Origin of the sequence: Pseudarthrobacter sp. NPDC058196 (assembly GCF_042882685.1) — a bacterium.
GTDB lineage: Bacteria > Actinomycetota > Actinomycetes > Actinomycetales > Micrococcaceae > Arthrobacter.
Genome location: NZ_JBHVVN010000004.1, coordinates 1 through 56917, shown reverse-complemented (window position 1 = coordinate 56917; position 56917 = coordinate 1). Strand labels below are relative to the sequence as shown.

The 56917-nt window shown below is 66.7% G+C and carries 49 protein-coding genes (1 of these 49 cut by a window edge); 11 read left to right on the top strand and 38 right to left on the bottom strand.

What is annotated here, in order from left to right; genetic code table 11:
* From ACFVVC_RS06900 to ACFVVC_RS06855, 10 genes are all read right to left on the bottom strand, one after another.
* On the bottom strand, positions 1–811 hold the 5' portion of the coding sequence (locus ACFVVC_RS06900; protein WP_387450515.1) for a dynamin family protein. The gene continues 683 nt to the left of window position 1, outside the view; only the first 811 of its 1494 coding nucleotides appear in the window; the start codon lies at positions 809–811; its stop codon lies beyond the left edge, outside the window.
* Positions 808–2658 (bottom strand): dynamin family protein, encoded by a 1851-nt coding sequence (locus ACFVVC_RS06895; RefSeq protein ID WP_387451131.1) that lies wholly within the window; start codon positions 2656–2658, stop codon positions 808–810. The genes ACFVVC_RS06900 and ACFVVC_RS06895 overlap by 4 nt, the downstream gene beginning before the upstream one ends.
* Before the next feature lie 120 nt (positions 2659–2778).
* Positions 2779–3582, bottom strand: a complete 804-nt coding sequence (locus tag ACFVVC_RS06890) for an IniB N-terminal domain-containing protein (protein WP_387450513.1) — start codon at positions 3580–3582, stop codon at positions 2779–2781.
* A gap of 165 nt (positions 3583–3747) precedes the next feature.
* Entirely contained in the window at positions 3748–5835 is a 2088-nt protein-coding gene (locus ACFVVC_RS06885; protein ID WP_387450511.1) for a LuxR C-terminal-related transcriptional regulator, read from the bottom strand.
* 1 nt (position 5836) lies between these two features.
* Positions 5837–7939: an Hsp70 family protein gene (locus ACFVVC_RS06880; RefSeq protein ID WP_387450509.1), complete on the bottom strand. Its 2103-nt coding sequence runs from the start codon at positions 7937–7939 to the stop codon at positions 5837–5839.
* A gap of 127 nt (positions 7940–8066) precedes the next feature.
* On the bottom strand, positions 8067–9155 hold the full coding sequence (gene ccsB / locus ACFVVC_RS06875; RefSeq protein ID WP_387450507.1) for a c-type cytochrome biogenesis protein CcsB: 1089 nt from the start codon (positions 9153–9155) through the stop codon (positions 8067–8069).
* Complete coding sequence (locus ACFVVC_RS06870; protein WP_387450505.1) at positions 9155–10927, bottom strand: cytochrome c biogenesis protein ResB; 1773 nt, start codon at positions 10925–10927, stop codon at positions 9155–9157. The genes ccsB and ACFVVC_RS06870 overlap by 1 nt, the downstream gene beginning before the upstream one ends.
* Complete coding sequence (locus tag ACFVVC_RS06865; protein WP_285245318.1) at positions 10927–11682, bottom strand: cytochrome c biogenesis CcdA family protein; 756 nt, start codon at positions 11680–11682, stop codon at positions 10927–10929. The genes ACFVVC_RS06870 and ACFVVC_RS06865 overlap by 1 nt, the downstream gene beginning before the upstream one ends.
* 15 nt (positions 11683–11697) lie before the next feature.
* Positions 11698–12276, bottom strand: coding sequence for a TlpA disulfide reductase family protein (locus tag ACFVVC_RS06860; RefSeq protein ID WP_109045380.1), 579 nt, complete (start codon positions 12274–12276; stop codon positions 11698–11700).
* A 35-nt stretch (positions 12277–12311) separates the two neighbouring features.
* A complete protein-coding gene (locus ACFVVC_RS06855) occupies positions 12312–12992 on the bottom strand; it encodes a histidine phosphatase family protein (RefSeq protein ID WP_387450503.1) in 681 nt (226 codons plus the stop codon).
* Between the two features lie 202 nt (positions 12993–13194).
* Between ACFVVC_RS06855 and ACFVVC_RS06850 the strand changes: the two genes are divergently transcribed.
* Entirely contained in the window at positions 13195–13743 is a 549-nt protein-coding gene (locus tag ACFVVC_RS06850; protein WP_308929911.1) for a YceI family protein, read from the top strand.
* A 202-nt stretch (positions 13744–13945) separates the two neighbouring features.
* Positions 13946–14776, top strand: coding sequence for a hypothetical protein (locus ACFVVC_RS06845; protein ID WP_387450500.1), 831 nt, complete (start codon positions 13946–13948; stop codon positions 14774–14776).
* A gap of 75 nt (positions 14777–14851) precedes the next feature.
* Here the strand turns inward: ACFVVC_RS06845 and ACFVVC_RS06840 are convergent, their stop codons facing one another.
* Both ACFVVC_RS06840 and ACFVVC_RS06835 read right to left on the bottom strand, forming a co-directional pair.
* Positions 14852–15556, bottom strand: coding sequence for a redox-sensing transcriptional repressor Rex (locus tag ACFVVC_RS06840; protein WP_387450498.1), 705 nt, complete (start codon positions 15554–15556; stop codon positions 14852–14854).
* A gap of 11 nt (positions 15557–15567) precedes the next feature.
* Entirely contained in the window at positions 15568–15822 is a 255-nt protein-coding gene (locus ACFVVC_RS06835) for a glutaredoxin family protein (RefSeq protein ID WP_387450496.1), read from the bottom strand.
* 78 nt (positions 15823–15900) lie between these two features.
* On the opposite strand from ACFVVC_RS06835, the gene ACFVVC_RS06830 reads away from it, so the two are divergent.
* A complete protein-coding gene (locus ACFVVC_RS06830) occupies positions 15901–16719 on the top strand; it encodes an HAD family hydrolase (RefSeq protein ID WP_387450494.1) in 819 nt (272 codons plus the stop codon).
* 138 nt (positions 16720–16857) lie between these two features.
* On the opposite strand, the gene ACFVVC_RS06825 is transcribed toward ACFVVC_RS06830, so the two are convergent.
* The 11 genes from ACFVVC_RS06825 to ACFVVC_RS06775 form a co-directional block, all read right to left on the bottom strand.
* On the bottom strand, positions 16858–16956 hold the full coding sequence (locus tag ACFVVC_RS06825; RefSeq protein ID WP_003792170.1) for a 30S ribosomal protein bS22: 99 nt from the start codon (positions 16954–16956) through the stop codon (positions 16858–16860).
* A 151-nt stretch (positions 16957–17107) separates the two neighbouring features.
* The gene (locus ACFVVC_RS06820) at positions 17108–17320 is read right to left on the bottom strand and encodes a helix-turn-helix domain-containing protein (protein ID WP_018761777.1); all 213 of its coding nucleotides are present in this window, start codon (positions 17318–17320) and stop codon (positions 17108–17110) included.
* 143 nt (positions 17321–17463) lie between these two features.
* Positions 17464–18585, bottom strand: a complete 1122-nt coding sequence (locus ACFVVC_RS06815) for a 3-deoxy-7-phosphoheptulonate synthase (protein ID WP_387450492.1) — start codon at positions 18583–18585, stop codon at positions 17464–17466.
* 242 nt (positions 18586–18827) lie between these two features.
* Positions 18828–19847, bottom strand: coding sequence for an acetylxylan esterase (locus tag ACFVVC_RS06810; protein ID WP_387450490.1), 1020 nt, complete (start codon positions 19845–19847; stop codon positions 18828–18830).
* A 54-nt stretch (positions 19848–19901) separates the two neighbouring features.
* A complete protein-coding gene (locus tag ACFVVC_RS06805) occupies positions 19902–20531 on the bottom strand; it encodes a lactate utilization protein C (RefSeq protein WP_387450488.1) in 630 nt (209 codons plus the stop codon).
* On the bottom strand, positions 20528–22000 hold the full coding sequence (locus ACFVVC_RS06800) for a LutB/LldF family L-lactate oxidation iron-sulfur protein (protein ID WP_387450486.1): 1473 nt from the start codon (positions 21998–22000) through the stop codon (positions 20528–20530). Before ACFVVC_RS06800 ends, ACFVVC_RS06805 begins: the two co-directional genes overlap by 4 nt.
* Positions 22000–22803 (bottom strand): (Fe-S)-binding protein, encoded by an 804-nt coding sequence (locus tag ACFVVC_RS06795; protein WP_387450484.1) that lies wholly within the window; start codon positions 22801–22803, stop codon positions 22000–22002. The genes ACFVVC_RS06800 and ACFVVC_RS06795 overlap by 1 nt, the downstream gene beginning before the upstream one ends.
* Positions 22804–22807: 4 nt before the next feature.
* The gene (locus ACFVVC_RS06790) at positions 22808–24283 is read right to left on the bottom strand and encodes a rhamnulokinase family protein (RefSeq protein ID WP_387450482.1); all 1476 of its coding nucleotides are present in this window, start codon (positions 24281–24283) and stop codon (positions 22808–22810) included.
* The gene (locus ACFVVC_RS06785) at positions 24280–26316 is read right to left on the bottom strand and encodes a bifunctional aldolase/short-chain dehydrogenase (protein ID WP_387450480.1); all 2037 of its coding nucleotides are present in this window, start codon (positions 26314–26316) and stop codon (positions 24280–24282) included. The genes ACFVVC_RS06790 and ACFVVC_RS06785 overlap by 4 nt, the downstream gene beginning before the upstream one ends.
* 6 nt (positions 26317–26322) lie before the next feature.
* Positions 26323–27489 (bottom strand): L-rhamnose isomerase, encoded by a 1167-nt coding sequence (rhaI, locus tag ACFVVC_RS06780; RefSeq protein WP_387450478.1) that lies wholly within the window; start codon positions 27487–27489, stop codon positions 26323–26325.
* A 91-nt stretch (positions 27490–27580) separates the two neighbouring features.
* Positions 27581–27925, bottom strand: coding sequence for an L-rhamnose mutarotase (locus tag ACFVVC_RS06775; protein ID WP_387450476.1), 345 nt, complete (start codon positions 27923–27925; stop codon positions 27581–27583).
* A 153-nt stretch (positions 27926–28078) separates the two neighbouring features.
* Here ACFVVC_RS06775 and ACFVVC_RS06770 point away from each other — a divergent pair, with 153 nt between their 5' ends.
* Positions 28079–29101, top strand: coding sequence for a LacI family DNA-binding transcriptional regulator (locus tag ACFVVC_RS06770; protein WP_387450474.1), 1023 nt, complete (start codon positions 28079–28081; stop codon positions 29099–29101).
* 12 nt (positions 29102–29113) lie between these two features.
* Here ACFVVC_RS06770 and ACFVVC_RS06765 read toward each other — a convergent pair whose 3' ends face one another.
* The 7 genes from ACFVVC_RS06765 to ACFVVC_RS06735 form a co-directional block, all read right to left on the bottom strand.
* Positions 29114–29491 carry an STAS/SEC14 domain-containing protein gene (locus ACFVVC_RS06765; RefSeq protein ID WP_387450472.1) on the bottom strand — a complete coding sequence of 126 codons (378 nt, stop codon included), beginning with the start codon at positions 29489–29491 and terminating at the stop codon, positions 29114–29116.
* A 61-nt stretch (positions 29492–29552) separates the two neighbouring features.
* A complete protein-coding gene (locus ACFVVC_RS06760) occupies positions 29553–30209 on the bottom strand; it encodes a DUF1961 family protein (RefSeq protein ID WP_387450470.1) in 657 nt (218 codons plus the stop codon).
* 15 nt (positions 30210–30224) lie between these two features.
* On the bottom strand, positions 30225–30935 hold the full coding sequence (locus ACFVVC_RS06755; RefSeq protein WP_387450468.1) for a rhamnogalacturonan acetylesterase: 711 nt from the start codon (positions 30933–30935) through the stop codon (positions 30225–30227).
* Positions 30936–30958: 23 nt separating this feature from the next.
* The gene (locus ACFVVC_RS06750) at positions 30959–31831 is read right to left on the bottom strand and encodes a carbohydrate ABC transporter permease (RefSeq protein WP_285245144.1); all 873 of its coding nucleotides are present in this window, start codon (positions 31829–31831) and stop codon (positions 30959–30961) included.
* 2 nt (positions 31832–31833) lie between these two features.
* A complete protein-coding gene (locus tag ACFVVC_RS06745) occupies positions 31834–32805 on the bottom strand; it encodes an ABC transporter permease (RefSeq protein WP_387450466.1) in 972 nt (323 codons plus the stop codon).
* Positions 32806–34335: an extracellular solute-binding protein gene (locus ACFVVC_RS06740; protein WP_387450465.1), complete on the bottom strand. Its 1530-nt coding sequence runs from the start codon at positions 34333–34335 to the stop codon at positions 32806–32808. It abuts the gene before it with no gap.
* A 105-nt stretch (positions 34336–34440) separates the two neighbouring features.
* The gene (locus tag ACFVVC_RS06735; RefSeq protein ID WP_387450463.1) at positions 34441–35115 is read right to left on the bottom strand and encodes a YesL family protein; all 675 of its coding nucleotides are present in this window, start codon (positions 35113–35115) and stop codon (positions 34441–34443) included.
* A 240-nt stretch (positions 35116–35355) separates the two neighbouring features.
* Between ACFVVC_RS06735 and ACFVVC_RS06730 the strand changes: the two genes are divergently transcribed.
* Both ACFVVC_RS06730 and ACFVVC_RS06725 read left to right on the top strand, forming a co-directional pair.
* Complete coding sequence (locus ACFVVC_RS06730) at positions 35356–36561, top strand: Gfo/Idh/MocA family protein (protein ID WP_387450461.1); 1206 nt, start codon at positions 35356–35358, stop codon at positions 36559–36561.
* A complete protein-coding gene (locus ACFVVC_RS06725) occupies positions 36561–39812 on the top strand; it encodes a family 78 glycoside hydrolase catalytic domain (protein WP_387450459.1) in 3252 nt (1083 codons plus the stop codon). Before ACFVVC_RS06730 ends, ACFVVC_RS06725 begins: the two co-directional genes overlap by 1 nt.
* Here the strand turns inward: ACFVVC_RS06725 and ACFVVC_RS06720 are convergent.
* The 5 genes from ACFVVC_RS06720 to ACFVVC_RS06700 form a co-directional block, all read right to left on the bottom strand.
* Entirely contained in the window at positions 39799–40974 is a 1176-nt protein-coding gene (locus tag ACFVVC_RS06720) for an MFS transporter (RefSeq protein WP_387451127.1), read from the bottom strand. The genes ACFVVC_RS06725 and ACFVVC_RS06720 overlap by 14 nt on opposite strands.
* Before the next feature lie 125 nt (positions 40975–41099).
* Positions 41100–41732: a Poxvirus protein I5 gene (locus ACFVVC_RS06715; RefSeq protein WP_387450458.1), complete on the bottom strand. Its 633-nt coding sequence runs from the start codon at positions 41730–41732 to the stop codon at positions 41100–41102.
* 17 nt (positions 41733–41749) lie between these two features.
* Positions 41750–42667, bottom strand: a complete 918-nt coding sequence (locus ACFVVC_RS06710; RefSeq protein ID WP_387450456.1) for a carbohydrate ABC transporter permease — start codon at positions 42665–42667, stop codon at positions 41750–41752.
* Positions 42664–43617: a carbohydrate ABC transporter permease gene (locus ACFVVC_RS06705; protein WP_387450454.1), complete on the bottom strand. Its 954-nt coding sequence runs from the start codon at positions 43615–43617 to the stop codon at positions 42664–42666. The genes ACFVVC_RS06710 and ACFVVC_RS06705 overlap by 4 nt, the downstream gene beginning before the upstream one ends.
* A 46-nt stretch (positions 43618–43663) precedes the next feature.
* A complete protein-coding gene (locus tag ACFVVC_RS06700; protein ID WP_387450452.1) occupies positions 43664–44953 on the bottom strand; it encodes an ABC transporter substrate-binding protein in 1290 nt (429 codons plus the stop codon).
* A 198-nt stretch (positions 44954–45151) separates the two neighbouring features.
* Between ACFVVC_RS06700 and ACFVVC_RS06695 the strand changes: the two genes are divergently transcribed.
* Positions 45152–47167 carry a beta-galactosidase gene (locus ACFVVC_RS06695; RefSeq protein ID WP_387450450.1) on the top strand — a complete coding sequence of 672 codons (2016 nt, stop codon included), beginning with the start codon at positions 45152–45154 and terminating at the stop codon, positions 47165–47167.
* A gap of 166 nt (positions 47168–47333) precedes the next feature.
* Here ACFVVC_RS06695 and ACFVVC_RS06690 read toward each other — a convergent pair whose 3' ends face one another.
* The 3 genes from ACFVVC_RS06690 to ACFVVC_RS06680 form a co-directional block, all read right to left on the bottom strand.
* The gene (locus ACFVVC_RS06690) at positions 47334–48692 is read right to left on the bottom strand and encodes an ABC transporter substrate-binding protein (RefSeq protein WP_387450448.1); all 1359 of its coding nucleotides are present in this window, start codon (positions 48690–48692) and stop codon (positions 47334–47336) included.
* A 248-nt stretch (positions 48693–48940) separates the two neighbouring features.
* The gene (locus ACFVVC_RS06685; RefSeq protein ID WP_387450446.1) at positions 48941–49885 is read right to left on the bottom strand and encodes a carbohydrate ABC transporter permease; all 945 of its coding nucleotides are present in this window, start codon (positions 49883–49885) and stop codon (positions 48941–48943) included.
* On the bottom strand, positions 49875–50819 hold the full coding sequence (locus ACFVVC_RS06680; RefSeq protein ID WP_387450444.1) for a carbohydrate ABC transporter permease: 945 nt from the start codon (positions 50817–50819) through the stop codon (positions 49875–49877). Before ACFVVC_RS06680 ends, ACFVVC_RS06685 begins: the two co-directional genes overlap by 11 nt.
* A 373-nt stretch (positions 50820–51192) precedes the next feature.
* Here ACFVVC_RS06680 and ACFVVC_RS06675 point away from each other — a divergent pair, with 373 nt between their 5' ends.
* Genes ACFVVC_RS06675 through ACFVVC_RS06660 form a run of 4 tightly spaced genes read left to right on the top strand, consistent with a single transcriptional unit; the run spans position 51193 to position 56838 of the window.
* Positions 51193–52461 (top strand): ABC transporter substrate-binding protein, encoded by a 1269-nt coding sequence (locus ACFVVC_RS06675; RefSeq protein WP_387450442.1) that lies wholly within the window; start codon positions 51193–51195, stop codon positions 52459–52461.
* Between the two features lie 54 nt (positions 52462–52515).
* A complete protein-coding gene (locus tag ACFVVC_RS06670; protein WP_387450440.1) occupies positions 52516–53637 on the top strand; it encodes an acetylesterase in 1122 nt (373 codons plus the stop codon).
* 34 nt (positions 53638–53671) lie between these two features.
* Positions 53672–55726: a DUF6807 family protein gene (locus tag ACFVVC_RS06665; protein ID WP_387450438.1), complete on the top strand. Its 2055-nt coding sequence runs from the start codon at positions 53672–53674 to the stop codon at positions 55724–55726.
* Positions 55723–56838, top strand: a complete 1116-nt coding sequence (locus tag ACFVVC_RS06660; RefSeq protein ID WP_387450436.1) for a M24 family metallopeptidase — start codon at positions 55723–55725, stop codon at positions 56836–56838. Before ACFVVC_RS06665 ends, ACFVVC_RS06660 begins: the two co-directional genes overlap by 4 nt.
* The last annotated feature ends 79 nt before the right edge of the window (positions 56839–56917 follow it).

The following is a 56917-nucleotide window of genomic DNA, read 5'->3' as shown; positions in this document are numbered from 1 at the left end:
GGGTTGCCAGCATGCGCAGGGCTTCAAAGTCCGCCTGGCGCAGTGTCCGGGCACTTTGGGCCAGGAGTCCGGCCACCGGGACCACCGCCAGCGCCAGTTTCCGCAGGTTCGGGTCGCGGCTGTACCTGTCCGCGATGCTGCCGGCGGAGATCAGGGAGTCGATCCGGCCGGCCCCCACCTCGTCGGCCCGGGACAGCACCGCGATGGCGTTGACCGTGCCGGAGCGACCGGCCCGGGTGTCGCGGAAGGATTCGAGGAACCGGAGGTCGGACGCATGCATGTGGCGCATCAGGTAGATCACGGCGTCAGCTTCCGACGCCGAATCCTCGGGAGTGAGGAACTCCAGGCTCCGCGCGGACACGTCCCGGGACAGGGACGCGATCCCCGGGGTGTCAATCAGTGTCATGGCCTGCAGTGCCGGCGACGGCCATTGGACGTCGAGCCTTTCCACGTCCTCCGCCCGCATCCCGTCCAGGACGAAGACCAGGCGCCCGTCCACGCGTTTCAGCGGCAGGGTCCTGGGCACCCCGTTGATGGGGTGCAGCGTGATGCGCGGCGTGGGTCCGTACCGGTACCACGTGACGATCCTGGTGCATTCGCCGGTGTCTGTGGGAGCGATTTCTTCCCCGATGATGGCGTTCAGGAGGGTTGATTTCCCTGCTTTGACCATGCCGGCCACCGCGATCCTGAGCGGTTCGGCCAGGCGCCGGGCATAGCCCTGAAGCATCGCTGCGGCTTCGGGGTCGTCGCGGTAGGCCTCCAAGGTGTCCCGGAGGAGTTTCGCCGCCCCGGCCATGGTGGCCTCTGTCATCCCACCCCCGCGGCGGTGCGGACGCCGGCGGCGCTTACCTCGGCGGATACGGCTTCGGCGGCCCGGTGCAACGCCTCCACCTTCTTGAGTTCGGTCGTGATGTCGCGGATGCGCCCTTCCTTCTCCTGGGCATAGGAGTTGGCGGCGTTTTGGGCTGCCGCCACGGAGTCCGAAAGCGAGCGGTGGTATTCGTCCGCGATTTCGGTGAAGTGGTCCCTGGTGGTCCGCTGCACCAGGCGCAGCCTGTCTTTCAGTTGCTTTCCCACCTGGAACGTCACGTCATCCAGCTGGCGCCTGACCAGCGTCTTGGCTTCGCCCTGGCGGCGCTTCAGCCGCGCTTCCTTGTCCTCCCGGTAGGCCTTGCGCCCCAGCAGCAGGCCGGCGCCCACGGAGAGCGGATTGATCAGGGCCATCCCGAATATCCCGGTCAAGAGGCCGAACATCAGGACGCCGCCGTAGGATCCGCGCATGCCGATCAGGACCTTCTGGACCGGGTTCACCCGGCCCGGGTCCAGCCCGGGCATCTGGTCCACCGGGTCCAGGGCGTCCCCGGAGTCCGAGACGTGCAGGACGGGCAAGGACACCTCCTCCGCGGCAAAGTGGTCTGCCACCTGGGCCGCAAGCCACTGGGACCGTTCGCTGGTCCAGACGAACGTGTCAGAGACAGCCGCGGCAACGCATTCTTCGAGCCACCGGGAGAACTCGGCCCAGGCAGGCCCCGGATCGCCTTGGTCGATCGCGGCCTCGGCTTCGCGTTGGATCCGGCGAAGACGGTCACGGAGGTCGTATTCCATGTCGGCAATGAGGTCGTTGATGCCGTCGCTGAGGGTCAACTGCCAGCGGGCGGAGCGCTTCCGCAGTTCGTCGGCCTCGGCTTTGGCGCGTTCCAGGGCCTCAAGCATGTGCGGGGTCCCGTCCGGATTCTCCAGGGCCTCCAGCTCGGACCGCAGGGACAACCGGAGGTTCGCGGTGACCGAGAGCAGGTCCTGGCTGACGGAGCGCCGTTGGAGTCGCTGGGCCTTCGCCACGATCTCGTTGCGCAGGTGCGCCACCAGGCCGGGATAGCCGGATTCGGCGTTGAGCTCGTTGTCCTGGAGCCGTGAGGCCTCCAGCCGGAGGTCGGCGGAGACCGGGAACAGCGGAATGTCCGGTGCCACCCGGTCCAGGTGTGCCCGGTCCAGCTCCTCCACGCGCCGCCAGTCCGGGTAGAGGTCTGTCTTGGAGAGCACCGCTGCGACGCTGGGGGTGATCCGCATGGCCTTGCGCAGGAAGCGGAGTTCGGGTTCGGTGTATTCCTGTGACGCGTCCGAGACCAGCAGCATGGCATCGGCCGTGGGCAGTGCGGTGAGCGTGGTCAGCGTGTGGGTGGACCCCATGCCGCCCACCCCCGGGGAGTCGATGATGGTGAGGCCGCCGGTCAGGACCCGGCGGGGCAGGGATACCTCCGCGGCCGTGAGCTTCCTGCTGTTGCCCGGGTTGCCTTGCTCGGAGACCAGGGCGGGCAGGTCCGCCAGGTCCACCGGGCGGCGCTCGAGGCCCTCTTCCCCGCCGTCAGGGCTGCCGGCCGTGGGGACCAGGATGGCAGCGGACGCCTGTTCCCCGTACCGGACGGCAGTGGGAACAGAGGTGGCAATGTCATCGTCCACCGGGCACACGGGGGCGTTCACCAGGGCATTGATGAGCTTGCTCTTGCCCTGTTTGAACTCCCCCACCACGATCACCCTGATGCTTGGGTCCTGCAACCGGGCCGCGGCCAGCTCCAGCCTCTTGCGCAGGTCCGATCGGTCCCCGCTCCCCACCAGTTGCATGCCCTGCTCAACCAGCTTCATGAGCTGGCCCGCCGTCATGGCAACAGGCGGCCTTGCGGGTCCTGCTTCTGCCACGGTGCGTCCTTCGTTCCAGTACCCAATGTCCCGGGCGGGAGGTGGACGCCTCCTGCCCGCCGTTTACCTTCCGGCACCAGCGTGTTACAGCCCGGCTGAGTCGTCAACCACCGGAACGTCAATGATGTGGTGGGCCTCCAGGTCAGGATCGGGGTGGCCGGGGTTGTCCTCGACGAAATCGAGCTGGTTGTCCCCGACCAAGCTGCTGGCGTCGGTGTCTTGGAAGGGGTCGTCCAGGTGCATGTCCACCGCCACGGAGCCATGGACGGAGGGATCGCTGTACGGGTCGCCGGCGGTGGGGACCAGGCCGGCTTCAAGGGCGTGGCCGGAATGATCGGGTTCCTCGGCGAACGAGTCATCCGGGTCCAGGCGGGGGTCGATGTCGGCGGTCTGGGCATGGCCGGCGGCCACTGCGGCGGGGTCCCCGGCGGGCGCCGCAACATCGGTTTCGAACCACTGCTCCACGTCCCCGTGGGCCCAGACGTTCTGCTGCGCGGACTGGCCGGCAATGGTGGCGCGCTCGTCCACGATAGTTGCGCCCGGGGTGTAGGAGAAGTGGTTAACCACGTGGTGGAGCTGCTGGACTGCGTAGGCATGGTCTTCAGCATCGTAGGTTGCGCTGCCGTAGCCCGTGCCGTACCCGCCATGGCTGTCCCATGAGCCGTTGCTGCCGGTGTCGTAGGTACGCTCGAACGAGGAGGCGTTGACGGTGATGGGGGCGTAGTCGAGGACAACAGGCATGGCGGCGTCAACATCCGCCGAGCACACATTTCCGAGCCCGTGGTCCGCCAATGCCTGCTCCGGGTTGTCCAGGAACTCCTGGACTGCTTCCCGGTCGCCGAAAAGGTGCATGAGGAACTGAACGAGGTCATTTGCGACTGTTGGCATCTGCGTGGTCCTCACATCTTCTTCGATTTCTGGATCGGCGGGCGCGGTGCCCGGGCTGGTTCAAACCTAGGTTCGCGGCCGCTCACGGGGCATCGGGCTCCTCCCCCCAAACGACGACCGCTGCTGCAGGGTACGGATACCCCGTTCGCTAGGGGCATTAGGGTTTCATTCCTGCCGCGGATGCAGGTGCTGGGAATTGTCCGCTCCGAGGGCAAGGCGCAGGCGGGCCAGCAGGTCGGAGCGGTTTTCGGCTCCAAGACGGCGACGGATCCGGGCGATGTGATGCTCTGCCGTCCGTGGCGAAATATAGATAGCCTCCCCAATTTCACGGTAGGTCTTGCCCTCCAGCACCAGCCGGGCAACTTCTTTCTCCCGTTCGCTCAACGCCGACCCGTCCGGTTGGGCCTTCCCGCCGATGTCGGCACTGGTGACTGCCGGCACCTCTGACAGACCCGTCACCGCGTCGCCGGGCGGGCCGCCCCGCGGCCGAAGCTCCCGGGCGCAGGAGAGGAGGCGCATCATGTCCCGGCGGTCGTCGGCGCGCGCGGCCGCGTGTCCGGCCAGCCGCGCACCCTCCCATGGCATCCCCACGGCACCCAGCAGCCGGGCCGCACCCTCCACTTCGGCGGGGCCGAACCTTCCAGCCAGCACAGAGACCCAGGCTTTGCCCGCGGCGGCAAGGATTGCGGCGAGGTGGCTGTGGGTGGCGGCCCGGGCAAGTGCTGCCGCGTGCGGGGCAAGATCGGCCGGGCTCTCATTCAACAGGGCGGCCTGGACTGCGGCCCAATGCAGCGGAACCGCCCACAGGGGAGGTTCCCCCAGCCGGCCGAGCAGTTTCCACGCTTCGTCCATGTAGTGCGCCACGCGGCGCGTCTCACGCAGGCGGGATGCAGCAATCATGAGTTCGCCCCACGGCAGCATGCTGTAGAGGTCCACGCACGTATGAAGCATGGCCTCGCGGGCCCGCTCCCATGCCCGCAGGAGCTCCGGGACCTCACCGTTCCTGCGGGCCAGCCCCACGTCGAGCGCCGCGTTGAGGAATTCATCGCGTGGAACAAGGGCCCAGTGGTTGATCTTGGCGGCCTCTCCGGCGGCCAGCCGTGCCTCGTCCGGTTTGTCCTGCATCATGGCCGCCCAGGCCTGGAGCAACAGGAGCCTGGGTTGGGCGGCGCTGCCCCCCTGGCCTGCTGCCACCGCCGCCCGGCATACTGTCTCGGCCAGGTGCGGCTCGCCGCTGTGCAACGCCACCAGGGCGGCAAGGGCAGCCGGTGTTTCCGGGAGCGGGAGCGCCGTGCCCGCCGAGTTGAGCATGTCCGAGGCATGGATCAGCACGGCGATTCCCTGTTGCGGATTCTCTCCGAGGGTGGCCAGGATTCCCTGGCCTGTCTGTATCAAGGCAGCGGCCAGGAGTGTCGGGGAGGCCTGCGGAGCCTCCGGACGGAAGAATGCTTCCGCGGCCTTACAGTCGCCGGTACCGATCAGGGCGACGGCGGCCAGTGATGCGGATGCCCCCGCGCGGTCCGCCCCCAGCCAGTTGTAGACGTCGGCCGCGCGGGCAAGCATTCCCCGGTGTGCCCATACCGAGGCGGCCACATCGACGCCCGTGCGCACATCCGGCGGATCCGTGCTGACCAGGAGCGAATCAACAATCCGCGCCGCGCCGTCAAAATCGCCGTCACCTGCTGCGGCCCGGGCACGCCTTGCCGCAGTTGCCAGGGGGTCGGCGCCTGCCAGGAGTGCCTCCTCGTAGAGCTGTGAGGCAAGCCTGGGGTCATTCTCCAGGGCGGCGTCGGCGGCGTGCTCCAGTTCCACGGCAACGCGCGGATCGGCGAGGCCGCCCCTGGCCAGCTCCCGGGCAAGATTTCCGAGCGGTTGTCCTGCGGAGGCAAAGACAGTCACCAGCTCACGCTGCAGCGCACGGACCTTGGCGGCCGGCGTAACGGCGAGCAGGGCGTGTTGCGCGGTCCCCACCACTGTGCCATCCGGCCGCAGCAAACCGGTGGCCTCCGCGCGGTCCACCAAGGCGTCAAGGTCTTCCACCGAACCCATATCGAGTCGGTGCTGGAGATCCGCCGGAAGGGGGCGGGGCAACGCGAAGCCCACGGAAAGTGCAAGCAGCAGTTCACGTACGGCCGCGTTTGCACCCTGCAACTGCCTTGCTATCAGCTCCGAACCGTGCAGCGACTCGGCTTGGTCGTCCGGCGGGGCGTGCAGGGATGCGGGCCATTCCACACGTTGCAGGTGGGCGTCCATATCAAGCCGCCGGTGAATACGTCAGGGCCGTCGCAGAGGCCGCATCAGTGGGCGTGGGGTTGGTTTCCTCGGGCGTAGGCGAAGGGGCGGTGGCGGGCACGGGCGTCAGGTCGACCGACGTCGGGGACGCGATGGGGTCAGTGGCCGGATCCGAAGCCCCCATGGTGGTGGGCACCGCCGTTGAGAGCGGCGTCGGCGTGGATGCTGCGGAGGTGGCCGGATCGGTGGGACTCGTGGAACCGGAAACAGGCGTCGGTTCGGTGGTGGTACTGGGCGGTGTGGTCTCCGTCGGTGTTGCGGTGTCCGACGGAGTGGCTGATGCCGTCCCGGGATCCGTACTGCCGGGCTGGGCGGTATCCGATGGCGGAGCGGGAGCCACGGTCACGGATTCGGGCACCAATCCCGTGCCGGCGATACCCGTCCCTGCCGGTGCCCCGCCCGCGGCGGCAGCATCGGCTGCAACGCCGGATCCCCCGATTGCCGCACTCCCCAGCTCCTGTTGTTTGCTGGTGGGCGAGGCGGAAACGTCCAGGCCGGCCTGCGGCGCCAGCGGCTTCTTCGCGCTGATCTCGATGCGGGCCAGGGGCTGCGGGTTCACGGCAACGGCGGCTCCCCCGGCGACTGGCGCCTCAGTCCCAGCCGGACCCGAAGGACTTGCGGAACCGGAAGCTCCGGTATCGGCCCCTGCCTGCGGGACGAACATTGCAGTCAGGTTCCCTAACCCGTCCGGGCTTTGCGCGGTGGTGGCCGTGAGGACCGTCAGGATGGCGGCCGCAGCGGCGACGGCCGTGACTCGGACGGTCGGTTTCGGGGCGTGCGCGCCCCTTCTCCCGCTCCGCGTTCCGGGGAGCGGGCCCGTCCCCACCATGGCTCCCGCCGTCGCCGCATACTTGCGTGACCAGCTGGGCCTGACCGGGGCACCGGGAACGCCCGGTGCGGTGGGGACAGGGACGACGGCGGCCGGCACCCCGGCTGCCGCGTCAACAGGGACAGACGCGGCGGCCAGGGCCAGGGCGGCAGCCGCGTGCGCCAGGACGGCCGCCACGGCGGCCCCCAGGCAGATGGAGGATTTCGGGTCGGCGTCCACCGCGATCGGCCGGTCCAGTTGTTCGGACACAATCTGCGCCACCAGGGGAATCCGGGACGAGCCACCGATCAGCAGGACCGCGGACAGGTCTGCCGGTTCAACATGGAGCCGGGACAGCGATTGTTCCAGGGCGTCCACCGTGTCACGCACGGGTTCTTCGATCAGGGCCTCGAATTCCGCCCGCACCAGCCGCACCTGCTGCTGGACGCCGGGCAGGAGCACCGGGATGGTGGCTTCACTGTCCGCGGAGAGCGCCTCCTTGGCCTCGACGCACTCACGCCGCAGCCGGCTCAGCGCGCCCACCACGGCGGGGTCGGCGGGGTCGAGGTCGGTCATGGCAGTGCCGGTATGCTGCACGACGTAGCGGAACACCGCGGCATCAAAATCGGCCCCGCCCAGGTCCTCGATGCCATCGGGGCGGCCCAGGAGCTCAAAGCGGCTGCCGCCGGACTTCCTCAGCACTGCGGTATCGAAGGTCCCGCCGCCGAGGTCGTACACGGCGATGGTGCTTCCTTCCTCCACCCGCACCTGGGAGGCGTAGTGGAGCGCCGCAGCCTCGGGTTCGGGAAGGAGCGTGACGTTTTCCAGGCCGTGGGCGGCCAGGGCATCGCTGATGGCGGACAGCCGGTGGATTCCCCAGGCTGCCGGGTGGGTGAGGAAGATGGCCGAAGGAAACGCGCCTTCGCGTTCGGCTGCACGGCCTGCCACCCACTGGGCCACGGTGGCGAAAACATCTTCAGGCCGCACCGTCAGGGTGCCCAGGGCAAACGGGACGTCGTCGCCGACGCGCCGCTTGAATTCCCGGACGACGCGGCCTGGTGAGTCAAGGCTGCGGCGTTCCGCGGCTTCCCCCACCAGGACCGGGCCCTCTTCCGGGTAATACACCACGGAGGGCACGGAAGTTCCCCGGAGCCCCAGTGGCAGGCACTCCGGGAGGGGCGAAGCACCTTCGTCGAAACGGACAACGGCGGCCGCCGTGTAACTGGTTCCGACGTCGACGGCGAGAGCATAGCTCATGGGTACCTCGGAAAGCTGGTGATCCGCCTGCAAACTTCATCACAGGGAATCTGACCAAAGTAGCATTTCCGAAGGACCTGGGAACAGACCTGTTGCTACATCGAATGGTTATTTGTTGGCGGCCGGCTCAGAGCCCGGAGTAGGAGTGGAGCCCGTTGAACAACGTGTTCACGATGGTGAAGTTGAAGATCACGCAGCAGTAGCCCACGATCGACAGCCAGGCGGCGCGGGTTCCGGTCCAGCCGCGCGTGGCGCGGGCGTGGAGGTAGCCTGCGTAGACAACCCAGATGACGAAGGTCCATACCTCTTTGGTGTCCCAGCCCCAGAACCGGCCCCAGGCCTTTTCGGCCCAGATTGCACCGAACATGAGCGTGAAGGTCCAGCCGATGAAGGCGATGGCGTTGATCCGGTAGGAGAGGTTTTCCAGGCTGAGCGCCGAGGGCACCAGGCGCATGAAGCCGAGCTTGTCGTCGCCGCCTGCAGCCACGGCCTTCTGCCGGTGGGACTGCACCAGCTGCAGGGCGGACATGGCGAACGTCAGCGTGAACAATGCGGAGGAAAGCACCGCGATGGACACGTGGATGACCAGCCAGTAGCTCTGCAACGCGGGCACGAGGTGGCCGACGGGGGTCCAGAATGCCACGGAGGCAGCAACCATCATGATGATGACCAGGCCCACCACGAAGGTGCCCAAGAAGCGGAGGTCGCGGCGGATCAGGGAGAGGAGGAACACGGCCGCCACCAGGAACGCGCCGGTGGTCAGGAATTCGTACATGTTGCCCCACGGCACCCGGCCGGCGCCAAGGGCCCTGGTCACCACGCCGGCGCCGTGGATGAGGACGGCGAGGGTGGTCAGGGCCACGGCGACCCGCGCCGGAACCCGGCGCTCCGCGGCGTACTTCATGTCGCCGTCGGCCGTGACGACGCCGCCGGAACCTGCCGCGTTGGCCTTGGCAGTTGACGACGACGGCCGCTCGGCCCGGCCGGCGGGCCCGTCCAGGCGGGCCCCGGCGGAGCCTGCACCCACGCCGGCCGCTACGGGAACCTTGACGGGGGCACTGGCCCCGGCGGCCTTGAGGTCAACCGCGCGCAGCGCCTTGCTGCTTTTGGCCAGGTCCCAGGCGAAGGCGATGAAGGCCACCGTGTAGGTACCCGCCGCCAGCAGCATGAAGAGTTCGCTGTACTGGCCCATGGTTTCGTTGATTCCAAATGGCATTACTGGTCCTTTTCGGGCCCGGTGGGGCCTGCTGGGGTGCTGACGGAGCCTGCGACATTATCGCTGGTGCGGCTGGGAGTTTGCTGGGACCCGGCGGTGCTTTCGGGGTCGACGGCCTCGGTTGCCGTTTCTTCGGCGGCGTTGTCCCCGGGCAGTTGCCATTCCGTGGCGAAGAGTTTCCGGAGTGCAGCTGCCTCGCCGGCGAGGCGGTGGTCCTCGCCGCGGGCCAGGAGCCCATATTCCACCATGGTGCGGCCGTCCGCCGCGGTGCCGGTGCGCACCCAGACGCGGCGGCGGTTGACGTAGAGCGAGACGATCAGGCCCGCCACCGCCAGGAGCGCAAACACCAGGGCGTAGACCTGGCCCGGGTTGTGGTGGATGTCCACGCCGATGTAGCGCTTCACGCCGTCAAAACTGATGGTGCCCTTGCCGTCCGGCAGGGTGTAGGTGGAGCCGGGCGCCAGTGTGATGCCGCCTGCGGCCAGGTTGCGGGCGTTCAACGGAGTCAGTTTGCTGACGTCAATGGCATAGACGTTCTGCGGTGCACCGCTGTCCAGGCCCAGATTGCCGTAGTAGGAGTTCAGGGACAGCTGCGGGTTGAACAGTTCGGGGTCGGCACTGTAGGACACGCCCTTCTCGTTGAGCAGTGCGGTAGGCAGGAAGAAGCCTTGGAAGCCGAGCTGGTCCGGTTTGGCGTCGGGGACCTTGATCACCACGGAGGAGTAGTAGTTGTCCCCCTGGAGCTTGGCCACCACCGGGCCCTGCATGGCGACGTTCCCGGCCCCGTCGCGGACCGTGACCACGGGTGCGTACCCGTTGCCGGTGAGGTAGATGCTGGTGCCGCCCAGGCTCACGGGATCGTTAACCTTCAGGATTTCTTGCTTGGCGGGGGCGTCCGGGGTTTCCTTTGTGGTGACGGCGGCCGAGAAGTCGATGGGCTGGCCGAATTTGCCCTTCGACTCCCGGTCGAACGTGATGTTGAACTTGTCCAGCTGCAGCGAGTAGGGCTGGAGCTGGCTGGACTGGAAGTTGGTGCCCGGGTTGAACTGGTCATAGCCCACCAGCGTGTTCACGAACGTGTCGCCCTCCACCAGGATGCGCTGGCCGCTGTACCCGAACAGGCCGCCGGCAGCCACGGACACCAACACGCCGATCAGCGAGGTGTGGAAGACCAAGTTGCCCACTTCCTTGAGGAAGCCGCGCTCGGCACCCAGGGACGGCAGGGCGCCGTCGGCATCCCGGACCTCCACCCGGTAGCCGCGCTTGCGGAGCAGCCCGGCGGCACTGTTGATGGCGTCCGACGCCGGGATCCCGGCGTCGGCGGGAACCACCAGGGTGCCGTATTCGGGGAGCCGGGACAAGCGCTGCGGGGTACGCGGCGGCTGGGAGCGCATGGCCTTGTAGTGGGCGATGGCGCGCGGCACCACGCAACCGATCAGGGAGACGAACAGCAGCAGGTAGATCGCCGAGAACCAGGCCGAGGAGTAGACGTCGTAGAGCTGCAGGGAGTCCAGCAGCTTGCCGTAGTCCGGGTTGCTACTGATGTACTCCGTGACCTTCGATGGGTTGGCCGGCCGCTGCGGGAACAGGGAGCCCGGAACGGCCGCGACGGCGAGGAGCAACAGCAGGAACAATGCTGTCCGCATGCTGGTCAGCTGGGTCCAGGCCCACCGCAGCATGCCCTTCGGGCCCAGTGCCGGGAGGGCGGCCTCAGCCTTGGCTTCCGCGACAGGGGTGGCTTGCTTTTTCTTTACGTTCACACGCTCGCTCATCAGATCGGCAACTTCACGTCGGTTTGGAACCAGTACTGCAGCCCGGTCACCCAGGCCCCCCAGACGCCGGTGGCCATCAGCAGGCCCAGCACCACCAGGATGCCGCCGCCGGTACGCTGGATGGCAAGGCGGTGCTTGCGGAAGAACGCCATGACGCCCATTCCCCGGCGCACGGCCAGCGCGATCAGCAGGAACGGGATGCCCAGTCCCAGGCTGTAGACGAACGCCAGGAAGGCGCCCTTGGCGGCGGAGGACCCGCCGGAGAGGCTGAGCAGCTGCACGGCGGAGTAGGTGGGTCCGATGCAGGGTGCCCAGCCCAACCCGAAGGTCAGGCCCAGTAAGGGTGCTCCCCAGAGCCCGGCCGGCGGTTTGGCATGGATTTTCGCGTCCCGCTGGAGCCAACTGAAGCCGCCCATGAACACGATGCCCATGATGATCACCAGGATCCCCAGGAGCTGGGTGATCCAGGCATTCCGGCTGCCGCTGATCAGGGTGCCCAGCTGCCCGAAGGCGCCGCCCAGCAGGACGAAGATCACCGAGAAACCCAGCACGAACAAGCCGATGCCTGCCAGCATCCGGCCGCGCTTTTGCTTCTGCAGGTCAACCCCGCTCAGGCCTGTGACGTATCCGAGGTAGCCCGGAACGAGGGGCAGCACGCACGGCGAAAGGAAGGACACCAGGCCGGCGAGCAGCGCCACCGGGATGGCCAGGAGGAGCGAGCCGCTGAGGATGGCTTCGGCGAAGGGACTGTTCACGGTGCCCGGCCTGCCCTACTCCGCCACGGCGGCGGTGATGAGGGCCTTCAAGGTGCCCTTCTCGATCTCGCCGAGGACCCGGGACGCCACCCGCCCCTGCTTGTCCAGGACCAGGGTGGTGGGGACTGCCCCGGGCGGAACCAGGCCGGATACGGACAGCAGGACGCCGCCGTCCTTGTCATCGAAGCTCGGGTAGGTCAGGTTGAAGGTCTTTTCGAACGCCTCCGCCGTGGGTTTCTCGTCCCGGAGGTTGACGCCGAAGAACTGCACGCCCTGGTCCTTGAACTCCTGGTGGAGTTCTTCGAGGATGGGCGCCTCCACCCGGCATGGGGCGCAGGCAGCGAACCAGAAGTTCAGGATGCTGACCTTGCCCTGGAAGTCGGCAGGGGTCACCTTGGCGCCGCTGAAGAGCGCCCCTTGGATCTGGACGGCTTCCTTGCGGTCGCCGGCGGCGAACTCGGTGACGGAACCGTCGCCTGCCACGTAGTTCTTGTTGTCCCCGGCCTTTGCCTGCTTGGCCAGTGCGTCCTCCTGGGCGCAGCCGGACAGGCCCAGGGTCAGCGCGCCGAGGGCCAGGCCGCCGGCGGCGAGCATGCTGCGGCGCGAGGGGAGGAAATCGTTGGTCACAGCTAGGCTCCAGGGGTGCTGGCCGCACCGGGAAGAAGGGACGCGGCGGGTTCGCTGTAGTCGACCCGCAGCAGCGAGCCGTCGTCGTCGAACACCAGGGACGTGACGGACGTCAGCGTGCACTCTCGCTTGCGGGGATCGTGCCAGAGGGGCCGGCCTTCGGCGCTGAGCCGGGCGGCCCAGATGGGGAGCTGGTGGCTGACGAGGATTGCCTCGGGTCCTTCGGCGCCGAAGTCGCCGGCAGCCAGGTCAATCGCCCGGAGCCGGGCGTCCTGCGCTGCGGCCGCGATGCGGGCGGCCTGCTGCTTGTAGGGCTCGCCCCAGGACGGACGCAGCGGATTGACCAGCCGGGGCCAGTGCTTGGGCCGGCGCAGCTCGGCCTTGGTGACCTTCATGCCCTCGAAGTAGTTTTCCGCCTCAATGATCCGCGGCTCGGTGTGGATCTGCAGGTGCAGGGCTTCCGAGGTCGGCAGGGCGGTTTCCTGCGCTCGCTCAAGCGGCGAGGCGGCCAGGTAAGTGATGCGGGCACCCCGCTCGGCACGCTGCCGGAAGTGCTCGGCGAGGGTCCTGGCCATCTCCTGCCCCAGTTCGGAGAGGTGGAATTCGGGGAGCCGCCCGTACAGAACGCCGTCGGGATTATGGACCTCGCCGTGGCGGAGCAGATGGACAGTGGCTTGGGGCATGTTTACCAGTTTCTCAAAGATGGCGTGCGATCCGAAATCTTCTACGAACAGTAGAACTTAAGTTTCTGAAGAAATGTTCCGAACGCGGGAACAAAACATGCAAACGCATGTTTATACTGGATGCAGCAAGTTAGTTGAGGCTTCAACCGATGAAGGTTCAACCGCATGACCACAACAGGCATTATGAACAAGGAGCATCATCATGGCACTTCCCGCAGACGTCACCACCGGCACCTGGACCCTGGACAACTCCCACAGCGAGATCGGCTTCACCGTCCGTCACGCCGGCATCAGCAAGGTCCGCGGCCAGTTCACCGAAGCCGCCGCAACGCTTGACCTCGTCGAGGATGTGGCCGACTCGAAGATCAACGCCACCATCAAGACCGCCAGCTTCGACTCCGGCGACGCCAACCGCGACGGCCACGTCAAGGGCGAGGATTTCTTCGACGTGGAGAAGTTCCCGGAGATCTCCTTCGTCTCCAACGGCCTGGTAGCAAAGGGCAACAGCTACGAGCTCACCGGTGACCTCACCATCAAGGGCGTCACCCGCCCGGTGACCCTGGAGACCGAGTTCAACGGCGTGGCCGTTGACCCGTTCGGCAACACCCGCGCAGGCGTCTCGGCCGGGACCACCATCAGCCGCAAGGACTTCGGCCTGACCTGGAACGCCGTCCTGGAGACCGGCGGCGTGCTGGTCAGCGACAAGGTTGCCATCAACCTGGAGCTCGCCTTCATCGCTCCCGCAGCCTGATTCCGCTCCGGCCCACCCCGGCAGCAGGCATTTCGCCTGATGCCGGGGTGCCGCATTTAAGGCCCGGGGAGGCGTGAACGGCCCCGCGGAATCACGCACAACCTGGTCCGCCGGGGGTACGGTGGACCTAAGCCATGCTGGGGGCGGCACAGGACCGATTCCCGGCAGCCCGCCTGGATCCCGACCTGCAGAAGGAACGCCCATGAGTACTCCTCCCGTCCCGCCGCCCGTGCCCCACGATCCGCAATCCGGAAACGACCAGCCGGGCAACGGCCAGCCGGCCGGCGGGCAGCCCGGCTCCCGACAGCCCCGCTACGGACAGAACGCCCCCCAGTATGGGCAGAATGCTCCGCAGTACGGACAAAACGAACCGCAGTACGGTTCGCAGCCGCCGGCAGCTCCGCAATATGGCCAGAACGCCCCGCAGTACGGCCAGAACCCGCCCCAGTATGGACAGAACGCCCCGCAGGCTCCCGGCTACGGACAGCAGCAGCCCTATGGCCAGCAGCCGTACGGCCAGTCCCCCTACGGCCAGTACCCGTCGGAGCAGCCCCAGCCTGCGGCAAGCACCGGCATCCCGCAACTGGTCAACATCTCCTTCTGGATGCTGATCGCGGCCGCCGTGATCTTCGTCATCTCCCTGCTCACCGGGCTGACCCAGCTGGATGATCCCGCATTCCGGCAGGCCTTTGACCAGCAGGTCAAGGCCAGCAACGCGGGCGTCACGTACGACGACATCAAGGGCGTCATCGCCGGAACCCTGGTGGTCTTCGCCATCATCGGTGCCGGGCTGTACCTGCTGGTGGCCTTCTTCGTCCGCAAGGGCAAGAATTGGGCACGCATCCTGGGGACGGTCCTGGCAGCCCTGTCGGTGCTGGGCCTCTTCGGAGTTCCCTCGTTCGCAACCGTCGGAACCGTTTTGGGCATCGCGGCCATCGTGCTGCTGTACCTTCCGGCGGCCGCCCCTTACTTCCGGAAGCAGCAGTTCGGCAACCCGTATGCCGGCGGCTTCGGAAACCCCTACGGCCGGTAGCAGCGGGCCACACCACGGCAAACGGCCCGGGATGCTTTGCAGCATCCCGGGCCGTTTGCCTTTAACCGGTGGTCCCTAGGCGGTCTGGCCGGGCGCCTGTGCCCGCTGGGCGTGGTAGGCCAGGATCTGCAGCTCGGTGGCCATGTCCACCTTGCGGAGGTTCACGCCTTCCGGGACCTGCAGCATCACGGGCGCGAAACTCAGGACGCTGTGCACGCCTGCGGCCACCACGCGGTCGCAGATGCCTTGGGCCACCGCCGCCGGGAGCGCCAGCACCACCATGTTGGCTCCGGTGCGGTGCAGGACGGTTTCAAGGTCTGCCACGTCACTGACCCGCAGCCAGCCAACCTCGTTGCCCACCACCATTTGGTCGGCGTCGAAGATCGCGACGACGTCGAACCCGCGGGATTCGAAGCCGCCATACCGCGCCAGGGCCTTGCCCAGGTTTCCGGCACCCACGATCGCGACTTTCCAGTCGTGCGTGAGGCCAAGGGCCGCTGCGATATGGCGGCTGAGATACTGCACCTCGTAGCCCACTCCCCTGGTGCCGTAGGACCCTACATGGGACAGGTCCTTGCGCAGCGTCGAGGAACTGACGCCGGAGGCCTCCGCCAATGATTCGGACGAGACCCGCTCGACGCCCTCGGCCAGCAAGGTGTTCAAGGCACGGAGGTACAGCGTCAGCCGTGCCACCGCGGCGGGCGGGATCTGCTTGGCGGGCGCACCCGGGGCGCCCGGAAGCTCCGGGACAGGCTGGGACGTTGATTCCAAGGACGTCATTGGCCTCCCCCCTACCGGACCATGGCGCGCTGCAGCACGCGTTCCAGCCGGGCTTCGTCAATCTTCCAAAAGTCGCGCTGTACCCCGTCCACCAGTACCACCGGGATTTCCTCGGCATAGCGTTCGCGCAGCTCGGGCTGGTGGTCCACCGACTCTTCCGTCCATGTCAGGCCCAACGAGGCAGTGACCCGGCCGACGGCGTCGCGCGCCTCTTCGCAAAGGTGGCAGTCAGCTTTGGTGACCAGGACGACGCGGGGGGTAGCCATGGCTTAACGGTATCGCCGTTCGCGGCATGCGGGCGACGCCGACGGCGGCGGGCCGGCCTATTGACTAGACTCGAGTCCATGCCCGAGGAGAAATACGTCGCCGTAGTCACGCGGCCAGTCACTGCGCCGCAGCCCGGCGAAGCGGCGTTTTTCGACGTGGACAACACCTTGATGCGCGGCGCCAGCCTCTTCCATGTGGCCCGGAAAATGCACCAGCGGGGAGCGTTCACCCTGAGGCAGGCGGCTGGCATGGCCTGGAAACAGTTCAAGTTCGTGGCCCGCGGTGAAAACATGGATGATGTCCACGCCGTCCGCGACTCGGCCCTGACCCTGGCTGTGGGCATCAGCGTTGACGATATCCGGGCGTTGGGCGAAGAGGTCTATGACGAAATGATCGCGTCCCGGATCTGGCCGGGCGCCAAGGCACTGGCCGAGCAGCATCTCCGCGTGGGCCGCCGGGTCTGGCTGGTCACGGCCACGCCGATCGAAGTTGCCACCGTGATCTCCACCCGCCTGGGCCTGACCGGCGCCCTCGGGACGGTCGGGGAAGTCTCCGACGGCATGTACACCGGCCGCCTGGTGGGCGACATCCTGCATGGCTCGGCCAAAGCCGTGGCTGTCCAGGCCCTCGCCGACGAGGAAGACCTGGACCTGAAACGCTGCTGGGCGTACAGCGACTCCTATAACGACGTCCCGCTGCTTTCATTGGTAGGCCACCCGGTGGCCATCAACCCCGATGCCAAGCTCCGCCGGCACGCCCGCGACCGCAACTGGCCGGTCTACGATTTCCGTGCCGGCCGCCGCGCCGCCACCTTCGGACTCAAAGTGGCAACATTCGGCGGCGCCATCTACGGGCTGTGGAAGGGGTTCGCCCGGATCCGCGGCCCGCGCCTGTAGCTTTCCCGCGCCTCTGGATATCCCGCGAGTCTGCCTTCCCCCCGCCTGCAGGTTCCCCGCACCGCACACTCCGGAGCACGAAAAAACGCCCGCCACCTTTGCAGGCGACGGGCGTTTTCCACGCTGTTCGAAGTATTGCTACTTCTTGTTGCGGCGCTGGTGACGAGTCTTGCGAAGCAGCTTGCGGTGCTTCTTCTTGGCCATACGCTTGCGACGCTTCTTGATAACTGAACCCACGAAAGTTCCTTACAAACTAGATGCAGTACCTGTCTGATGGAAATGGTCCGTGGACAGAGCTACGAACTGAACAACTGACAGATTCTTACAATGACGTAAAACGTTCCTTAACAGGGTACCGCCTCTCGGAGGCGGCTTGGGACAAGGTGCCTTAGGCTGTCTCGGAGTGACCGTCCACCACAGCACCCTTGAGGTACTGCTCCACGGCATTCTCAGGTACCCGGTAGGAGCGGCCGAACCGAACTGCCGGCATTTCGCCGGAGTGGACCAGCCGGTAAACAGTCATTTTAGAGACGCGCATGACCTCGGCTACTTCAGCCACGGTCAGGAACTTCGCGTTGGAGAAGTTCTGTTCTGCCGACATTTCCCTATTTTCCTTTGCTGACGGATGGACAACAGTGACCCCAGGTACGTGCCAATGCGGTGTTCCGATGCTGAGCCATCCACCAATCACCTAAATAGATACTCTAGATGTTCATGTGGCAGATGTGAAAGTAGGTAAAGCCACTATTTCGCCTCCCGGCGCTTCCGCGCCGAGGCCGCAAGCTGCTCCAGCACGGAGGCCGAAACGTCCCAGTCCATGCAGGCGTCGGTGACGCTCTGGCCGTACATGAGTGCAGAGCGTCCGGCCGCGTGCTCGGCAACGTCGAGGTTTTGGGCGCCGCCCACCAGGAAGCTTTCCAGCATGACCCCGGCGATCGCCTGCGCGGCGGCGCCCCCGTCCTCGAGCTGGGCACCGATCTCCAGCGCCACCTCGGCCTGGCGGTGGTGGCTCTTGCCGCTGTTGGCGTGGCTCGCGTCGACCACCAGGCGCGGGTTCAGGCCCTTTCCGGCCAGCTCCCCGGACACCCGTTCGACGTCGGCGGCCGAGTAGTTGGGGCCCTTGCGGCCGCCGCGGAGGATGACGTGGGTGTCCGGGTTCCCGGCTGTTGCCACCAGCGCTGCCCGGCCGTCGCCGTCGATCCCCAGGAATGCCTGGGCCGCCGCCGCGGCGCCGCATGCGTCGATCGCCACCTGCAGGCCGCCGTCGGTCCCGTTCTTGAAGCCGATGGGCATGGACAGGCCCGAGGCCAGCTGCCGGTGGATCTGGCTTTCGGTGGTGCGGGCCCCGATGGCACCCCAGGAAACCACGTCCGCCATGTACTGCGGGCTGATCGGCTCCAGGAATTCGGTGGCGGTGGGCAGTCCCAGCGCGGTCACCTGCTGGAGGAACAGCCTGGCGGTGCGCAGGCCGGTGACCATGTCGTGGCTGCCGTCAAGGCGGGGATCGTTGATCAGGCCCTTCCAGCCGACGGTGGTGCGGGGCTTTTCGAAGTAGGTCCGCATGACCACCAGCAGGTCTTCCTTGTGCTTTTCCGCCTGGCTGACCAGCCGGCGGGCGTATTCCAGCCCGGCTTTGGGATCGTGGATGGAGCATGGCCCCACGATGACCAGCAGGCGGTCATCCACACCGTCCATGATGGCCCGGACCTGGTCGCGTCCGCGTTCGACGACGTCAGCGGCCCGGGCGTCCAAGGGAAGTTCGGCGAGGAGCTCGGAAGGGGTGGGCAGCGCGGTGAATTCGCTGACGCGCAGGTTCGAGGTGGATTTGGTGCCGGCGCTGGCGGCTGCTGCTGTTGCGGTGCTCATGTTCGGGTCCTGTTCCAGATGGGAAGCGGGCCCGGATTTCAGAACCCGCCGGAGAAACGGCGAAGGGCAGAGAATGAACTCTGCCCTGTTGGCTCTGAAGGAATGCTGGATGCGTGTCAGTTAGACGCGGGCCCCTCCAGAGCCAACGAAAAATACGCATACCAACGGTTAGTCATGGGAAAGACCATAAGCCCGGCCGCCCGCCGACGCAAAATCAGCGTCCGTCACATTCCTGCGCCGGGCTACCCCAGGAGCTTGCGCAGGTACTGCAGCTGCCGGATCCAGTGGTGTTCCTGGCCGCCTTCATGGTTGTTGAAGCGGTACACCTCGATCTCCTTGGCGGCCCCGGTGGAGGATGATCCTGAGGTGCCGGAGCCGTAGGCATTGAAGCTGGCGAAGACCGTGGACGGCGGGCAGATATCGTCCATCTGGGCCACCGAGTACAGCGCCGGTGCCGTGGCGTACCGGGCCAGGTTGACGCCGTCGAAGTAGTTCAGGACTTCGAGTGCGGGCTGGTACCGGTCGCGGTGGCGCGCCAGGAACTGGGCGATCTCGGGGTAGGGCCCGCGAGGGGTGATGTCGATGGCGCGCGGGAAGTCCTGCAGGAAGGGGACATCGGGCAGGGCGGCGATGACGCCGTCGAGCCGTCCCGCAGTGAGCCCCGCCGTGGCCACTACGATGCCGCCGCCCTGGCTGACTCCGGCGAGGACCACTTTGGCGGGATCCACGGCGGGGTGGGCCTGGGCTGCCTCCACGGCGCGGAAGGCGTCCACGTAGACGCGCCGGTAGTAGTAGTCCTCGCGGTTCGCGAGGCCCCGGGTCATCAGGCCCGCGTGGGCCACGTCCCCGGCAGAGGGGTGCGGGTCCGGGGTGTCCCCCAGGGTGCCGCCGTACCCTTGGCCGCGGGTGTCCATGATGAAATGCGCATAGCCTGCCTGGGCCCAGCGGGTGTCCTGGTTGACCAGGCCCCGGCCGCCCGAATAGCCCACGTAGTGCACCACCACGGGCAGCCTGGTGCCGTCTTCCCGTGCGGCGGGCAGGTGCAGCCAGCCTTTGACCGGCGCCCCGCCGAAGCCGGAAAAGGTGACGTCGAAGGTGTCAATGACCGTCAGGTGGTTCTCCACCGGTTCGAAGGTGGCGTTCAACGGGAAGGCCCTGGCTTCGTCGAGGGTGGCGTCCCAAAACGCGCCCAGGTCCTCCGGCGGCGTGACGTCGGAAGAGTAGCTGCGCAGCTGGGCCAGGGGCAGGTCGAAGAGGGGCATCGTTGTCCGTTCTGTCAGGGGTGGTTGGCGGCCTGGTTGCAGCCTACTTCAGCTTCACCGGATGATGACGACGTCCAGCCGCCGGGGCCCGTGGACGCCTTCGACGCGTTCAAGCTCGATGTCCGAGGTAGCGCTGGGTCCGCTGATCATGGTGAGCGGCTTTGTTCCGTCCAGGCGGCGGAGGGCTTCGGGCAGGATCGCGGTGACGTCCCGGCTGCGCACCACGCAGACGTGGTGGTCCGGGATGAGCGAGATGGCGCGGCGGCCCTGGTCCGGGCTGCCGTCCAGGATGATGGTCCCGGATTCTGCCACGGTCACCGCACTGGCAGTCACGACGGCGTCTGTTGCGTCGAGTTCGGTGACCGACCTCGCTCCGTGCCCGCCGCCGTCGTACACCGTCCTTGCGGGGTCCGTCTCCCAGGCCAGCCAGGCAGGGTCAAGGCCGGCCGGTACCACGTAGGTCCCGGCCCCGGCGAGGAGGTCCCGGATGGTGGCGGGGACTGTGTCTTCGTCCACCACGGTCACCCCGGCCTTGTAGTCCTCCAGCCGGTCCACCAGGACTTCGATGCGCCGCTGCGCGTCGGCTTCCCCGTCCCGCCGGTAATTCCGGGGGATGTCCGGGACGGTGGGGGCGTCCTTGAGCGCGGTGCGGACGGCCGCAAGGATCTGTTCTCGGGTGCTCATGGCGTCTTGTGCTCCTTGGCCCACCAGTCACGGAAGGACTGCGCCGGGGGCGCCGGGATGTCCCTGCTTTGGGTCCAGCCGGCGGCGAGGCCGGGCAGCTTCTTGATTTTCTTGTCCCGTCCGGCGGCGGCCCGGCCCAGCGGCAGGAGCTTTTCGACGGCGGCCAGGCGGCGTCCGTCGGAGAGCGCCCAGGAGGCGGCCTTGAGTCCCACGTCCATCTGGGACGGCAGGCCGCCGCGGTGGGCGTCCACGTCCTTGCCGCGCAGGTGGACCAGGACGTCCGGGATGTTGATCTTCACCGGGCACGCGTCGTAGCAGGCGCCGCATAGCGAGGACGCATACGGCAACGAGCCGTTCTCTTCCGCCTCGATGCCCGTCATCAGCGGCGACAGGATGGCGCCGATGGGGCCCGGGTACGTGGAGCCGTAGGCGTGGCCGCCGGCCCGCTCATAGACCGGGCAGACGTTGATGCAGGCGCTGCAGCGGATGCAGTGGAGCGCGGAGCGTCCCATCTCGTCTGCAAGTGCGTTGGTGCGGCCGTTGTCCAGCAGGATCACATGGAAATTCGACGGGCCATCGCCCTCGGTGACACCGGTCCACAGTGAGGTGTACGGGTTCATCCGCTCGCCGGTGGAAGAGCGCGGCAGCAGCTGGAGGAAGACTTCCAGGTCGGAGAACGTGGGGAGCAGCTTCTCGATGCCCATCACGGTGATCAGGGTTTCGGGGAGGGTCAGGCACATCCGGCCGTTGCCCTCGGACTCCACCACACCCAGCGTGCCGGAGTCGGCGATGCCGAAGTTGGCGCCGGAGATCGCAACCTTCGCGGTGAGGAACTTGGCCCGCAGGTGGGTGCGGGCGGCCATGGCAAGCCGGCGGGGTTCGTCCGTGAGGCCGGGGTCGACGCCGGGCATTTCCTGGAGGAAGATATCGCGGACTTCGGTGCGGTTCTTGTGGATCGCGGGGACCAGGATGTGGCTGGGCTTGTCGTGGCCCAACTGGACAATGAGCTCAGCCAGGTCCGTCTCGAAGGCCGGGATCCCGCGCTCCTCCAAGTATTCGTTCATGCCGATTTCCTGGGTGGCCATGGACTTGACCTTGACCACCTCATCCACGCCTTCGGCTGTGACCAGGCCGTGGATGATCGCGTTGGCTTCGTCGGCGTCGCGGGCCCAGTGGACCGTTCCGCCGCGGGCGGTGACGTTGGCTTCGAAGGCCTCGAGGAGTTCCGGCAGCCGCGCCATGACGGAGGTCTTCAGGGCACTCCCAGCCTCCCGCAGTTCTTCCCAGTCCGGCAGCTCACCCGTCACGGCAAGCCGCTTGGCGCGGATGGTGGACGTGGCGTGCTTGAGGTTTCTCCGCAGCTGGCTGTTGCCGAGCTCGCGGCGGGCAGCGGACGGGAACTTCTCTTCGGCGAACAGGTTGCCGATGCCGGGCCGCAGGCCGGGCATCCCGATCGGGGTACGGGACATTACTTGGCCACCACCTTGACGGTTTGTCCGGCCGGCCCGGGAACGGACGCCGGTTCCGCTTCGGTGCTGGCAAGGATCTCCGCAAGGTGCAGGGTGCCTACCCCGGCGTCCTGCCGCGACAGGCCACCGCCGATGTGCATCAGGCACGAGTAGTCGCCGCCGGCGCACACGGACGCCCCGGTGCTGCGGATATTCGCCGTCTTGTCCGCCAGCATCGCGGAAGAAACGTCCGCGTTTTTCACGGAGAAGGTGCCGCCGAAGCCGCAGCACTGGTCCGCTTCCGGCAGGTCCACCAGTTCCAGGCCTTCGACGCCGCGCAGCAGCCCGGCCTGCCGGTCACCGAGCTTGAGCAGCCGCATGCCGTGGCAGGAGGGGTGGTAGGTCACCGTGTGCGGGAAGTAGGAGCCCAGCTGCGCCGCCGGATTGGTGACGCCCAGGACGTCCACCAGGAGTTCCGAGAGTTCGTAGGTCTTCTTTCCGACGGCGGCAGACCGCTCTTCCAGCGCGGTGTCCCCCGCGTGCCGGGCCACCATGGGGTGCTGGTGCTTCACCGAGGCGACGCAGGAACCGGACGGCGCCACGGCGACGTCGTAGTCTTCGGACTCGAAGGCCCGAACGTGGTTGGCCACCACGGGAAGGGCCTCGTTGAGGTAGCCGCTGTTGACGTGCATCTGCCCGCAGCAGGCCTGTCCAGGGGGAAAGACCACCTCGTGGCCCAGGCGTTCAAGGACTTCCACCGTGGCCTGGGCGGCGCGTGGATACATGGCGTCCACGATGCAGGTGGCGAAAAGTGCGATTTTCATGGGTTCAATTCCTGGCGGCGTTCACGGGCAGGTACGCGGGTTCGTAGCGGCGAAGGCTCGTTCCCGTCGCGATGATTTCGCGCAGTTGCGGCAGCCCGCCCGCGGCTGCACCGGCCGCGCGGGCCTGTACGAGCACGTTGCCCAGGGCAGTGGCTTCCACGGGGCCGGCGATGACGGGATGTCCGGTGGCGTTGGCGGTGAGCTGGCAGAGCAGGGTGTTCTGCGAGCCTCCGCCCACCACATGGACCACTTCCACGGAACGGCCGGCAAGGCGTTCGGCAGCGGCGATGGTCCGGGCGTAACCACTGGCGAGGCTGTCCATGATGCAGCGGGTGATCGCCGCGGGATCGTCGGGCAGGACCTCACCGGTGCGCCGGACCGCCGCCCGGATGCGCTCGGGCATGTTGTCCGGGGCGATGAAGTAGGGATCATCGGCGTTCACTTGCGGACCACCGGCAGGAATGGCCGCGGCTGCCGTGAGCAGGGCGGTCAGTTCCGGCCGGAAGCCCTCCGAGGCCCAGGTCCGCTGGCATTCGCTGAGCAGCCAGAGTCCGCCTATGTTGCGCAGGTACCGGATGGTGCCGTCCACCCCGCGTTCATTGGTGAAGTTGGCTTCCCGGCCGGCCTCGGTGAGGACCGGATGCTTCAGTTCCAGTCCCACCAGCGACCACGTGCCGGAGGAAATGTAGGCAAAGTTCTCTTCTTGCGCAGGGACAGCGGCGACGGCGGAGGCGGTGTCGTGCGAGCCGACGGCCACCACCTTGGTTTCCTGGGGAAGCCCTACCGCAGCGGCGGTCTCCGGCAGCAGCGTGCCGATGGTTTCACCGGGCTGGACCAGCGGCGGGAACAGGTCCTTCCCCAGGCCCAGGGGAGCGAAGAACTCGGTGGCCCACTCCCCTGCCACGGCGTCGAAGAGCCCGGTGGTGGAGGCATTCGTGGCTTCCGTCCGGCGGACGCCCGTGAGCAGGAAGGCGATCAGGTCCGGGATCAGCAGGGCCTGCAGCCCGTCGAGGTCCTGTTCCGCGGCCAATTGGTAGATGGTGTTGAACTGCAGGAACTGCAGCCCCGTGGCGGCGTAGAGGCGCGCGGGGTCCAGCTTGGCGTGGACCGGCGCCACTGCGGCCCGGCTGCGGTCGTCGCGATAACTGAACGGTTGCGCCACCAGTCGGCCGGCCTTGGTCACCAGGCCGTAGTCCACGGCCCAGGTGTCAATGCCGATGCTGGCAATGGTTTCGCCCTGCGCCGAGGCCACGGTGGCTGCGGCCCGAAGGCCGGCAAGGACTTCGGCGAACAACGCGTCGAAGTCCCAGCGGAGGCCGCCGTCGATCTCCGCCACTCCGTTGGGGAAGCGGTGGACGGTCTCCAGCGACACCCCGGAACCGGCAGTCACGCGGCCCAGCATGACCCGGCCGGACGAGGCACCGATGTCCACGGCGGCGAAGACGCCGGCGCCGTCAATGCTTGGAACGTGCGTGCTCATCGGAGGAAGGCTGCGGCCACTCCGGCGTCCACGGGGATGTGCAGGCCGGTGGTGTGGGACAGTTCGTTGCTGGTGAGGACGGCGGCCGCGTTGGCCACGTGCTCAGGCAGGACTTCGCGCTTGAGCAGGGTGCGCTGGGCGTAGTACTCGCCCAGTTTCTCCTCGTCAACGCCATAGACCGCTGCGCGCTTGGCGCCCCAGCCGCCGGCGAAGATTCCGGAGCCGCGGACCACGCCGTCGGGGTTGATGCCGTTGACGCGGATGCCGTGCTCGCCCAGTTCGGCCGCGAGGAGCCGGACCTGGTGGGCCTGGTCTGCCTTGGTGGCGGAGTAGGCGATGTTGTTGGGGCCGGCGAACACGGAGTTCTTGGAGGAGATGTAGATGATGTCCCCGCCCAGGCCCTGGGCGATCATCACCCTGGCCGCGGCCTTGGCCACCAGAAAGGAGCCCTTGGCCATGACGTTGTGCTGCAGGTCCCAGTCCTTTTCGGTCGTTTCCAGCAGCGGCTTAGAGATGGACAGTCCGGCGTTGTTGACCACCAGGTCCACGCCGCCGAAGGCCAGCACGGCGGCGTCGATCGCCGCGGCGGCCTGGGCTTCGTCGGTGACGTCGGCCTGGACGCCGACGGCGACGTCGGAACCGCCGAGTTCCTCGGCGACCTTCTGCGCGTTCTCGAGGTTGAGGTCGGCGATGACCACGCACGCGCCTTCCGCGGCGAGGCGGGTGGCGATGGCCTTGCCGATCCCGGATGCCGCGCCGGTGACCAGTGCGATGCGGGTGGCGTGCGACTTGGGCTTGGGCATCCGGGACAGCTTGGCTTCCTCCAGCGCCCAGTATTCGATCCGGAACTTCTCGGATTCCTCGATCGGCGCGTAGGTGGAGATGGCCTCGGCGCCGCGCATGACGTTGATGGCGTTGATGTAGAACTCGCCGGCAACCCGGGCGGTCTGCTTGTTGGCACCGAAGGAGAACATGCCCACGCCAGGCACCAGCACGATGGCCGGGTCGGCTCCCCGCAGCGCCGGCGAATCGGCATCGGCGTGGCGGTCGTAGTAGGCCTGGTAGTCCTCCCGGTAGTCGGCGTGGAGTTCCTTAAGGCGGGCAATCGAATCCTCGATCGAGGCATCGGCCGGAAGGTCCAGGATCAGCGGCTTGACCTTGGTGCGCAGGAAGTGGTCCGGGCAGGAGGTGCCCAGGGCGCCCAGGCGCGGGTGCTCGGCCGCTTCGAGGAAGTCCAGGACGACGGCGTCGTCACTGAAGTGCCCCAGCTGCGGCTTGTCCGTGGAGGCCAGGCCGCGTATCACCGGTGCCAGGGCTGCGGCTTTGGCGCGGCGCTCGGCTTCCGGCAAGGCTGCATATCCGGGCAGCTTGGCGCCGAAGGGCTCGGCCGTGCCGTTCTCTGCGATGTACTTTTCGGCCTGTTCGATGATCCACAGGGAATTGGCTTCCGCTTCTTCGCTGGTTGCGCCCCAGGCGGTGATGCCGTGGCCGCCCAGGATGGTGCCGATGGCCTGCGGGTTGGCGTCCTTGATGGCCGCGATGTCCAGGCCCAGCTGGAATCCGGGGCGGCGCCAGGGAACCCAGACCACTTTGTTGCCGAAGATCTTGCCGGTCAGCGCTTCCCCGTCAACGGCGGTGGCGATGGCGATGCCGGAGTCCGGGTGCAGGTGGTCCACGTGGGCTGCGTCCACCAGGCCATGCATCGCGGTGTCGATCGACGGCGCGGCGCCGCCCTTGCCGTGCAGGCAGTAATCGAAAGCCGCCACCATCTCGTCTTCACGCTCAACGCCCGGGTACACGTTCTTCAGGGCGGTCAACCGGTCCAGCCGGAGCACGGCCAGGTTTTGTGCCTTCAGCGTGCCCAGGTCCCCACCGGACCCCTTCACCCACAACAGCTGGACATCCTCACCCGTCACCGGGTCCTTCTCGATGCCCTTGGCGGAGGTGTTGCCGCCGGCAAAGTTGGTGTTCCGCTTGTCCGCGCCCAGGCGGTTGGAACGGGAAATCAGGTCTTCAACAGTCGTGTTACTCATAGCTACTTAGGCGCCCCATCCGGCTTGCTGGCCGCCTGCGCGGTCCTCGTTGATCTTTTTCTGGTAGCCGCTGGCCTTGTAGGCAGCGATCGGGTCCGCGGGCAGCCCGCGGGATTCACGCCATTCGGCAAGGAGGGGCCGGACGTCGGTGTAGAACGCATCGTTGAAGATGCCGTTGGCGGCGAGCACGTCCCCGGCGCGCTGTGCCTCGCCAAGGGCAGCGGTGTCCACCAGCAGGGCGCGGGCCGTCATCTCCTGGACGTTCAGCACCGAGCGGATCTGTCCCGGGATCTTCTCCTCCAGGTTGTGGCACTGGTCCAGCATGAGGGCTACGCCGGAATCCTTGCCGAAGCCGCCGCCACGGATCACCTCGTGCATGATGCGGAAGAGCTGGAACGGATCGGCGGCGCCCACGATCAGGTCGTCGTCGGCGTAGAAGCGCGAGTTGAAGTCGAAGGACCCCAGCTTGCCCAGGCGGAGCAGCTGCATCACGATGAACTCGATGTTGGTGCCGGGGGCGTGGTGGCCGGTGTCCAGGCAGACGAACGCCTTCTCGCCAAGGGCCAGGGTCTGGGCGTAGGACGTGCCCCAGTCGGGGACATCGGTGTGGTAGAAAGCCGGTTCGAAGAACTTGTACTCCAGCACCAGCCGCTGCTCATCGCCCAAGGCGGCGTAGATCTCCTGCAGGGATTCGGCCAACCGGTCCTGCCGGCCGCGGATGTCATCCTGGCCCGGGTAGTTGGTGCCGTCCGCCAGCCAGATCTTCAGGTCGCGTGATCCCGTGGCGTGCATGATCTGGATACAGTCCAGGTGGTGGTCGATGGCCCGACGGCGGACCGACCCGTTGGAAGAGGTCAGGGAACCGAACTTGTACTCGTCATCCTGGAAGGTATTGGAGTTGATGGTGCCCAGCCCCACGCCCAGTCCGGCGGCGTACTCCTTCAGTGCAGCGTAATCGTCCACCTTGTCCCAGGGGATGTGCAGGGCCACGGTGGGGGCCAGCCCGGTCAGTTCGTGGACCTTGGCGGCGTCGGCCAGCTTTTCCTGGACCGTGCGCGGCGTGCCGGGCGTACCGAACACCTTGAACCGCGTGCCTGAGTTTCCATAGGCCCACGAGGGGACCTCGATGGCAAGCTCCTCGAGCCTGCCCAGCGCCGTTGCTATGTCGTTCATGATGTTCTTTCCGGTGTCTGGTTCGTGTGGTTTTGGTGCCCCGCTGCTGGAGCCGTAGTGCCGTTGGTGCAGAAGTTGTGCGTGCAGGCGGTCAGCCTGCGGCTGCGTGGGCTGCCAGCTGGCTGTCGAGGTTGAAGACTTCCTCCAGCACGCGGAACCCTTCATCGGGCGCCTGGCCGGAGTCTTCAAAAAGTGTCGCCATTTCCGCCTGCCAGCGGGCGTTGACGTCCGTCAGGGCCATCCGGGCGCGGACGGCGTCGAAGTCGTCACACTCCACGTACCCCACCAGGAGCCCGTCCTCCCCCAGGAACAGCGAATAGTTGTGCCAGCCGGCCTCTTTGAGGGCGGTCAGCATCTCCGGCCATACCGCCGCGTGCCGGCGCCGGTATTCGTCGATGAGCGCCGGCTGGACCGAGGAACGGAAACAGACCCTCATTGGTTCTCCTGTTCAAACTCGCGATTTTTTGAATCGTTTCATTGTTACGATTCAAAGTACAGTTGAACCTGAGCAGGTGTCAAGCAATGGCAAAGAAACTTTTGATCGCCCGCGCGGGACACCCGGCCGCGGACAGACCAGCACGGAGATTCGATGAACCGGACAGCAAGCATCAAGGACGTCGCCACCCACGCGAGCGTGGCCGTGGGAACGGTCTCGAATGTCCTGAATTACCCGGACCGGGTATCGGAGCGGACCAAGGAGCGCGTCCTGCGGGCCATCGACGAGCTGGGGTTCGTCCGCAATGATGCCGCCCGCCAGCTCCGGGTTGGCCACAGCCGCACCATCGGCCTCATTGTCCTGGACGTGGGCAACCCCTTCTTCACCTCCGTGGTCCGCGCAGCCGAGGACGCAGCCGCCCTCCAGGGCAGCGCCGTGCTGCTCGGGGACAGCGGCCACGACGCCGGCCGCGAAGCGAATTACATCGACCTCTTCCAGGAGCAGCGCGTCCAGGGCCTGCTGATTTCCCCCGTAGGCGATGTCACGGACCGGTTGGACCTACTCCGCGAGCGCGGCGTCCCCACCGTCCTGGTGGACCGTCTGGCTGACGAATCCAAGTTCAGCTCCGTGGCAGTGGATGACGACGCCGGCGGCTACCTCGCAGCCCGGCACCTGCTGGACACCGGCCGCCGTCGGCTGGCCTTCGTGGGTGGCCCCACTTCCATCCGCCAGGTGGCGGACCGCCTTGAGGGGGCCCGCCGGGCCGTCAAGGAGGAACCGGACGCCACCCTGGAGGTGCAGGACTCGGAGGGCCAGACGGTCCTTGCCGGCCGAAGCGTGGGCGACATGCTGGTGCAGCGGGGCCGCGCGGAGTTGCCGGACGGAATTTTCTGCGCCAACGACCTCCTGGCCCTGGGCGTGATGCAATCCCTCACCATGACGCACACCTTCCGTATCCCGGAGGATGTGGCATTGATTGGTTATGACGACATCGATTTTGCGGTCTCCGCCGTGGTACCCCTGTCCTCCATCCGCCAGCCCACCGAGCTGCTGGGGCGGACCGCGATCGAGCTATTGTCCGAAGAAGTGGAATCCCAAAACCCCGTGCACCGGGCGGTCGTGTTCACGCCCGAGCTGGTGGTCCGGCAAAGCACGGCCGCGCCGGCAGCCGGCTGAGCCGCAAGTCCGCTACTTGTCCGCCTGCAGCAGCCATTTCATGGACTCGGGCCGGGACGTGAAGAAGCGCGTGGGGCACGGCGGAATGTGGACGCCCAGGAAGAAATTGGCGATGATCCGGTCCACCGGGCTTGCCCCGAGCAGGGCGATGCGGTTGGCCGCGCACGGGATGGAGAACACTCCGCGGGCCTCCCGGCTGACAGACTCCGTGGTGGCCATGTCCACGAGCATGGGGTAGCTGCCGTCCCCGGCGATGTCGTTGACCGCAGCCATCGCCGCCTGCGCATCATGGATTTCGATCCGCACCTTGGGTTCCCAGATGAGATGGAGAACGCCGTCCGAACCCAACTCCAAGGTCCCCTTGCCGCCGTCGACCAATACGGGTTCCATGTCCCGCCTCCCTCCAGTGGGCAGATGTACGCCTTCTATCTTGCCCCAGTGCGGAAGCGACCTAAAGCTTCTCCACCAGCAGGTTGCGGTACGCGGCGCGGAGCGGTGCCATCTGGCGGAATCCGATCCGGCCACCGCCCAGCACCTTGGCTGACGGATCGTGCCAGTGAAAAAGCTTCAACCCGTTGATGGCGAACTCAACCCGGGGCCCTTCTTTCACCACTTCGAGCCGGTAGAAACCGGCGGCGTCTTCCGTGGGCGGCAGCGGATCCGCGCCCTGGGCCACCAGTTCGAAGCCTGCACTCTTGCGGAGGTTGCAGGTGCGGAAGGCGCGCTCGGACCGGTATTTGTGCCGGAAGTAGGAGACGTGCAGTGCGTCAATGTCGCCCGAGTGGTACTGCGGGTAGTACCCGGTCCGGGGAGTCAGTGAAGGACTGAACAGGTCCAGGCCGCCCTGTCCGGCGGCCGCGAAGAACAGCATGGCCAGGCCGGGTTCTGCGAGCGGCAGGAATTCCCAGCTGATGCGGATGCCGTCCGGAAATTCCTCGGGGCACCAGAAGGTCCAGTGCGCATGGTCGCCGAACTCGCCGTCGTCCACGGTGCCGGACAGCTCCAGGGCGCCGTGGTGGCTGCCGAGGCCCAGGGGCCCTTCCACCACCCAGCCGGCGACATCGTCCGGCCCTGCCAGCGGGTTGCTGTAGAGGACGCACGTTTCCAAGCCGGCGGCGCCCACCTAGCCCTGTCCCGACGTCGTACTCAATGCCGTCTCAAGAACTCCGTATCCCAGCCGGCCAAGCTGCCGGGCCACCTCCCCGGCCACCAGCATGGCACCCTGCTGCGAAAAGTGGGTGTTGTCCGCCAGGCCGCCGGGCCAGCGCGCGTGCTCACCGGGCGCGAAGTGGCAGAAGAGGTTCCGCGATCCGCCGCGCCCCAGCCGCAGGTACAGGTCCCGGGTCCAGGCGTTCAGGTCCACCACCGGTGCCCCCAGTTCCAGGCCGAGTTCGCGGACCACCTCTGGATAGTCCTCCAGGCTTGCCTCCAGGACAGCGCCCGACGCCGGACCGTCGCCCTGGTGCCGGGCGTCGAGGAAGTGCCGCCGCTCCACCGAGGTGCACAGGACCGGCGCGGCGCCCGCCCCGCGAACCTCGTCCACCATGGTGCGCAGGTTGGCCGCGTATCCGGTACGTGCGGCGAGGTGCTGCTTCTTTTGGTCGTTGTGGCCGAACTGGATGAGCACCGCGTCGCCGGGGCCGGCCTCGGCCAGCAGGTCCGCCCAAAGCCCTTCGTCGCGGAAGGATTCCGTGCTTGCCCCGCCTTTGGCGAAGTTGTGCACCGAGCCCCACCGGTAGGTATGCGGCGGAAGCTGCGCTCCCCACCCGCTCATGGGGAACTCTTGGGTGGGGCAGTCGGCAACAGTGGAGTCGCCGGCCAGCAGGATTTTCATGGTGTGCTTCCTCCAGTACGGGGTCAGCCCTTGACGGAGCCGATGAGCATGCCCTTGGCAAAGTGCTTTTGCAGGAACGGATAGAAGATCAGGATGGGCAGGGTGGCCACCACGATCACCGCAAACTTGATGCCCTGTTCCGGCGGGATGTAGTTGGGGTCCACGTTGCCGGTGCCCAGGAGGTCGGAGGCGGCGGTGACCTGCCGCAGGTACATCTGCAGCGTCCATTTGGAGTTGTCGCTCAGGTACAGCAGCGGGGACATGAAGTCGTTCCAGATCCCCACGGCGTAGAAGAGCGCGAACGTTGCGAGCACCGGTTTGGACAGCGGCAGCAGGATCCGCCAGAGGATTCCGATCTCGGTGGCGCCGTCCATCTTGGCCGATTCCTCAAGTTCCGCGGGGAGTTCCTGGAAGAAGTTCTTGATGATGATCAGGCTGAAGGGGTTGATGGCCGCCGGCAGGATCAGGGCCCAGTACGAGTTGAGCAGGCCCAGGTCCTTGACCAGCAGGAAGGTGGGGATCATGCCGCCGGAGAAGACCATGGCGAAGACCACCAGCGACAGGATGACGTTCCTGCCGCGCAGGCTCTTCTTGGCCAGCGGGTAGGCCATGGTCACGGTGAAGGCCAGCTGGACCAGGGTGCCCACGGCGGTGACCAGGATGGTGGTGACCAGGGCGCGGGTGAACGCCGGGGTGGCGAAGATGTACTCGTACGAGCCCAGGGTGAATTGCTCGGGCCAGACGAAGAATGCCCGGCGGGTGATCTCCGCTTCGGTAGCGAAGGACCCGGCGAAGACGTAGACGAACGGCAGCAGGGTGATGATGCCGATCAGGGCGAGGAACACATAGTTGACGGCGTCGAAGACCCGGCCGCCGCGGGTGTTGTGGATTTTCATGGCTAGAACAGTCCGCTCTGGTTGAATCGTTTGGCCAGCCAGTTGGTGCCGAAGATCAGCACGATGCCCACCAGGGATTTGAACAGGCCCACGGCGGTGGAGTAGCTGTAGGCGCCCTGGGTGATGCCCACGAAGTAGACGTAGGTGTCAAAGACGTCCGCCACCTCGCGGTTGAGCGCGTTGGTCATCAGGTAGATCTGTTCGAAGCCGGTGTTGAGCATCTGCCCGATAGCCAGGATGAGCATCACGATGATGGTGGACCGGATCGCGGGAAGCGTAATGTGCCAGACCCGGCGGAACCGGCCGGCGCCGTCGATGATCGCGGCCTCGTACTGGTCCTGGTCCACTGTGGCCAGGGCGGCCAGGAAGATGATGGTGCCCCAGCCGGTGTTCTTCCAGATGTCCTGCAGCACGATCAGGGGCCGGAACCAGGCCGGATCTGAGAGGAAATCGATGTTCGTGCCCATGACGTTGTTCAGGAACTGGAACAGCGGGCCGATGTCCAGGGCGAACAGCAGGAAGCTCAAGGACGCCACGATGGTCCAGGACAGGAAGTGCGGGATGTACACCAGGGTCTGGACCGTGCGCTTGAGGACGGACAGGCGTACCTCATTGAGCAGCAAGGCCAGGACGATAGTCAGCGGGAACGCGATGCCCAGGTTAAGGAACGCCAGGATCAGGGTGTTGCCCAACAGCCGGGGAAAATCCGGGTTGGCAAAGAAATCCGTGAAGTTCTGCACTCCCACCCAGGGGCTGCCGTTCACCCCCAGGAAGGGGACGTAATCCTTGAACGCGATGGATACGCCATACATGGGGGCGTACCGGAACACCGCGAAGTACACCACGCCGGGCAGCAGCAGCAGGTACAGCCACTTGTAGTGCGCGAAATGGACGGAGAACCTGCCGTTCTTCCGTTCCCGCACGGGCGGCCGGGTGGCCGCCCGTGCCTCAGCCTCGACGACGGGGGCCGCCATTTACTTGTTGTCCTGCCAGAGCTTGTTGATCTCTTCCTTGACCTTGTCGCCGCCGCTGGTGCCCCACAGCTTGATGGCATCCTTCAGCCCCTGCTCATCGATCTGGCCGGCCAGGTATTTGATCCGGGCATCGGCCACGATGTTGTCCAGCTGGGCTCCCTTGGCGACGTAGGTGGCGGAAACGTAAGGCGCTGCCGGGTTGTAGACGGCGCTCTTGAGGTCCGCCGCCATGACGTCCGTGCGCTTGTCGAAGACCTGCTGCTCGTAGTCGCTGGCCTGCTTGACCGGGTAGAACTGGTTGCCGGCAACATTCATGCCCAGCTGGGCGTAGCTCTTGATGTCCGTGGTGACGGCCTTGCTGGCGTCCGTCTCCGGCTTGACCGGTGCGGCCTTGCCGTCCACCACCGTGAAGTTGACGCCCTCAATGCCGTTGTTCAGGAGGATGCCGGCGTCCTTGCCGTTCAGGGTGTTCAGGAATTCCAGGACCTTGTCCAGTTCGGCTTCCGTCCGGACACTCGCTTTCGGGACGGCCAGGAAGCCGGAGTAGCCGTCGGTGGGGTGGGCGTGCAGCTTGCCGTCGGGGCCTTCAAGGTTGCCCACGAAGCCCACTTTGTTCTGGAAGGTGTTGGGATCTGCCTGCTTGAAGAGATTGATGAGGACGCTGACCCGGGAATCGACGTCCACGATGATGCCGCCCTTGCCGTTGAAGAACGGCTCATTCCATTTGGTGCTGTCGAACGTGGCGAAGTCGGGGTTGATGAGCTTCTCGTCCACCATCTTCTTGATGAAGCGGTCCGCTTGGAGGAACTCGTCGGTCTCGAAGCTCGGTACCAGCTTTCCGTCCCGCTCGGTCCAGCGGTTGCCGGCCCCGAACCATTCCTCGATGACGTCGTACGGGCTGTTGCTTCCCAGTGCGCCCCATTTGGGGATGGTGATCCCGTAGGTGTCATTCTTGCCGTTGCCGTCCGGGTCCTGCTCCGTGAATGCCTTCGCCACCTTGTACAGGTCCTCCACGGTCTTGGGCGGCTGCAGGCCCAGCTTGTCCAGCCAGTCCTGCCGGAACATGACCGCGGTCCGCATCGGGGCGCGGCCGCGGAAGATGCCGTAGACCTTGCCGTTGACGCTGGCGTTCTGCTGGATGTCCGGGTAGGTGGTATTGAGGTTGGGGTACTTGTCCAGCTTGCCGGTGAGGTCCCAGAAGGCGCCGGCCTGGGCGTTCTTGACGAACCCGGGGCTCTTTCCCTGGATCACCATGACCTGGGGGATGTCCGATCCCGCCAGGGTGATGTTGGTCTTGTCCTCGTAGGAGGCGTTGGGAGCCCAGTTGATCTTCACCTGCTTGCCGGTGATCTCCTCCAGTTTCTTTTGCACTGCGCCGTCCGCGCCCGGCGGCTGCGCCTCGAGGAAGGGCGCCATGATGGACACCGAGGTGAGGTCGGCGGCCGGTGCGTCACCTCCGCTGCAGGCCGTGAGGGACAGGGCCGCGGCGGTGACGACGGCGGCGGCCAGGGAAAGTTTCCTGCGGATCATATTCTTCCTTTTCCACTTCATTGGGGTTCATTGGGCCTCGAGGCCAGTATTGATACGTTTCATTTAGAAGCCGGCATGGCGGAGCCGCACCCGGGGGGAGGGCGGTCAGGCGGTGGAGGCTCCCTGCAGGGCGGCCCGGCCGTTCGGTTCCCCAGCCAGCGCTTCGGCTACCGATTCGTCATTCGCGGTGAAGAAGCGGTCGCAGAGCCAGCCGGTCAGGAAGAGCCAGACTCCGATGCTGAAAAACGGAATCAGGCCTGGGAGCGCCGCGCTGGCGTATGCCGCGGCGGCGGTGACGAACAGCAGGATGACCGTTCCCGCAAGATGCCGCACGGCAAACCGCGACGACGTCAGCAGGTACTGCCGCAGCGGCAGTTCGTAGCGGGCGTACAGGGGAAATACGTAGCACGCCGCACCGGCCAGGAAGATTGCGGCAACAAAAATGCCGGCCGCCATGAGCTGCGGGAAGAGCCCGCGCCCCGCCGAAAAGTAATTCCAGTTCAGGGCAAGCGCCACGGAGACGGCCATGACCGGCAGCGCAAGGATGTTCGCGCGGCCAAAATTCCTGGTGTATCCGGCAGCAAATCCGCGCACCAGCGGAGCCGCCTCCCCTCGGGCCCGCTTGCGCACCAGGATGTGCGCCGCGGCCGTGGCCGGCCCGGCACCAAGGATGCCGCCGCCCATCAGGGTGAACGCGATCCACAGCAGGTTCAGGCCCGCAATCCATGCGAGCGTGTCAAAAAATGAATAGGCACGCGCACTGAAGGTCCCGGACAGCATGGCTGGGCTCCCTTCCGTTCTCCATCGTTGCAGAGGCGAAGCGGAAAGTGTCCCGCATCACGCTGGTAATCGGTTTCTCGAAAATCTAGACCCCCACCCGCACCCCGGTCAAGTGAAATTTTGAATCGTTACATAGCTGGACTGGCAATGCCTTCATGCCGCACACTGAAAGGTGGAAAGCGCTTGCTGAATGACCGCGGGCGCTACGAGCTGGTGCCCGGACGGGCAGGACGGAGAACCATGGGAACGGCAACGGAAGCGGCCGGCAAGGACGCCGGAACCGCCCCGATAACTGCGGCGCGGGTGGCACTGGTGGGCGTGCACGGCTTTGGCACCCACCACCTCCGGAACCTCGAACGCCTGCAGGCGGCAGGCGTCGTCGAGCTAATGGCGGTTGCCGATCCGCAGCCGCCGGCACCAGGTGCCGTGCCGCCGTCGGCCGCCATCCACCCCGGGCTCGACGAACTCCTCCAGGCGACCGGGGACCTTGACCTGGTCATCGTGGCCACCCCCATCCAGACGCACGCTCCGCTGGCCCTGGCTGCCCTTTCCACCGATGCGGAGCTGTACTTGGAAAAACCTCCGGTCGCGTCCCTTGCCGATTTCAACCGGTTGTGTGCCGCGGCGGCGGATTCCGGCCGCGGCGTCCAGATCGGGTTCCAAAGCCTCGGTTCGCACGCCTTGCGGGCCATCGAGGAACTGCTCGCGGCCGGCACCATCGGCACCTTGGAGGGCATCTCGGCCACCGGCCGCTGGGTCCGGGACCGGGCCTACTACAAACGCTCGCGCTGGGCCGGGAAACGCAGCATCAACGGGGTGGACGTGGTGGACGGCGTCGCCACCAATCCGCTGGCGCATGCCGTGGCAACCGCCCTCCGGATTGCCGGGGCGCGCACCACTGCGGACATCGCAGCCGTGGAGACCGAGCTGTACCGGGCCAATGACATCGAATCGGATGACACCTCCGTGATCCGGATCCGCACCACTCCAGGCCTGCCCATCACCTGCGCGCTGACCATCTGTGCGTCCGAATCCGTTGAGCCCTACGTGACCCTCCAGGGCTCGGCCGGTACCGCCGTGTTCCACTACACCGAGGACCGGCTCAGCATTGAGACCGCAGCCGGACGCACCGAGCAAACGTATGGCCGCGATGACCTCACCGAGAACCTGCTGGCCCACCGCGCCTCCGGCGTCCCGCTCACCAGCAGCCTGCTGGACAGCGGAGCTTTCATGCTGGTGCTGGAAGCCATCCGGACGGCGCCGCTGCCCTCCCCCATCGATCCCGCCTACGTCCGGTGGGAGGGCGACGGCGACTCAGCCCACGCCGTCGTGGCAGGCGTTGAAGACGCACTGGAACGAGCGGGCCGGGAGCACGCCACCTTCAGCGAACTTGGACTCCCCTGGGCCGCCGCCGCCCCGGCCACCTTCGATATTCCGGCCTCCTGATGGGCGGCCAGGATCCCGGCGCCGGGCACCTGCACGCAGTCAACCTCCTGACGGACGGACTATCCCCCTGCCTGACTGCTTCACCAGCCCCCGGCTTCAGCTGGCAGCTGGCACAGAGCGACGGCGACGCTCCCGCCCTGGCACGGCAGACCGGCTACGAGATTGAGGTCCGGGACACCCGGGGCGCGCTGGTGTGGGGTTCGGGCCCTGTAGCTTCCGCGTCCCAGCGCGGCGTGCCCTACAGCGGTCCCGCCCTGGCGGACGACTCCGACTTCGCCTGGCACGTACGCATCCGCGATGCTGCCGGCAACCCGGGCTCCTGGTCTTCCCCGCAACCCTTCAGCACCGGCCTGACGGATGCGTCCTGGCAGGCCGGCTGGATCAGCCGGGCCCCTGGCGGACGCGCACCGCTGGAAATCCACAACGGCGCCCTGCGGGTGGCCGGCTCCCCGTTCCTGCCTCTTCCGTGCCCCGCAGTCCGCAGTGTCCGGATCCAGGCCCGGCTCCGGCCCGTCATGGGCAAGGGCGGCATTATCCTGCGGAGCAGCGGACCCGGGACGGGCCTGCTGCTCGAACTGGGCCCGGCCGGAGAATTGGTACTCCGCCGCACTCCGGACTGGGAAATCCCCTCCCCCGCCGCCCCGGAGTCCGAGGTGCTGGGGACCGCCGAACCGGCGCGAGACCGGCAACCTGGCCCCGGATCGTGGCAGGACCTGGACATCAGCGACGACGGGCAAAGCATCCGCGTGTCGCTGGACGGAACTGAACTGCTGGCGGTTGACCTCGCGGCGTCCCCGGACAACGGCGGACGGGCCGCCCTGCACCAGGGACCCCGGAGCCAGGCGGAGTACGCGCGGCTCAAAATCACCGGAGGGGTTCCCGGCCGTTCCGGGGACGTCCTGCTGGACCACCATTTTGATGCAGGCGAGGACGACGCGCTTGCGTCCTTGGCCCACTGGGAGCGCACCACCGGCCACCGCCAGCCCGACGAGTGGACCCTGTTCCGGGGCACCATGGCGCTGGACGGGACGGTCCGGCGGGCCAGGCTCTTCGTGGCGGCACACCACCACGCGCAGGTTTCGGTGGCCGGAACGCCCTGCCTCAGCACCACGTCCTTCGGCTACCCCGGCGAGGGGTATTACGATGCCGCCGACGTCACCGGGGTCCTGGCGGCACATCCGGCCGGCACGCCCGTGCCGGTGACGGCCCTCCTCCACTGGTACGGTCCGGGCCAGGGCCGGGCCGCAGGCGTTCCCGGCCTGCTGGTCAGGCTGAGCGTTGACTACGACGACGGACGGCGCGACGTCCTTGCCTCGGGCCCTGGCTGGCGTGCCGGCGAGGCCCCGTACCGCCAGTCGGGCTACCGCAATGACGAGGGCGACCCCGTGGAGCACCTGGACGGCGAGGCCGCAGCGTCCTTGGACATCACCGAAGACCTTCCTGCCGCCATCAGCCTTGGCCTGCACCCGTCGTCGGACTTTCCCCGGCTGCACGCCCGCCGGACGTTCCTGGGCGGGGAGTTCGTGGCACCGCGGCAGTTCCTTGCAGCGGAGGACGGCACCATGGTGGCGGACTTCGGGCGCGTCATCCCGGCCCGGCCCGAGGTGGACTTCCTGGCCGGCGTCCCGGGGCGCACGGTCATGCTCCGTGCCGGCTACGTCCTCCGCCCGGACGGAAGGGTGGATGCCGGCAAGACCCCCAGCCAGAACACGGACATGTCCTTCCCCTACACCCAAACCGCCGGGCCCCAGCAGTTCCGGGCCTCGGTCCACCTGGGCTTCCGCTACCTGGAATTGCCGGGCGTGGAGGCCGCGGACGTCTCGCGCGTTGGCGCCGTCACGGTCTACGGCCGCCACCCCGGCGAGGGCAGCTTCAACAGCTCCGACCCCGTCTTGGACGAGGTCGTCGGGCTGCTGCGCGACTCTGCGCTCTACGGTGTCCAGGAACAGTTCGTGGACACACCCACCCGGGAAAAAGGCCAGTTCCTGGCCGACGCCGCCAACATTTCCAACGCCACCATGGCGTTCTTCGGCGAACACGCCTACACGGCGCAGGCACTGCGGGAATTCGCCTGGTCAGCCCGCCGCTACTGGAACACCGGGGCGGACAAGGGCCGGTACAACGCCGTCTATCCCAACGGCGACGGCAAGCGCGACATCCCCGATTTCTCCCTGATGCTGCCGGAGTGGGCGGAGGAGTACCACCTGCGCTCAGGAGACCTGGGCCTGGTCCACGAACTGCTCCCCCACCTGTGCGACACGGCCGACTACGCGCTGCGCTGCATTCCGGCGGAAGGCCCGACGGCGGGACTGGTCACCAGGCTGGGCGGCGGCTCCGGGCCCTACCTGCACGGCATCGTCGACTGGCCCGCACCGGGCCGGTTCGGCTATGACATGGAGTGCGCGGCCAAGACCACCGTCAACGCCCAGGCCTACTCGGCGCTGGTGTCAACGGCACGGCTGTGCACCGCGGCCGGCGAGGAAGACTCGGCCGTCCGCTACGCCACGGCGGCCCGCGCGCTGGCCGGTGTGATCCGCGGCCGCCTGCGGGTTGGCGGGGTGATGGTGGACGGGCTGCACGAGGACGGGACACCCAGTTCCCATGCTTCCCAGCACGCCACGTCCTTCCCGCTCTCACTGGGCATCACGGATCCCGGGCATGCAGACGCCGATGCCGCCCGGATCGCCGGAATGGGCATGCGCCAGGGCCCCATGACGGTGCACCGGCTGGTCCGTGCCCTGGTGAACCAAGGCCGCCTGGACGCCGTCCTGGACCTTCTCACCAACAAAGACCAGCCGGGCTGGGCACGGCTCCTGGACCGCGGAGCCACCTTCACCTGGGAAGCCTGGGACCTGGCCGAGGGGACCGACTACAGCCAGTCGCACGCCTGGTCCGCGTCCGTGCTCAAGGAGATCCTCGAGCACCTGCTCGGCATCCGGTACGCCGTGCCCGGCGGCACCGGGGTTGTGATCGAACCGCCGCTGTGCCGGTTGGAGCACGCCCGCGGCAGGATTCCGGCGGCCAACGGATACGTGCGGGCCAGTTGGCGCAGGCGCGGTGGTTCGGTGGAGCTGGAGTGCACGGTTCCACCGGGCACCACTGCCACCGTGCGGCTGCCCGCCGGCACCTACGGGGTCAAGGGGCCGTCTGCGGATGCCGACGTCGTACCTTCGGCCCCGGTGGGCGCCGCGGACGGCGCCACCAGGGAATTCCGCGTGCACACCGGCACCTGGACGTTCACGCCCCGGTAGGTGGCGCCGCGCGCCGGGTGCGCCGCCCGTGCCGCCAGAGCAGGAGGCCAATGACCACGGCGGACAGCATGCCCAGGCAGCCGGTGGCCACCAGGCCCGCCCGGACCCCGAACTGCTCGGTCAGCCAGCCTGCCAGGAGGCCGCCCAGCGCATGGCCGCCCAGCAGGAGCGGCAGGTACAGGGCCATGACGCGGCCGCGGATGGCGGGACCGGCCTCGAGCTGGACGGCTGTGGCGGCGCTGGTGAGGAACAGCAGCGTCATCATGCCCACCACCACCAGCATGGCGATGAAGAGGCCCACGGTGGGCATGAGCGCCGCCAGCAGCTGGGACAAACCGAAGAGGGCCGCCGCGGCCACAATGCCTTTCCGTCCCATGGTGCCCAACCGGGCGGCGAGGAGGGCCCCGGCCAGGGCGCCGATGGCGCTGACGGTGTTGAACAGGCCGAAGCCTTCCACGCCGTTGTGCCACACCCGCTCGGCGAACGCCGCCAGGACCACCGGCCCGTTCATCCCGAAGGCGCCCAGGAGGCCGGCGAGCAGGATGAGGAGGAGCAGCCGTGGCCGCTCCCGGACGTAGTGGAGGCCGGCAAGCACCTGGCCGCGGCCGCGCTGGGCGCGCGGGCCTGGATGCAGCTCGTTGGTCCGGATGGCCGTGATCAGGCCCAGGACAACCATGCCGATCAGCGCGTTGGCGGCAAAGGCCGCCGCCGGTCCGGCCTGGGCGATGAGGACCCCGCCCAATGCCGGCCCGGCCATGCCGCCCAGTTGGGACAGTGCATTGTTCAGTCCGATGGCCGGCCGCAGCGCGGCGTCCCCCACCACTTCATTGACGAAGACCTGCCTGGTGGGCTGGTCCACCGCCGCGGTGATGCCCAAGGCGACGCAGCTGGCGTACACCACCCACACCGTCAGGGTGCCGCTCGCGGCCCAGGCAGCGAGGCCAATGCCCAGCAGCACGATGACGGACTGGCACACCATCATGATCCGGCGCTTGGGGAAGAGGTCCACCACCAGTCCGGCCAGCGGGCCCACCACCAGCATGGGCAGGAACTGCAGGGCGACGGCGGCGCCCACCGCTGCGGGGCTTCCGGTCAGCTGCAGCACCAGCCAGTCCTGGGCCAGGCGCTGCATCCACACCCCCAGGCTGCCGGCAAGCTGCATCGCCAGGAACAGCCGGTAGTTGTGCTGCTTCAGAGGGTGGTACCAGCGGGGCTGGCCGGGCCCGGGGCGGACGCGTTGTGCGGTACGGGCGCGTTGTTCGGTTCGGGCGCGGCGGAACGGCACAGCTAGCGTCGGGGCCGGCCGGACCGCAGTTTTACTGCCGCCGCCGCCAGGATCAGGGTGCCGGGGACCACCACGAAGAGCGCCGCGAGCATCCAGACGAACACCACAGCGCAGAACAGCGCGGCCGCGAGCAGCAGCGAACCGGTCCAGTCGCGCAGGGACATTGCCTGGCCGGCCCGGAGGGCCGCGCGCCAGGAGTCCCCCGCGGGAGTGCCTAGGCCGGTTGTGTCGGTCCAGGCCGAGGCGGTGCGGAGCAGCACGATCGCCGCCCCGGCCGCCAGGACGAAGGTGGCGGGAAGCACCACACCACGGCCGGGCAGTTGCCCCACCCAGGCGAGCAGGAGGTTGAGGACAATCACGACGGCGGCTGCCGCCGTCGTGAGTCCCAGCTTCCAACTGCCGGGCAGGGCCGCCTTGAAAAGGCTCCAGAGTCCGCGGACGGAATCATCCCGGCCCGCCAGGTGCCGTTCCAGGTGGGCGATGCCGGCCGCGTAGGCGGCCGGGATGGTCACCAGCGGAATGGACAGCACAAGCACCAGCAGGCCTGCCAGGAGGGTTTCGGAAAACAGGGCAAACCGGTTGACCGGGATGGGCTCGTGGCCGGAGGCGGGTGTGGTGCTGTCCATGGCGCTCATTTTTCCCTCCGTTGCCGTTAGCCCTTGAGGCCCTGGGTGGAAACGCCCTCGACGATGTACCGCTGGAAGATCAGGAAGAAGATCAGCACGGGGAGCAGGGCCAGGACGGACATGGCGATCATGGCGCCGTAGTCCGAGGACTGGGTTTGGTCCACGAAGAGGCGCAGGGCCAGGGGCAGCGGGTATTTGTCGGGGGTGTTCAGGTAGAGCAGCGGGCCCAGGAAGTCGTTCCAGCTCCAGATGAAGGAGAAGATCGAGGTGGAGATCAGGGCCGGTTTCATCAGGGGCAGCATGATGGAGGTGAAGATCCGGACGTGCCCTGCGCCGTCGATGCGGGCTGCTTCGTCGAGTTCGGCGGGCAGGTTGCGCATGAACTGGACCATGAGGAACACGAAGAATGCGTCTCCGGCGAGGAACTTGCCGATGAGCAGGGGGACATAGGTGTCCACCAGTCCAAGCTGCTGGAAGATGATGTACTGCGGGATGATCACCACGTGGAACGGCAGCAGCAAGGTGGCGATCATCATGCCGAAGAACACGCTGCGGCCGGGGAATTTGATCCGGGCGAAGGCGTAGGCGGACACGCTCGCGGAGAGGATGGTGCCGACGACGGCGCCAATGGCCAGGATCAGCGAGTTGGTGAAGAACTGCAGGGTGGAGACCCCGCCGATGCCGTCCATCGCGGTGGCGAAGTTGTCAAAGCTGAAGTTGTTGGACCAAAGCGAGGTGTTCTGGCCGCCGATTTCGGAGTTGGGTTTGAAAGCGGAGGCGACCATCCACAGGGCCGGATAGAGCACCACGCAGGTCAGCACGAGCGCTGCGGCGTGGAAGATGGCGCTCTTGGCGCGCTTGGCGGTGGTGGATTCGGATTTCGGATTGTAGGCCGGGGCGGTGGCGCCGGGGGCCGGCTGGACGGGGGTTGCCGTGGTTGTCATTTTGCATCACCGCTGTAGTGGACCCAGGACTTGGAGGTGCGGAAGAAGATCAGCGTGATGATGCCGACGACGATCACCAGGAGCCAGGCCATGGCCGAGGCGTAGCCCATCCGGAAGTCGCTGAAGCCGCGCAGGTACAGGTAGAGGGTGTAGAAGAGGGTGGAGCCGGCGGGGCCGCCGTCACCGTTGGAGATGATGTAGGCCGACGCGAAGATCTGGAACGCGTGGATGGTTTCCATCAGGAGGTTGAAGAAGATCACCGGGGAGAGCATGGGCCAGGTGATGTTGAAGAACTTCCGGACCGGGCCGGCGCCGTCCATCGATGCCGCCTCGTAGAGGTCGCCCGGGATCTGCTTCAGGCCCGCCAGGAAGATCACCATCGGGGCGCCGAACTGCCACACGGTCAGCAGGATCATCATGGGCATGGTCATGGACGGGTTCCCCACCCAGCCGCCGATGTTGATCCCGAAGAAGGACAGGCCCTGGTCCACGGGTCCTGAATCGCCGAACATGGCTTTCCAGACGATCGCGATGGACACCGAGGCCCCGATCAGGGACGGGGCGTAGAACGCCGACCGGTAGAAGCCCTGGCCGCGGCGCTTGCTGTTCAGGAGCATCGCCACCGCCAGGGCCGCGGCGAGTTTGAGCGGGGTGCCGAAGACCACGTAGGACAGGGTCACGCCCACGGACTGCAGGAAGCGTTCGTCCTGGAAGAGGGTGGCGTAGTTGTCGAAGCCGATCCACTTGGGCGGCTCGAACAGGTTGTAGTTGGTGAACGAGAGGTACAGCGAGGAGATCATCGGCCCGACCGTCAGGGCGATGAAACCCAGCAGCCAGGGCAGCAGGAAGGTGTAACCGGCGCGGGCATCCGCCCCGCGCTGCCGCGACTTGCGCGGCAACGCGGTACGGGAGTGCCCCTGGCGCCTGCTCAGGGTTGGGCTTTGAGTCACGAGTTCAATCCGTCAGTCGTGAACACTCGATCAGGCACTGGCCGGATCAGGCGTTCTGCTTGATGAGGTCTTCGGCTTCCTTGAACCACGCGTCGACGGCACCGTCAACGGTGAGCTTGCCGTAGTTGAGGTCGGAGGCGATCCGGCCGAACGAGGCTTCCAGCGTGCCGAAACCGACGATGGGCGGCTCGGGTGCGTCTTTGAGGTACTGCTCGATGGACTTCTCGTAATCGACCACCAGCTTGTCGGCGCCGTCGAAGGTGGTGCCGTCGCGCTGGGTCTTGGAGGCCGGAACGCCGCGGGAGGTCTTGAAGATCTGGCCCACCTCGGGATCGTTGACCATGAAATCGATGAAGCGTGCGGCAGCGTCCTTGAACTTGGTCTTGGCGCTGGCCACCATCAGCATGGACGGCTTCAGGAACAGGCCCAGGTTGTTCGGGTCGTCCGAGGGTACCGGCGCCAGCTTGAGTTGCTTGGCGCCGCTGTCAGCCAGGTATCCGGCCATGAAGTTGTCCCAGGTGACCTCGGCGGCACTGACGTTGGAGCCGAACGGCGACTTGGGCTTGAGCTGGGTCACCCTGTCTTCGGGCACGATGGCCTGGGTGCCGCGCAGCTTCGAGTTGAGGTTCCACCACGTCTTCAGGTCGTCCTTGCTGAATCCCAGCTTCCCGTCGCTGGTGAAGGCCTGGATATTCTTCTGGCGGAGCCAGATGTTGAACTGCCACCACACACCGGTGAAGTCCGTGGAGCCGTAGAGGGTGCCGTTGCCCTTGTCCCCAACTTCCTTGAGGAACGCCTGGAACTCGGACCAGGTCCACTTGCCGGTGGGTTCGGCGATGCCCAGGGAGGCCAGCTTGGCGGGATCGTAGTAGACCGCGAAGGCGTTGGTGCTGGTGGGGATGCCGTAGGTCTTGCCCTTGATCTGGCCGGACGGCAGGAGTGATTTCTCAAACGCGGAGGTATCGATCTTCACCGTGCCCAGGTCCAGGAGCTGGTTGCGCTGGCCGTAATCGCGCAGATAGGACAGGTCCCACTGCATCACGTCAGGCAGGCCGCCGCCGGCCGCTTCGGTGGCGCGCTTCTGCCAGTAGCCGGCGAAGTCCGTGAAGTTGCCGTTGACCTTGATGTCCGGGTTCTTGGACTCGAAGAGGGCGATCGCCTTTCGTGTCCGCTCGGCGCGGTCGTCGTTGCCCCACCAGGTGTAGTTGATGGTGACGGGCTTCTCAGCGGATCCGGTCTGGCCGGACGAGCTGCCTCCGTTCCCACAGGCTGCCAGGGCTGCGGCAGATGCGGTGCCGATGGCCACGGTTGTGAGGAAATGCCTTCTGTTGATCACGGGAGCCTCCTTGCTCGATGGGTGCCTGCCCCGGCTCGGTCTACAACGAAAGTAGTGAGCTGGCTAACACGGCTTCTGAAACGATACAATAGCTGCATTCGGATTAATGGGCAAGCGTTTTCCAAGGCGCCGGGCAAGCGGTTTCCAAGAAAGCGTTTCCTCACTGCAACCCAGCCCCCCAGTTGACAAAGGAGTCCCATGACACAGCAGGAAAGCACAGGCCCATCGAGCGTTTGGAGCAACGTGGGGGGCATCGCATTCGGCGGCGACTACAACCCCGAGCAATGGCCCGAGGGTGTACGGCTGGAAGATCTTGACCTCATGCAGGAAGCGGGGGTGAATTTCCTCAGCGTCGGCATCTTCTCCTGGGCCCTGCTGGAACCCGCCGAAGGGCACTACGAGTTCGGCTGGCTGGACGAGGTTCTGGACAACCTGGCCGCGATCGGCGTGAAAGTGGCCCTGGCCACCGCCACCGCCGCGCCTCCAGCCTGGCTGGTCCGCAAACACCCCGAATTCCTGCCGGTCACGGCTGACGGGACCGTGCTGGGACCGGGCTCACGGCGGCACTACACGCCGTCGTCGGCCGCCTACCGCCGCTACGCCGCCGGGATCACCCGCGCACTCGCCGAACGCTACAAGGACCACCCCGCGCTGGCGCTGTGGCACGTGGACAACGAACTGGGCTGCCACGTCTCGGAGTTCTACGGGGAAGAAGACGCCGCCGCCTTCCGCGCCTGGCTCGAACGCCGGTACGGGAGCATCGATGCCTTGAACGCTTCCTGGGGCACAGCATTCTGGTCCCAGAACTACGGCTCATTCGACGAAATCCTGCCGCCCGCCGTCGCCCCGTCCACCCTGAACCCGGGCCAGCAACTGGACTTCCAGCGGTTCAATTCATGGGCCCTGATGGACTACTACCGGGAGCTGGTGGCCGTCCTTCGCGAGGTGACCCCCGAGGTCCCCTGCACCACCAACCTGATGGCCTCAAGTGCCACCAAATCCATGGACTACTTCAGCTGGGCCAAAGACCTGGACGTCATCGCCAACGACCACTACCTCGTGGCAGCCGACCCCGAACGGCACATCGAACTCGCGTTCAGCGCGGACCTGACCCGGGGCATCGCGGGCGGCGACCCGTGGATCCTGATGGAACACTCGACGTCAGCCGTCAACTGGCAGCCCCGCAACCAGCCGAAAATGCCCGGCGAGATGCTGCGGAACTCGTTGGCGCACGTGGGCCGCGGGGCGGACGCCGTGATGTTCTTCCAGTGGCGCCAGAGCTTCGCGGGATCCGAAAAGTTCCACTCCGCCATGGTGCCGCACGGGGGACGGGACACGCGGGTCTGGCGTGAGGTGGTGGAGCTCGGCGCAGCCCTGAAACGCCTCGAACCCGTGCGCGGTTCGCGGGTCCAGTCGCGTGCCGCCATTGTCTTTGACTACGAGGCATGGTGGGCCAGTGAAATCGACTCCAAGCCCAGCATCGACGTGAAGTACCTGGGCCTGCTGAGGGCGCTCCACCGGGCGTTGGTCCTGCGCGGAGTCTCCGTGGACCTGGTGCATCCGTCAGCGTCGCTGGAAAGCTACGACCTGGTACTGGTGTGCACGCTGTACGCCGTGTCCGACGAGTCCGCCGCCAATGTCGCTGCTGCCGCCGCTGCCGGTGCAACCGTCCTGGTCAGCTATTTCAGCGGCATCGTGGACGCTCAGGACCATGTGCGGCTCGGCGGCTACCCGGGCGCGTTCCGGGATCTCCTGGGTGTCCGGGTGGAGGAGTTCCACCCGCTGCTGGCCGGGGCCCAGCTGAAGTTGAGCGACGGGACCACCTCGTCCATCTGGAGCGAACACGTCCACCTGGCCGGCGCCGAGGCAGTGCAGGCGTTTACCGAATACCCCCTTGAGGGCGTCCCTTCCCTGACCCGGCGGGCTGTTGGGTCAGGGGCGGCTTGGTACCTGGCCACCTTCCCCGACGCCGACGGCATTGAGGCCCTGATGGACAGGCTGCTGGCCGAATCAGGCGTTTCCCCCGTTGCCGCTGCCGATCCCGGGGTGGAATTGGTACGACGCCTGTCCGCCGAGGGGCGCAGCTTCTTGTTCGCGATCAACCACACGAGGACGGATGCCACCGTCTCCGCCACCGGTGTGGACCTGCTGACCGGTGAGCCGTTCCCGGGCACCGTTCCTGCCGGCGGGGTCGCGGTGGTGGCGGAGGGCTAGGCACAGGACATAGAGAACGGCCGACGGCGGCACCGGCCTGGGAAACAACTCCGCCCCGGAAGGAACCATCGGTTCCCGCCGGGGCGGAGCTGCCACCCGCCGTCGGACGCCTCGGGTGGGGCGATACCCGCCCGAGGTGTCCGGAGCCATGTTGGCGGCGTGCAGATCAGCTGCTGATGGCGGACTTCATCTCGTCGGTGGCCTTCCTGCCGGCGTCGGCCGGTGACAGGCGGTCAAACAGGACTTCCGAGGTGTACCGCTTGATGATTTCCTGGATCGCTCCCGCACCCTTCGGCGGCGGCGCCGGGGCCTCGCCGAGTTCACCCTTGATCTGGTCGATGAAGCTGACCACCTTGACGTCGGCCGGGGTTAGTTTGGGCTGGATGGCTGCCCGGACGTCCGAGTTGGGGTAGACACCACGGTCCGCCAGGAGCGCTTCGCCGGCTTTGACGTTGTTGGTCAGGAAGTTGATGAACTTGGCAGTTTCCTGCGGGTGCTTGGTGCGCGAGGAAGCTGACCAGAATTGCGAGGCCTTGTACCAAAGCTTCGCATCGGCCGCGGATCCCGTCTTGGTGGGGAACCGCAGGATCTTGAGGTTTCCGCCGCTCGCCTTCTCCAGGGCCGGAGCCTGGTTGGACCACCAGAACGCCATCGCATTCTTGCCGGTCGCCAGGCCGCTCTGGTCAAGGGGAGCGGCCTCAGCCTCAACCACCTCGGATGCGGAGGGCACTGCCTTCTTCTGGCTCAGCTCCTTCAGGAACGCCCACCATTCGGCGATGTCACCGGACTCAAAGCCCAACTTGCCGTCGGATGTGTACAGGGACTTGCCGTCCTGCCGGAGCCAGACTCCCAGGGAGGCCTCATCCGTTCCGTAGGCTGCCGCGCCGTAGGTGCCCTTGGGCGACTTCGCGGTGATTTCGGCGGCGATCCGGCCGAAGTCTTCCCAGGTCCATTTGGTGTCATCCGGCAGCGGAACTCCGGCGGCCTGGAAAACTGCGGGATTGGCCAGGATGGTGGCGGCGTTAATGCCGGCCGCGATGCCCGTCAGGCCTTTCTGGCTCTTGCCCGCATTCAGGGCCGCCTCATCCAGTTTGGAGGTGTCGATATCGTATTTGGAAAGATCCAGGAGAGCCCCGCGGCTGGAGTACTCCGTGATGTATTTTTCGTCCATTTGGATGATGTCCGGGGCGTCGTTGGCTGCCACCTGGGTGGCGAGCTTGTCCCAGTATCCGCTCCAGTCGCCGAACTCCGGCTTGATCTTGATTTTGGGGTTTTCGGCTTCGAACTGCTTGATGGCTTCCTGTGTCAGCTGGGCGCGTTTGTCGCCGCCCCACCAGGAGAAGCGAAGCTCAACGGTTCCGTCAGCGTTCTGCGGAGTGGCTCCCCCGCCGCAGGCACTGAGGGCCATAACGGCGGCGACTGCGGCCGCAACCGCACCTGCCGTACGGGTTCGGCGCGATGCGCGTGAGGGTGGTGCCCCTGCCGGCTGCTTGGCAGCGGATGCAGGACGGGGAAATAGCGGCACTGTGTAACTCCGATCTTCTTTGATCCAGGTGCGGTGATGTGGGGATTGGGCAGGGGGCGTTGCCGTCGAGGTTTCGAAGGCCGGCCCCACGCCATGAAAGCGCTTTCTGCATCTGATACTACAAGTTGGGTACTTGTAATACAAGATGCAGCCGGAAATGCCTTCGTCCCGAAACACGCGAACGGCCCGCCGCTGGCGACGGGCCGTTCGAAAAGGTGGTGCAGGGTGATGCCGTGCGGCGCGTGCTGCTATTTGATGCCCGTGGTGGCGATGCCCTTGATCAGGAACCGCTGGCCGAACAGGAACACCAGGAAGACGGGCAGCAGGGACACGATGGACATTGCGAACAGGGATCCCCAGCTGGTGGCGGACTGCGAGTCGACGAAAGCGCGCAGTGCCACCGGAACCGTGAACATATCCGGGTCCGTGAGGTAGATCAGGGCGCCGAAGAAGTCGTTCCAGGTCCAGATGAACGTGAAGATCGTGGTGGTGGCCAGGGCAGGCACCATCAGCGGCAGGATCACGCGCAGGAAGATGCGCGGGTGGCCGGCTCCATCGATCCTGGCGGCCTCGTCAAGTTCCTTGGGGATGCCGCGGATGAACTGCACCATGAGGAAGACGAAGAACGCATCCGTGGCGAGCAGCTTGGGGACGATCAGCGGCCAGAAAGTATTCACCCAGCCGATCTGCGAGAACAGGATGTACTGCGGAACGATCACCACGTGGAACGGGAGCATGATGGTCAGCAGCATGATGCCGAAGAACAGCTTCTTGGCGGTGAACTGCAGCCGTGCGAACGCGTAGGCAGCCATCGAGCAGGAAATGAGGTTGCCCAGGATCGAGCCGATCACCACGATCGCGGAGTTGATCATGTAGTGGCCGAACGGGTGCGTCAGGGCCGACCATCCGGACGTGTAGTTGCTCATTTCCAGGCTGTTCAGCCACAGGCCCGGTTCACGGAAGATCAGGTCGTTCGGCCGCAGCGAGGAGACTACCATCCACAGGAGCGGGTAGATCATCAGGCCGCCGGCCAGGATCAGGATGCCGTGCTTCATCAGTGATTTACCGCGCTGGGCCCTGCTGAAGGCCAGCGTCCCCCGGGACTCGCGGACCCTGGGCTTGCGGTTCGTAGGCTTGCCGGCGCCCCCGGACTTCTTCTCCGGGGTGGGCAGCGTCTCAAGCTTAGTCGTCATAGAAAACCCAATACTTAGAAGCGATGAAGTTGATGGCGGTGAAGACGCCGATGATGAGCAGCAGCACCCACGCCATGGCTGAGGCGTAGCCCATGTCGAACTGGCCGAAACCCTTTTGGTAGAGGTACAAGGTGAAGAACATCGTTGAGTCGGAAGGTCCGCCGTTGCCGCCGGAGACGATGAACGCCTGGGTGAACGACTGGAACGAACCGATGATCTGCAGTACCAGGTTGAAGAAGATGATCGGGCTCAGCATCGGCAGGGTGATCCGCCAGAACTGCTGAAGCGTGGTGGCACCGTCCACCCTTGCCGCCTCGTAGTACATGTTGGGGATCTGGCGCAGGCCCGCGAGGAAGATGATCATCGGAGCACCAAAGGTCCAGACGTGCAGCAGGATGATGGATCCCAGGGCCGTGCTGGGGTCCGAAATCCAGCCGGGGCCTTGGATCCCGAACATGGCCAGGACCTGGTTGACCAGGCCTGTGGTGCCGAAGATCTGCTTCCACAGGATGGCGACGGCGACTGAACCGCCCAGCAGCGACGGCAGGTAGAACACCGAACGGTAGAACGGAAGGCCGCGGAGCCCCTTATCCAGGACGAGCGCGATCAGCAGTGCCACGGCCAGCTGGAGTGGAACACCCACCAGGACGTACGTAAACGTGACCCGCAAGGAGTTGTGCAGCCGGGCATCGCTGAGCATCCTGGTGAAGTTGTGCAGCCCCGTCCACTCGGGCGGTTGCAGGAGGTTGTAGTCCGTAAAGGACAGGTAGAGGGACATCAGCATGGGGCCGATGGTGATGGCCACCAGGCCCACCAGCCACGGGAGCAGGAAGATGTAGGCGGCCTTGTTGTCCCGCCTGTTGGCCTTCTTCTCCTCAGCTGTCGCTTTACCCTTCCGCCGGCTCAACGAAGACAGTTCGCTGATGGCGCTCACGGTTGCTGCTCCGTTCCGGACAGCAGGAACGCTGCGGCCGGCAGCAGGGCCGGACGGCGCGTCCTGGGAATATGTTTTGCGGCCATGTGGTCTCCTTTGGTCATCGTGGCCTCCACGTTTCGGTCATCGCGAGGCGATGGGGGGATCGGGACTCCCTTGGCGGGCCCGCTGCATGCCCATCAGGGCTGGAGCGGCTCCGCCCGCCGGGAGAGTCGTTTTAGAAAGCGGCTCCGTACCAAAGTAAACGGTTTCTTGACTCCTGTACAGCCCTTTGTTAGTTTTTGAGAAAACGTTTTCTGTTCTACGTAACAGGGGGACGTGACCAGCAAAAATGAGGGGGACAACAATGAGGTTTGGTCTCAGGAAATCAGTCATGGGAATCACCGGCGCCGCCGCCGCTCTGGCCATGGTCCTTGCCGGCTGCGGCAACAGCCCGCAGGCCGGGAAAGTGGGGACTGCGGAGGATCCCGTCACCATCCGGTTCGCCTGGTGGGGCAACGACTCCCGGGCGAAGACCACCATGGAGGTCATCAAAGCCTTCGAAGCCGCCAACCCCACCATCAAGGTCCAGGGCGAGAACACCGAATTCAGCTCCTACTGGGACAAGATGGCCACCCAGATCGCCGGCGGAACCACCCCGGACGTGATCGCCATGAGCGGCGCCTACCCCAGCGAATACTCCAGCCGCGGCGTCCTCCTGGACCTTGCCAAGGTCCAGGACCAGATCGACACCTCGAAGTTCGCCGAAGGGACCGTTGACCTGGGCAAGATCAACGGAAAGCAGTACACCATTACGGCTGGGGTCAACTCCATGTCCATGGTCCTGGACCCCAAGGTCTTCGAGGCCGCCGGCGTGCCGCTGCCGGACGACGAAACCTGGACGTGGGACGACTACGCACGGATCGCCGCGGAAATCACCAAAAAGTCGCCGGCCGGAACCTTCGGCACGACCCCCATGGCCAACGACTCCTTCCTCGCCGCCTGGGCACGCCAGAACGGCCAGGAGCTGTACATGGACGACGGCAAGAAGATGGGCATCAGCGAGGACACGCTCGCCAAGTGGTTTGAGCTCAACAAGAAGCTGATGGAAACCGGAGGCGCCCCCTCCGCGTCCCAGACCGTCGAGGACGGGTCCGCCCAGCCCGAGATGACTCTGATGGGCCAGGGAAAGCAAGGAATGAAAATTTCCTGGAGCAACCAGATGACGTCCTACTCCGGCGCCCCGCTGGTCATGACGAAACTTCCCGGTGAAAGCAAGACGCCGGGGGCCTGGCTGCGTTCCTCGATGGAATACGCCATCTCGTCCAAATCCTCCCAGCCCAAGGAAGCGGCCCTGTTCATCAACTACCTGGTCAACAACATGGACGCGGCCACCAGGATCAAGAGCGACCGCGGCATGCCCGCCAACACCGAACTGAAGGCGGGCATCACTCCCCTGCTTAAGGAAACGCAGCAGAAGGAAGCCACCTACCTGGACCGGATTGCGGCCATGAAGATCCCGGCACCCAAGCCCTTCCCGGCGGGATCGTCGGCAACCCTGGAAGTTTTGAACCGTTACAACACGGATGTACTCTTCGGAAAGATCGCGCCACGGGACGCCGCCAAAGGCATGATTTCAGAGGTCAACCAAAACCTCGCCTGACCCCTGCCGCGGCGGACGGATGCACAACCAAAAACCATGAAAGGAGGCAGGCACATGCTCACGGCAACGCGGCCCAGCGCCATCGCCGGCTACGACGATTGGCCTGCCTACGTCCGGGCCCATCCCCGCCACCGGGCAGCCACCGCCGCGGCGCAGGAACTCTCGGACGCCTTGGGCGTGCCCGGTGCCCCCGCGCCGTTGGAAGTACGGGTGCACTGGGAGGAAACGCACGACGACGCCACCACCACCGAGCTGAGCTGGCAGTTGGGCTTCGGGCCGCGCACCACCGGCTGGCTGGTCCGGCCGGCCGGAATTTCCGCACCACTGCCCGGCGTCCTCGCCCTGCACTGCCACGGCGGAAACAAGTTCGGCGGCGCGGACCGGCTGGTGGAGCTCCCAACAACCCATCCGTCCGCGGCTGCCGCACGCGGAGGGCACTATGACGGCCGTGCGCTGGCAACCGGCATCGCCCGCCAGGGTTTCGCTGTCCTGGCCCATGACACCTTTGCCTGGGGCAGCCGCAGGTTTGACCTCTCCACCCCGCCCTGGCGGACCGCCGCGGCAGCTGACGCACGGCAGGCGCAGTGGCGGGCGGACGGCGTCGTGGCTTCCGAGGCGGAGGAGTACAACGCCGCGGCCGGCTTCCATGAAGACACCGTGGCCAAGGCGGCAGGGCTGCTCGGCACCAGTCTTGCCGGCATGGTGGCCCACGACGACCTTGCCGCCCTCGACGTCCTGGCCGCACTGCCCGGCGTCGATGCAGACAGTCTGGGGTGCATTGGCTTCTCCGGCGGTGGCGGCCGTTCCCTCACGCTCGCCGCACTGAGCCCGCGCATCCGGGCCGCCGTGGTCACCTGCATGATGACCACGTTCGAGTCCCTCTTTCCCGCTTACCTCGACGCACATTCGTGGCTGCTGCAAACCCCGGGACTCTGGCGCCTGGGCGACTGGCCCGAGCTCACCGCACGCTCCGGGGCCGCCCGGTTCCTGGTCCAGTACGCCCTGGCGGATGAGCTCTTCCCGGAAGTCGGGATGCGCAAGGCCCACCAGTTGCTCGAATCCCTGCACAGCGGCACGGACAGGTATGCCGGCAGCTTCTGGCCCGGCGGGCACGTCTTCACGGCGGCCATGCAGGACGAGGCCCTCGACTTCCTGGCGGAAACGCTCACCTCCTGACCCCCAACCAGCAACGCCCCCAAGGACCCACGCGATGATTCAGCAAGCCGCCTCCACGGAATCCAGGCACCAGAATGCGCCCAAACCTCCTGCCGCCGTTCCGCGCATAGCCCTGGTGGGCGTGCACGGCTTCGGCGAACGGCACCTAGCCAACTTGGCCCGGCTGGAACAGGCCGGCGCCCTGGAACTGGTGGCCGTCGCCGATCCCAACCCGCCGCAGCCGGGCAGCCTGGCCGGTTCAGTGGCTGTGTACCCGGACCTGGACCGGCTGCTGGCCGCCAAGCCGGGTGCCGACGTCGTCATTATTGCCACCCCCATACAGACGCATGCTCCCCTGGCCATCGCTGCACTGTCCGCTGGGATGGACGTCTATGTCGAAAAGCCACCGGTGGCATCCCTGGCGCAGTTTGAACAGGTCCTTGCCGCCGCCAAGGACCACGGCCGCCTGGTCCAGGTGGGCTTCCAGAGCCTGGGTTCCCACGCCCTGCCCGCCATCCGGGACCTGGTAAAGGCGGGTGAAATCGGTACCGTCCTGGGGCTCAGCGCCACCGGCCAATGGCTGCGCACCAAAGCGTACTTCAACCGCTCGCGCTGGGCAGGGAAGCGCAGCCTCGACGGCACGGACGTAGTGGACGGGGTGGCCACGAACGCCCTGGCCCACGCCGTCGCCACCGGGCTGCACCTGGCGGGCGCGCATACCCTCGCGGACGTCCGCACGGTGGAAACGGACCTGTACCGGGCCAACGACACCGAAAGCGACGACACGTCCATTCTTCGGGTCCGCACCGCAGCCGGAGAGACCCTGCTCTGCGCGCTCACGCTCTGCGCCCCCGAACAGCTCAACCCGGCCGTCACGGTGCACGGAACCCTGGGCGAGATCACCCTCTCCTACACGGAGGACCACGTCGTCATCACCACCCCGGCCGGCGAGCGCCGGGAGTCTTTCGGCCGGACTGACCTGCTTGAGAACCTCCTGGATGCCCGGGCGAACGGGACGCCGTTGCTGTGCGCGCTGGAGGACACCGGAGCATTCACCACCGTGCTGGAAGCTATCCGCACAGCGCCGGCACCTGCCCCGATCGGCACCGAATTCATCACCTGGAAAGGCGAGGGCGACGACGCCCATCCGGTGGTGCAGGGCATCTCCGGAACGCTGGAGCGCGCAGTCAAGGCACAGGCAACGTTCGCAGAACTGGGCGTGCCCTGGGCCCGTCCCCTTCCGCCGGTCCGGACGCTGACCGTTGAGGGCCACCCGGTGGCGGCATACCAGGACGGCAGCCATATCCGGGCAGTATCCTCCCCGCGCCCCTACCTGCACCCGGTGCGCACCCTGAACGGCACGGCGGTGACGGACCACCAGCCCCTTGACCACGTCTGGCACCTTGGTGCCGGCGTGGCCCTGCAGGATGTGGACGGGGTGAATTTCTGGGGCGGCCGCACCTACACCAGGGAAGCCGGCCAGTACGTTTGGCGCCCGGACCACGGCAGCATCGCAAGCACCGGCACAGCGTCGTTCCAGGCCGACGCCGGCGCGGGCCTGCCCGGCGTCCTGCAGGAGACGCTGAGCTGGAACGGGCCGGACGGCTCCCCCCTGCTTCGTGAGGAACGCACCTGGGCGTGGTCCGGCGTCGCGCCCTCCGCCTGGCGGCTGTCACTGGACTTTGCGCTGTCGCCCGCCGGGAACACGCCGGTCAGCCTGGGCAGTCCGGGCTCCAACGGCCGGTTCGAGGGTGGCTACGGGGGCTTCTTCTGGCGGCTGCCCGAATGCGCGGCCCCTGCCGTCTGGACGCCCGCCGGCGCCGGTGAGTCGCAGGCCCACGGCAGCATCACACCATGGCTCGCCTGGTCAGGAACGTTCGACGGCGGCCCGGCCACCCTGGTGTTCGTGGCTGCCCGGGACTCCACGGATCCATGGTTCGTCCGGGTGGACGGCTACCCGGGCGTCGGCCAGTCGCTGGCGTGGGATTCGCCCGTCATCGCGGAACCCGGCACACCGGTGCGGCGGCACGTCACCGTTTTCGTGGCCGACGGACTCCTGGCCACTGCCGACATCGAAACACTGATCAACCAGCAAGGGGATCCGTCATGACCCAGACCACAGCCGCAGCCGTTCCCCAGCAGGAGGCGCGCCTGGCTCCCGGCTCCCCGGGCGACCGGGCCATCAAGCGCCGGCGCGTCCTGGACATCCTGGACGCGGCGGGGCGGGATTCGCTGCTCCTCACCAGCAACACGGCGCTGACCTGGTACCTGGACGGCAGCCGGGTCCACATCAGCCTGGCGGGCGACCCCATCGCCGCCCTGCTTGTTGCGCGCGACGGCGACCACCTGGTGACGTTCAACAACGAAGCCGGCAGGATCGCCGCCGAGGAGCTTCCGCTGGGAGTCAACCTGCATGCCGTTCCCTGGTACGCGAACCTGCACCAGGCCGCGGCTGCCGTCGGCAATGGCGCCCTGCCGCCGCTGTCCGAGGCAGAGGTTGCCGCAGAACTGCGCGCCGCCCGCCAGCACCTGCTTCCGGCGGAAAGCGCCCGCTATGCCCTGCTCAGCGCCGACGTTGCCCGCATCATGACCGATGTCCTGTCCGCCGCCCGCCCGGACACTACCGAATTCGCACTGGTTTCGGCGCTGGCCGCCCGGGTCGTGGCCGCCGGTGCGGAGCCGCTGGTGCTCCTGTGCAACGGCAGCTCCCGCAGCACGTTCCGGCACCCCCTGGCCACGCACGCGCCCCTGGGCCGGCGTGCCATGGCGGTGGTTTGCGCCCGCCGCGACGGCCTGGTTGCCAATGTCACCCGCTGGATCAGGTTCGACGCCGGAATTCCCGGGGAGCGCGACGCCGAGTCCCGCATCGCTGCGGTGGAGGCGGACATTTTCGATGCCACGGTTCCCGGCACCCGGCTGGACCGGATCTTCACCGAGATCCAGGCCGCCTACGTCCGGCATGGCTTCGGCGCGGACCAATGGGAACAGCACCACCAGGGCGGCCCGGCCGGTTACGCGGGGCGCGATCCCCGCGTCACCGCCGACGCCACGGATACGGTGGTGCTGGACCAGGCGTTTACGTGGAACCCGTCCGGACCCGGCGTCAAGATCGAGGACACGGTCCAGCTCACGGAATCCGGGCTCCGTATCCTGACTGTTGACCCGCGCTGGCCGGTGGCCACCGTGAACGGGCTGGAGCGCCCCATGACCCTGCAGCTCTAATCCGACGCCCGCTCACCTATTGCCGCAAAAGCCGAAACGCCCGCTCACTTATGGCCGTATTTACGGCCATAAGTGAGCG

Coding starts and splice junctions, on each gene's coding strand:
- ACFVVC_RS06880 (WP_387450509.1), bottom strand. CDS start 7,939: ATGAGCTATGCTCTCGCCGTCGACGTCGGAACCAGTTACACGGCGGCC.
- ACFVVC_RS06855 (WP_387450503.1), bottom strand. CDS start 12,992: ATGCCCCAAGCCACTGTCCATCTGCTCCGCCACGGCGAGGTCCATAAT.
- ACFVVC_RS06745 (WP_387450466.1), bottom strand. CDS start 32,805: ATGGCGGCCCCCGTCGTCGAGGCTGAGGCACGGGCGGCCACCCGGCCG.
- ACFVVC_RS06850 (WP_308929911.1), top strand. CDS start 13,195: ATGGCACTTCCCGCAGACGTCACCACCGGCACCTGGACCCTGGACAAC.
- ACFVVC_RS06820 (WP_018761777.1), bottom strand. CDS start 17,320: ATGTCGGCAGAACAGAACTTCTCCAACGCGAAGTTCCTGACCGTGGCT.
- ACFVVC_RS06885 (WP_387450511.1), bottom strand. CDS start 5,835: ATGGACGCCCACCTGCAACGTGTGGAATGGCCCGCATCCCTGCACGCC.
- ACFVVC_RS06895 (WP_387451131.1), bottom strand. CDS start 2,658: ATGACGGCGGGCCAGCTCATGAAGCTGGTTGAGCAGGGCATGCAACTG.
- ACFVVC_RS06735 (WP_387450463.1), bottom strand. CDS start 35,115: ATGCTGTCCGGGACCTTCAGTGCGCGTGCCTATTCATTTTTTGACACG.
- ACFVVC_RS06715 (WP_387450458.1), bottom strand. CDS start 41,732: ATGAGCGCCATGGACAGCACCACACCCGCCTCCGGCCACGAGCCCATC.
- ACFVVC_RS06765 (WP_387450472.1), bottom strand. CDS start 29,491: ATGGAACCCGTATTGGTCGACGGCGGCAAGGGGACCTTGGAGTTGGGT.
- ACFVVC_RS06725 (WP_387450459.1), top strand. CDS start 36,561: ATGGGCGGCCAGGATCCCGGCGCCGGGCACCTGCACGCAGTCAACCTC.
- ACFVVC_RS06785 (WP_387450480.1), bottom strand. CDS start 26,316: ATGAGTAACACGACTGTTGAAGACCTGATTTCCCGTTCCAACCGCCTG.
- ACFVVC_RS06670 (WP_387450440.1), top strand. CDS start 52,516: ATGCTCACGGCAACGCGGCCCAGCGCCATCGCCGGCTACGACGATTGG.
- ACFVVC_RS06750 (WP_285245144.1), bottom strand. CDS start 31,831: ATGAAAATCCACAACACCCGCGGCGGCCGGGTCTTCGACGCCGTCAAC.
- ACFVVC_RS06695 (WP_387450450.1), top strand. CDS start 45,152: ATGACACAGCAGGAAAGCACAGGCCCATCGAGCGTTTGGAGCAACGTG.
- ACFVVC_RS06790 (WP_387450482.1), bottom strand. CDS start 24,283: ATGAGCACGCACGTTCCAAGCATTGACGGCGCCGGCGTCTTCGCCGCC.
- ACFVVC_RS06810 (WP_387450490.1), bottom strand. CDS start 19,847: ATGCCCCTCTTCGACCTGCCCCTGGCCCAGCTGCGCAGCTACTCTTCC.
- ACFVVC_RS06775 (WP_387450476.1), bottom strand. CDS start 27,925: ATGAGGGTCTGTTTCCGTTCCTCGGTCCAGCCGGCGCTCATCGACGAA.
- ACFVVC_RS06665 (WP_387450438.1), top strand. CDS start 53,672: ATGATTCAGCAAGCCGCCTCCACGGAATCCAGGCACCAGAATGCGCCC.
- ACFVVC_RS06660 (WP_387450436.1), top strand. CDS start 55,723: ATGACCCAGACCACAGCCGCAGCCGTTCCCCAGCAGGAGGCGCGCCTG.
- ACFVVC_RS06870 (WP_387450505.1), bottom strand. CDS start 10,927: ATGAGCGAGCGTGTGAACGTAAAGAAAAAGCAAGCCACCCCTGTCGCG.
- ACFVVC_RS06755 (WP_387450468.1), bottom strand. CDS start 30,935: ATGAAAATCCTGCTGGCCGGCGACTCCACTGTTGCCGACTGCCCCACC.
- ACFVVC_RS06845 (WP_387450500.1), top strand. CDS start 13,946: ATGAGTACTCCTCCCGTCCCGCCGCCCGTGCCCCACGATCCGCAATCC.
- ACFVVC_RS06840 (WP_387450498.1), bottom strand. CDS start 15,556: ATGACGTCCTTGGAATCAACGTCCCAGCCTGTCCCGGAGCTTCCGGGC.
- ACFVVC_RS06720 (WP_387451127.1), bottom strand. CDS start 40,974: ATGCAGCTTGCCGGCAGCCTGGGGGTGTGGATGCAGCGCCTGGCCCAG.
- ACFVVC_RS06890 (WP_387450513.1), bottom strand. CDS start 3,582: ATGCCAACAGTCGCAAATGACCTCGTTCAGTTCCTCATGCACCTTTTC.
- ACFVVC_RS06815 (WP_387450492.1), bottom strand. CDS start 18,585: ATGAGCACCGCAACAGCAGCAGCCGCCAGCGCCGGCACCAAATCCACC.
- ACFVVC_RS06795 (WP_387450484.1), bottom strand. CDS start 22,803: ATGAAAATCGCACTTTTCGCCACCTGCATCGTGGACGCCATGTATCCA.
- ACFVVC_RS06710 (WP_387450456.1), bottom strand. CDS start 42,667: ATGACAACCACGGCAACCCCCGTCCAGCCGGCCCCCGGCGCCACCGCC.
- ACFVVC_RS06770 (WP_387450474.1), top strand. CDS start 28,079: ATGAACCGGACAGCAAGCATCAAGGACGTCGCCACCCACGCGAGCGTG.
- ccsB (WP_387450507.1), bottom strand. CDS start 9,155: ATGCCATTTGGAATCAACGAAACCATGGGCCAGTACAGCGAACTCTTC.
- ACFVVC_RS06685 (WP_387450446.1), bottom strand. CDS start 49,885: ATGACGACTAAGCTTGAGACGCTGCCCACCCCGGAGAAGAAGTCCGGG.
- ACFVVC_RS06835 (WP_387450496.1), bottom strand. CDS start 15,822: ATGGCTACCCCCCGCGTCGTCCTGGTCACCAAAGCTGACTGCCACCTT.
- ACFVVC_RS06805 (WP_387450488.1), bottom strand. CDS start 20,531: ATGAGCACCCGAGAACAGATCCTTGCGGCCGTCCGCACCGCGCTCAAG.
- ACFVVC_RS06675 (WP_387450442.1), top strand. CDS start 51,193: ATGGGAATCACCGGCGCCGCCGCCGCTCTGGCCATGGTCCTTGCCGGC.
- ACFVVC_RS06860 (WP_109045380.1), bottom strand. CDS start 12,276: ATGCTCGCCGCCGGCGGCCTGGCCCTCGGCGCGCTGACCCTGGGCCTG.
- rhaI (WP_387450478.1), bottom strand. CDS start 27,489: ATGAACGACATAGCAACGGCGCTGGGCAGGCTCGAGGAGCTTGCCATC.
- ACFVVC_RS06800 (WP_387450486.1), bottom strand. CDS start 22,000: ATGTCCCGTACCCCGATCGGGATGCCCGGCCTGCGGCCCGGCATCGGC.
- ACFVVC_RS06740 (WP_387450465.1), bottom strand. CDS start 34,335: ATGATCCGCAGGAAACTTTCCCTGGCCGCCGCCGTCGTCACCGCCGCG.
- ACFVVC_RS06730 (WP_387450461.1), top strand. CDS start 35,356: ATGGGAACGGCAACGGAAGCGGCCGGCAAGGACGCCGGAACCGCCCCG.
- ACFVVC_RS06830 (WP_387450494.1), top strand. CDS start 15,901: ATGCCCGAGGAGAAATACGTCGCCGTAGTCACGCGGCCAGTCACTGCG.